This window comes from Nocardia beijingensis NBRC 16342 (assembly GCF_001612785.1).
Lineage (GTDB): Bacteria > Actinomycetota > Actinomycetes > Mycobacteriales > Mycobacteriaceae > Nocardia > Nocardia beijingensis.
Map to the genome: position 1 here is coordinate 399,561 of NZ_BDBC01000010.1, position 56,370 is coordinate 455,930.

The window sequence follows — 56,370 nt, forward strand, 5'->3', positions numbered from 1 at the left end:
GACCGCGCTGAGCGCCCTGCTCCTGGTCGACCGCGGCGAACTGGACGTGCACGCGAAGGTGGCCAGGTACTGGCCGGAATTCGCGGCGAACGGCAAGGGCGACATCGAGATTCGTCATCTGCTGGCGCACACCTCCGGCGTCTCCGGATGGCAGCCGCCGATCGAGCTCGCCGACATCTACGACGCCGAAGCGTCCGCCGCCCGCCTCGCGAGCCAGCCGCCGTGGTGGGAGCCGGGCACCGCGTCGGGCTACCACGCGCTGGCCTACGGCCACCTGATCGGCGCGGTGATCCGCCGCGTCACCGGACGGTCGCTGGGCGAGTTCTTCGCCGAGGAACTGGCCGGGCCGCTGGGCGCGGATTTCCACATCGGCACCGGGCCCGAGCACCACGGGCGGATCGCGACCCTGATCCCGCCCGAGGTGCCGGAATTCGACCTGGCCGCGCTCGACCAGGACAGCGTGCTGGTCAAGACGCTCACCAGCCCGCTGCTCGACATCGCCGCGACGGCGAGCGCCGAGTGGCGGCAAGCCGAGATCGGCGCGGTGAACGGCCACGGCAACGCGCGATCGGTGGCGCGGGTGCAATCGCTGGTGTCCTGCGGCGGCGAACTCGACGGACGGCGATTGCTGTCGGAGCGGACGATCGAGTCGATCTTCCAGCAGCAGTCCGACGGCGTCGATCTGGCGCTTCTGACGCCGCTGCGATTCGGCATCGGTTACGGTCTGCCGCAGCGGCAGACCGCCCCGGAAGTGCCCGACGGCCGGGTGTGCTGGTGGGCCGGGTACGGAGGCGCGATGGTGGTCAACGACCTCGAGCACCGCACCACGTTCGCCTACGCCATGAACCGGATGGCGCCGGGGCTGATCGGCTCCGACCGCGCCGACGCCTATCTGCGCGCGACTTTCGCGGCGGTGCGCGGATGATGCGGGCGCTACAGCTCACCGAGCCGGGTGTGCTGGAACTACGCGAGGTGCCGATTCCGCGGATCGGTCCCACTGATCTGTTGCTGCGCGTGGGCGCCGCGGGCATCTGCCATTCGGATCTGCACGTGCTGCACATCCCCTTCCGGATGCGCGAGGAGCCGCTGACCCTCGGCCACGAGATCGCGGGAACCATCGAAGCCGTCGGCGACGGAGTGGACGGCCGCAGGCCCGGCGAGCGCGGCATCGTGTATCTGTGCTGGTCGTGCGGGGTCTGCCGGGAGTGCGCCGCAGGCAACGAGAACGTGTGCCTGGCCGCGGGACGCACCGCCATGCCACCGTGTCCCGGGCTCGGGCCGGACGGCGGGATGGCCGACTACGTCCGGGTTCCGGCCAGTTCGTTCGTGCCGATCGGCGACCTCGACTTCGCCGAGGCCGCGCCGCTGGCCGATGCCGCGCTGTCGAGCTATCACGCCATCCGCGACGCTCGTGATCGGCTGGGGCCGGGGTCGGTGGCGGTGGTCGTCGGGATCGGCGGGCTCGGCCACCTCGCGGTGCAGATCCTGGCCGCGACCACCGCGGCAACCGTGCTGGCCGTGGACGTGAGCGCCGAGAAGCTGGAACTCGCCGCGCGGTGCGGCGCCGCGGAAGGACTCGTCGCGAGCGGCGGCACCGCGAGCGAGATCCTCGCGCGGACCGGGGGCCGGGGCGCGGACGCGGTGTTCGACTTCGTCGGCGTCGATGCGACCGCGCGCCTGGCGGTGGACTCGGTGGCGCCCAACGGGGCGTACCGCATGGTCGGCCTCGGCGGCGGCGCGCCGGAGATCACGGCGGCCCCCGCCACCGGCGCGGGGTGGCCGTGGGGCGCCACGGTGCGAAAAACCTATGGCGGCACCAGATCCGACCTGATCGATTCCGTAGCGCTGGCCGCGGCGGGCAAGCTGCGCGCCGAGGTGGAGCGCTACCCGCTGGCCGAAGGACGCGCCGCCGTCGACCGGTTGGAGCGCGGGCTGGTCACCGGGCGCGCGGTGCTGGTCCCCGAACCGTGACGAATCATCCCTGCGCAGTGACGAGGAAGTATCCGATATGACAAAGGCCATCGACCAGCAGGCGTTCGTGGCGCAGGCCGCGAGCAGGCTCACCGGACCCGGCGGTCGCTTCGAGATGGTGGTCGAGGACGTGCTCGGCGCACCGATGCCGGTGGTGCGCCACCGCAAGTCCTCGCTGCGGGAAGTGCTCGTCGCCGCGACCGCGCACGGCGATCGGGACTACCTGGTCACCGCGGACCGGACGATGTCGTTCACCGAGCACGCCGCCGCGGTCGCCGCACTGGCCACGGCCCTGCGCGACCGGTTCGGCGTCGGCAAGGGCGACCGCGTGGGCATTCTCGCCGCGAACACCCCCGAGTGGGTGCTCACGTTCTGGGCGGCCCAAGCGCTCGGCGCGATCGCGGTGGGTTACAACGCGTGGTGGGCGCCGCGTGAGATCGCCTACGGCGTCGAGCACACCAGCCCCACCGTGCTCGTCGTCGACGCGAAACGCGCGGCGCTGGTGGCGGAGCTGGATCTGCGGGTTCCGGTGCTCACCATGGAGCACGATGTGCCGACGCTGCTGGCCGAATACCGCACCGAGGATCTGCCCGAGGCCGACATCGACGAAGACGATCCGGCGGTGATCCTGTACACCAGCGGCACCAGCGGACGCCCCAAAGGCGCGGTGCACTCGCACCGGAACCTGGTGGCCGTCACCGACTATCACGCGTTCAACGACGCGCTGGCCGCCGCGCTCACCGGGGCGGCCGAACTGCCGAGCGGGCGGCGTTTCCTGCTCACCTCGCCGCTGTTCCACATCGCCAGCCTGCACAACCTGGTGGTGCCCCGGCTGGTCACCGGCGACGCGGCGGTGATCCACCAGGGATCGTTCGACGCCGACCGGGTGCTGCGGCTGATCGAGGCGCAACGGGTCACCAACTGGGGCGCCATGCCCACCATGGCGACCAGGATGCTCGAACTGGACCTGTCCGGCTACGACCTGTCCTCGCTGGCCGCTTTCTCCCTGAACTCGGCGCCGTCGTCTGCCGCGCTACAGCAGAAATTGCGCGATCAGCTGCCCGTCGCCCGCAATGCGCTGGTGACCAGCTACGGACTCACCGAGTGCAGCACCGCCGCGACGCTGGCGAGCCCGGCCGAGCTGGCGGCCTACCCGGACACCGTTGGCCGCCCGGTGGTCGGGGTCACGCTGGAGATCCGCGACAGCGCGGGCAACACCCTCCCCGACGGCGCCGAAGGCGAGATCTGGCTGCGTAGCCCCTATGTGATGCTCGGGTACTGGCAGGACGAGGCCGCGACCGCCGCGGCGATCACCGCCGACCGCTGGCTGCGTACCGGCGACATCGGCGTGCTGGAGGACGGCAGGCTGCGGCTGTCCGGGCGCCGTTCGGATCTGATCCTGCGCGGCGGGGAGAACGTCTATCCCACGGAGATCGAGCAGTGCCTCGAAGAGCATCCGGCGGTGCGCGAATGCGCGGTGCTCGGGGTCCCCGACGCCGACCTCGGACAGCAGGTCGCCGCCTTGGTCGTGGTCGAAAGCGCCACCGCGACCAGCGAAGCGGAGCTGCGGGCGTTCACCGCCGAGCGCCTCGCCTACTACAAGGTGCCCGCCCGCTGGCGGCTCACCACCACCGCACTACCGCGCAACGCGACCGGCAAGGTCGTGCGCGCCGATCTCGAGGTGTGAAGCCATGTACGACACCATCATCGCCAACGGCCAATGGTTCGACGGCACCGGAGCGCCCTCGGCGATCCGGCACCTGGGCATCCGCGACGGGCGCGTCGCGACCGTCTCGGCCGACCCGATCGATGACCCCGACTGTCCGGACGTCGTGGACGCCACCGGCAAGTGGGTGATACCGGGGATGCTCGACATCCACACCCACTACGACGTGGAGGTGCTCCAGCATCCGGCGCTGACCGAATCGGTGCGGCACGGCATCACCACGGTGCTGCTCGGCTCGTGTTCGCTGTCGACCGTCCACGTCGACGCCTCCGACGCGGGCGACCTGTTCGCGCGGGTGGAGGCGATTCCGCGCAAGCACGTCCTCGCCGCGGTCGGCGAGCACAAGACCTGGCGCTCGGCGCACGAATACGCGGCCGCCTTGGACCGGCTTCCGTTGGGCCCGAACGTCGCCGCGTTCATCGGTCATTCCGATATCCGCGCCGCGGAATTGGGTCTGGAGCGCGCGACCCGCAAGGACGTCCGGCCCGACGCCGCCGAACTGGCGGGGATGGAAGCCAAGCTGACCGAGGCGCTGGACGCCGGGTTCGTCGGCATGTCCTCCCAGCAGTTGCTGTTCGACAAACTCGACGGTGCGGTGTGCCGGTCGCGCACCCTGCCATCCACTTACGCGACCACCCGAGAAAGGCGCAGGCTCAACGCCATTCTGCGACGGCGCGGAGGGGCGTTGCAGGGTGGACCCGACGTGTCCCGGCCGCAGAGCCTGGTCACGATGGCGGCCAGTAGCCTCGGTCTGTTCCGCAGGCCGTTGAAGGTCAGTCTGCTCTCGGCCGCCGACCTCAAGGCCATTCCCGGCATCGTGCGCCTGTTCCCGCTGATCGCGCGGGTGCTGAACGCGCTGGGCGGCAACTTCCGCTGGCAGCATCTTCCGGTGCCCTTCGAGGTGTACGCCGACGGCATCGACCTGGTGGTGTTCGAGGAGTTCGGTTCCGGCGCCGAAGCACTGCACCTCGCCGACCAGGTGGACAAGCGCCGCGAACTGCTGCGGGACGAGCAGTACCGCCGTCGCTTCCGCAAGGACTACGACAAGAAGTTCGGTCCCCGCGTGTGGCACCGCGATTTCTTCGACGCGCAGATCGTGGAGTGCCCGGATTCCAGCGTGATCGGCAAGACCTTCGGCGAGGTGGGCGCGCAGCGCGGCGCCCATCCGGTGGACGCGTTCCTCGACCTCGTGGTGGAGCACGGCACCAAGGTTCGCTGGCGCACCACGATCTCCAATCATCGACCCGAGGTGCTCGATCGGCTCGCCGCCGACCCCGGCGTGCAACTGGGCTTCTCCGACGCCGGAGCGCATCTGCGCAATATGGCGTTCTACAACTTCGGGCTCCGCTTCCTGCGGCGCGTGCGCGACGCCGCGAACGCGGGCCGCCCGTTCCTGTCGGTGGAGCAGGCGGTGCACCGGCTCACCGGCGAACTCGCGGACTGGTACGGCCTGGACGCCGGGCACCTGGGGGTGGGCGACCGGGCCGATGTCGTCGTGCTCGATCCGGCTCGCCTGGACGACTCGCTCGACGCCTACCACGAATCCCCGATCGCGCCGTTCGACAACCTGTCGCGCATGGTGAACCGCAACGACGAGACTGTCACGGCGGTCTTCGTCGGCGGCGTGCCGGTATTCCGCGACGGCGCCCCCGCTCCGGTGCTCGGCGCCGAGCGGACCGGCCGGTTCCTGCGCGCGTCGACCGCCGCCGGATAGTCCCAACTGCCCGCTCGGGCCGGTCCGCCCACGTAAAATCGCTGCTACCCGGCGGTTCGCTCGCCGGTGGTTCGCAGGGAGTCGGCGTGGACGTATTCGAACATCGGGGCAGGTCCGTGGTCTTCGACCGGACCGGCAACGGGTCACCGGTGGTGTTCCTGCACAACGCGGGCACGCAACGCCGCATCTGGGACGACCAGGTCGCGGCGCTGCGGGACGGGCACGAGGTCTTCGCGCTCGACCTGCCCGGCTACGGGCAATCCGATCGTCCCGCGACCGGCTACCGCCTGATCGACTACGTCGACATGCTGACGGCGTTCCTGGACGCTCACCGGCTCACCGATGTGGTGCTGATCGGCAACTGTCTCGGCAGCGCCACCTCGCTGCGCTACGCCATGGGGCATCCGGAGCGGGTGCGGGCGCTGGTGCTGATCAATCCGCTCACCTTGGACACCGTCAGTTCGGGGCAGTCGGCGGGCCTGGCCTGGTTGGACGCGCGGCTGCCGCTGGCGCCGCTGGCCCGGCGGATCAGCCTGCCGAACCCGGTGGTCTCGCTGATCGTCGGCAATCAGCTCGGTCCCCGTGGCCGGGGCAGGCGCGACCAGCACGAGCCGCGGGTGCGGGCGCACTGGACCGATCGGGGCAGGCTGGAAGCGCTGCACGGCTTGGTGCAGGATTTCCCGTCCTATCGCGCGTTGGACACCTTCCACCCACCCGCGGGTTTTCCGCCGATCTGCACGATCTGGGGGCGGCGCAACCGCGTCCTGTCGGCGAAGGCGGGCGGGCGGCTCAACCGCACGCTGCGCCCGCACACGGCGGTGGAATTACCGGACTGCGGTCATCTTCCGATGGTGGAGGCACCGGATCGGGTCGCTTCGATCGTCACCGGCTTCCTCGCCGCGATCGACTCGCCCCTGCGGAAGCCCGCCGGAGGCTGAACCGCGTTCAGAGCGGAGCCGCGGTCGGGCAGAGTTCGGCGAAACTGGCCGAGTGCACGCCGCATCCGGCGCATTCGAACACCACGCCCATGTCGAGCATCCAATGGATGCGGGTATGGCAGGTCTCGCAGAGGAAGTCCACGCCGGCCGGATGGCAGCAGGATCGTTTACGGATGAACCATTCCGCGCGATGACGGCATGGCACCGAATCGAAGCGGAACGTGCACTTCGGCGCGACGGGCAACGCGGCGACGACGGCGTCGAAAGCCGTTGTGGCCGTAGGGGTGTTCACAGCAGATACCTTCCGGCGGAGCAGGGCGGGAGAGCGAGCGGTGCGGCGGCGCCTTCACCCCCCAGATCGATTTCTCTCGATTAGCTGTTACCCGGATGAGGCGGCATTCACACGGCGGCGGACCGGCGTGTTTGGCCCCGAACCGCGCGGGAATCCGAATTGTGACGTCATCAATGGAAGGGGTTCTGTCATGTTGTTGCGCCGACTGGCCCGGCCGCTACTGGCCACCGCGTTCGTGGTCGACGGGGTCGATACACTGCGGCACCCGGACGAGCGGGTCAAGTCCGCTAACGCACTACTGGAGCGGGGGCACCGGCAGCTCCCCGAAGAGATCGCCGCGAGGTTGCCCTCCAATCCGTCGACCGTCGTGCAGGTCAATGCCTTCGCTCAGGTCGGCGGCGGCGTTCTGCTCGCGCTCGGCAAGGCGCCGCGACTGGCCGCTCTGGTGCTCGCCGCCACCGTGGTGCCCGCGGCCGTCACCGAGCAGGACTTCTGGAACGAGCAGGATCCGGCCCGCAAGTCGGCGAAGCGGACCGCGTTCCTCAAGGATCTCGGGCTGCTCGGCGGGCTGATGATCACCGCAGCCGACACCGGGGGCAAGCCCTCGCTGGGCTGGCGCGGCCGCCGCGCCGCCCGTGACGCCGCCGCCGCGGTGACCGCGGCGCTGCCGTTCGGCGCCGCTTCGGACACCACCACCGGCGCGGCACTGCGCAAGCACGCGCACGAGGCCGCGGACAAGGCGCGGGCGCTGGGCGCGGTGGCCGCGAGCAAAGGGGCCGAACTCGCCGAAACCGCCCAGCGGCACGGCCCCGCGTTGGCGGATGCGGCCAAGGAACACGGCAGCGACCTGGCCGACACCGCCAAGACCCACGGTCAGGAGTGGGCCGAGGTCGCCAAGGAGCGGGGCTCCGACTGGGCCGGAATCGCGAAAGAACGTGGCTCCGACTGGGCCGAGATCGCCAAAGAGCGCGGCGCGGAATGGGCGGAGATCGCCAAAGAGCGCGGCGCCGAATGGGCCGAGATCGCCAAGGAGCAGAGCGCGCATCTGGCGGAGCTGGCGAAGCAGCGCGGCGCCGAATTGGCGGAGCTCGCGAAAGAGCGCGGACCCGAGCTCGCCGACGCCGCCAAAGAGCGCGGAACGCACGCGGCGCGCGAGGCCCGCGAGCGGGGAGCGCAGACCGCGCACGCGGCGCGCGAGGCGATCGATTCGCGTCGCCGCTGACGCGGCTCGGACCGGTAGCCCGCCGAACGAGGTGTTCGGCGGGCTACCGGTGCGCGTGCACCTCGTCCGGACCTCGCGATGGCCATCGCCCGCATCGATCGTCGGCCGGTCGTTCGGGCCGCTGTCCCGGCGCACAAAGCCGGTCGCGGCGTCGAGGTCAGGCCGTCTCGTCGTAATCGGGCGCGAGGTCGATGAGGGCGGCGTCGAGCGACGAGACCCGATGGAACAGGTCGGCCAGCCCGGTGATCTCGATGGCCCGGTCCACCGGCCGCACCGTGGTGATCAGCGTCATCCGGCGGCGCGAGCGCGTCACTTCGGCCTGCGCCTCGACCAGAATGCTCAGTCCGGCGGCCGCGAGGAAAGTGACCGGTGAGAGGTCGAGCACGAGGGTGGCCGCGGGGCGCGAGCAGGCGCGCGACAGTTCGGCGCGGAACCGGGGCGCCGTCGCCACATCGATCTCCCCCGCGACCAGCAGCACGGTGACGTCGCGACGCGGTCGGCACACCGAGAACCGAAGGGGGTCGGTCCGTTCGGTGTGAGGGGACATGCGCTGACTCCTGGCCGGAAGCTGGCACTGCACAGACCTTGTGCTTCCAGTGAAGCACGGTGCGCGAGGCGGGGACAACAGCGCCACGGGGCGAATCGTATTCGCGCACGACACTTTTCCGGCGCAGACCCTAAGAGGTGCTCGCGCTTCCGCCGCAGGAAATGGTGACGGCTTCCCCGTTGAAGTGGCGGCCGTGCTCGGAGACCAGCAGCAGCATCGCCTCGGCCACCTCGGCGGGCTGGATCAGATCGCCGTTGGGCGGCCCGGATTCGATGATCGCCATCCAGTCCTCCCTGGTGGGATTCTCCTTGTCCGGCACCATGAGCCGCCAGGTCGCCGGATTCTGGATCATGTCGGTGTCGACGCCGGAGGGCAGCAGCGCGTTCACCGTGATGCCGTACTCCGCCACCTCCAGCGACAGCGACTTCACCAGGCCGAGCACGCCCCATTTGCTCGCGGCGTAGTGCGCCGCGTTGCGCACGCCCATCTTCGCCACGATGGAGGAGGTGGCCACCACACGACCCCAGCGCCGCTCGATCATGTGCGGGACGACCGCGCGGAAGCTGTGGAACACGCCCGTCAGATTGGTGTCGATCATGTCCCGCCACAACTGTTCGTCCATCTCGGCGACGGGCGAGTTGGACGCGATGCCCGCGTTGGCGATGAGGATGTCGATACGGTCGAATTCCTCGAGCGCGCGCTCGGCGACCGTCCGCATCTGTTCCAGGCTGCGCACGTCGGCCTGGACGGCGACGCAGCGGCGGCCGGTCCGCTCGACCAGCGCGGCGGTCTCGGCCAGGTCGGCGGGCGTGCTCAGCTCGTAGGGAAGACCGGACAGCGGTGCGGCGATATCGCACACCACGATGTCCGCTCCCGCGTTCGCCAGCGCCACCGCGTGCGCGCGCCCCTGTCCGCGGGCTCCTCCGGTGACCACCGCCACCCGGTCGTCGAGATTTCCCATCGCGGGCCTCTCGTCGGTCGCTACCTGCTTCGGCCGTCACCCATCCTGTCACGGAAGAACCGGCTGAGCTCCCGGTTTTCCGCGGGAGGCGGCGCAGGGCGTGATTTCCCAGGACTGGGAACGGCCGGGAGCCTGCGGCGGGCTCGACGTGCGCTGGTGGGCGCCGACGAACGACCACAACCTGCGCGAACGTGCCGTTTTGCCGAATTGCCCACGGCGAGTGGAACAATGGGAACGATCTCCACGCCCGAGCGGGCGCGGCCACGGCACGGACGAGCCGGCCCGACTGCGGCACGGAGATCACACGCACCCATTCCGACCCGGTACAGCGACCGACCAGTTGCGATGTACGCTGCGCCCCGGAACGATCTCGCCCGTGCCCACGCTGTCGTTCCAGGCACGAGCGTCGCACGCACATGGTTTCCTGGGGGCCCGATGACCGATTGTGAGTACCTTCCCGTGAATCTCGACCGACAGTTCGACGCCGAACCGACCGCACACGACGACACCCTCGCCGACCGGCTCACCAGCCCGCGGCTGCGCAGGCTGCTGCACACGGCCATCGGCCTCTCCGAGGACTCCGTCGACCTGCTGACGACCATGACCACGCGCCTGCGCGCGGCCGAGGGCATGATCCTGCGCGACCCGCTCGACGACTGCTGACAGACGGGCGGCGACGGCCCCGGCCTGCGACCGGTTGCCGAAGCGGCAACGATATTTGCCGTTCCGGCCGGGGCGATGGAGGGTGGGACGCATGAGCGCGACACCCCATCACCACACCGACCGGATGACACCCACGACCGTCGAGTACTGGGAGGCCTTCTACCAGGAACGCGACCGGGTCTGGTCGCGACGGCCGAACTTCCTGCTGGTCCGCGAGATCGAAGACCTCGCGCCCGGCACCGCCCTTGATCTGGGCTGCGCCGAGGGCGCCGACGCGATCTGGCTGGCCGAGCGCGGCTGGCGGGTCACGGCGGTCGACGTGTCGGAGACCGCGCTGGCCCGCGCCAGGGCCAACGCGGCCCGGCAGGAATTGTCCGGCGAAATCGACTGGCAGCGACACGATCTGGACCACACCTTCCCGGCCGGACAGTTCGACCTCGTCACGGCGCAGTATCTGCACTCACCGGCGGCCGGGGACGGCGAGCGGACCCGAATCCTGCGCCGCGCCGCCGAGGCGGTGGCGCCCGGCGGGCTGTTGCTGATCGTCGGGCACGCGCAATGGCCCTCCTGGGTGCTGGAACCACCCGCCGACGTGCATTTCCCGACCACGGCCGAGGTGCGCGCCGATCTCGCGCTGGACCCAGCGGAATGGCAGGTGGAAGCGGAGGAAGAGGTCGAGCGCGAGCACGCGGGCCCGGAGGGGCAGCCCGGCACCAGGAAAGACAACATCCTACGAATTCGCCGTAGCCGACAGTTCCGCAAATAACGGGCGAATCTCCTTGCGACCTAGGGGAATTCGGCGAAACAGCGGGTGAAATTAACTCCGATATTACTCAGGATTCATGGCGTCGATACGGGTTTCTCGCTACTGTGGACGGAGCCTACAACGCGGTGGCAATCGAGAATCTCACGTCGGTCGGGGGGAAATTCGCCCGTAGGAGAGTTCCCAATGAAGTATCCGGTATGCGCTCGCGTGCTAGGTCCGTTGACGCTCGCCCTGAACAATCACAACGCGACGCCGACCGCTCAGAAGCAGCGGCAGTTGCTGGCATTACTGTTGGTTCGGCACGACACCGTCGTCCCGGTGACGACCCTGATCGAAGAACTGTGGAACGACGATCCGCCGCGCAGCGCGGTGACGGTCGTGCAGACTTATGTGCTCGGAATTCGTAAGAAGATGGCGGAGCAGCTCGGGATCGGGCAGGCCGAGGTGGCCGAACGCTTTTTGCGCACGCGCAGCAAGGGCTACTCCTTCGACGTGCAGGACTGCGTGTTCGACCTGCGCGACTATCAGTCCATGTCCGCCGCCGCCCGCTGCGCCGCCAAGACCGGCGACGACGAGCGCGCGGTGGACCTGTTCAGCGCCGCGGAAGCGCTGTGGAGCGGTCCGGCGCTGGTGGACGTGGAGGGCGGCATCCCGCTCGCCGCCGAGATCTCGCATCTGGACCACCTGCGGCTGACCAATATCGAACTGCGGGTGGAGGCGGAATTGCGGCTGGGCAGGCACCGCGAGGTCTGCCCCGATCTGGCGCGGTTGACCATGCAGCATCCGCTGCACGAGCGGTTGCAGGCGTACTACATGTTCGCCCTGTGCCGCTCGGGACAGCGTGCCCGCGCCCTGGCCTCCTATCAGCAGTTCAGCCGGTCCATGCAGGACGAGCTCGGGCTCGACCCGTGCCAGAAGCTGAGGAAGCTGCACCAGGACATCCTGGCCGCCTCCGACGACTCGGTGAGCGCGATGCTCAACAGCCGCCACGCCGGTTACCTGATCGGCTGGTACTCCCCCGAGTTCAGCGCCGCCGCCGAGCCCGCCTGACGCGGCCGAGACCGAGCCCGGCCACGCTCGCGCACCCGCGACCGGGTCACCGTCGGGCGCGCTCATTCCCGTCCGAGGAGTTCGTCCACCAACCCGGTGGTGTGCGTGGCGGCGCGCATGGCCGGATGGTCGAGCACCTCGTACAGGAAATCCCGCGTGGTCGCGACGCGGGCGCCCGAGATCCGGAATTCCGCCAGGGCCCGGCGCATCCTGGCCAGCGCCCGGTCGCGGTCCGGCGCCCACACCACCAATTTGGCCAGCAGCGAATCATAGTGCGGAGGTATCGGATAACCGGCGTGCGCATGCGTGTCGACACGGACGAACGGACCGCCGGGCGGCGTGAATTCCGCCAGAATTCCGGGGGCCGGCGCGAATTCCGCCGCAGGGTCTTCGGCATTGATCCGGCATTCGATCGCCGCGCCACGCAGAACGATGTCCTCTTGCGCGATGCCGAGCGGTTCTCCGGCGGCGACCCGAATCTGCTCGGCGACGAGGTCCATACCGGTGACCATTTCGGTCACCGGGTGTTCCACCTGAATTCGGCAGTTCACCTCCATGAAATAGTAATTGCCGTCCCGATCGACCAGGAATTCCACCGTTCCCGCGCCGGTGTACCCCGCCTCCAGCACACCGTGTACGGCGGACTCCCCCATTCGTTCGGCGAGGCCATCCGGCAGCATCGGCGCCGGGGATTCCTCGATCAATTTCTGGTGCCTGCGCTGCACCGAGCAGTCGCGTTCACCCAGGTGCACGCCGTTGCCGTAGGCGTCGCACAGCACCTGGATCTCGACGTGCCTGGCCGCGGCGAGGTACTTCTCCACATACACCCGGCTGTCACCGAACAGCATCCGCGCCGTCGCCCTGGTCTCCTGATAAGCGCCAGGGAACGCCGCGCTCTCGTGCACGACCCGCATGCCGCGCCCGCCTCCGCCCGCGGCCGCTTTGACGATCACCGGATAGCCGATCGAATCCGCGAGCGCGTGCGCCTCGTCGGGTTCGAGCGGATCGAGGCTGCCCGGCAGAAGTGGCAGCCCGGCCTTCGCCATCAGCGTGCGCGCCGACTGCTTGTCGCCGAGCTGGGCCATCACGTCGGCGGGCGGCCCGATCAGCGTTCTGCCAGCGGCCCGGCAGGCATCGGCGAAATCCGGTGACTCGGAAAGGAATCCGTAGCCGGGATGGATCGCGTCCGCGCCGGTGAGTTCGGCCGCGGCCAGGATCGCCGCGGCGTTCAGATAACTGCGCTTGGCCGCGGACGCACCGATCTGCACCGCCTCGTCGGCGAAACGCACCACCGCCGACTCGGCGTCGGCCACCGAGTGCACCGCCACGGTGCGCACGCCCAGTTCGCGGCAGGTGCGCGCGACGCGAAGCGCGATCTCGCCGCGATTGGCGATCAGGACCTTCTCGAACATGACGTCACTCCTACGCGACCGACCGGACCAGGACCTGCTGCCGCGCGCCGAAGCGCCGGAACCGGGCGCGGCGCTCGTCGGCCAGCTCCGCGCCACCCCGACCGGCGAGCTCGCCGAGGGTCGCGGCCAAGGCGCGGCGCAGCTGTTCGGCCGCGGCGACCGGCGCCGCGCCCACGTCGTCGTCCGGCTCGGGCAGCACCGCGTCCACCACCCCGAGGCGCAGCAGGTCCTTCGCGGTCAGCGACAGCGCGGCGGCGGCCTGGGGCGCGGCGGCGGGATCGTTCCACACGATCGCCGCGCAGCCCTCCGGGCTGATCACCGAGTACGTGCCGTTCGCGAACATCAGCACCCGGTTGGCGACACCGAGCGCCAGGGCTCCTCCGCTGCCGCCTTCGCCGATCACCACACTGATCACCGGTACCCGCAGCGCCGACATCAGCCGGATGTTCTCCGCGATGACGATCGCCTGCCCCTGTTCCTCGGCGGTGGCGCCCGGATACGCGCCGGGCGTGTCGATCAAGGTGATGACGGGCAGCCCGAGCTTCTCCGCCAGCCGCATCAGCCGCGCCGCCTTGCGATAGCCGGCCGGGGTCGGCATGCCGAAGTTGCGTTCCATCAACTCCTTGGGCTCGTGTCCCTTCTGGTGGCCGATCACCATGACCGGCCGCCCGCCGAGCCACGCCGTTCCGCCGACCACCGCAGCGCAGTCGCCGGAGATCCGGTCGCCGCGCAGCTCACGGAATTCGTCGAAGGCGAGGGCGAAGTAGTCCAGCGTGGTGGGCCGCCGCGGGGACCGAGCCCGGCGCACTTGCGTCCAGGGATCGGCCGGCGGAACGCGAGCCGGATCGGTGATCGTTCCCGCGTCGGCGGGGACGAAGGTCTCGGCGGGATCGACCGGGCCCGCGGCCCGCAGCAGCGCGCCGAGCGCCTGGCGCAGGCCCGCACGCGGGACGATCAAGTCGATGAGCCCGCGTTCCAGCAGGAATTCGGCGGTCTGGAACTTCGGCGGCAACTCCTGGCGGATGGTCTGCTCGATCACGCGCCGCCCGGCGAACCCGAGCCGGGCGCCCGGTTCGGCGATCAGCACGTCGGACAGGGTCGCGAAGGAGGCCGCGACGCCGCCGTAGGTGGGGTCGGTGATCAGGGTGACGGTGAGGATGCCCGCCCGGTCCAGTTGTTCCAGCGCCGCGCTGGTCTTGGCCATCTGCATCAGCGCCAGCGGGCCCTCCTGCATCCTGGCTCCGCCCGACGCCGTGACGATGATCAGCGGAAGACGCCGGGCCAGAGCGGTTTCCGCGGCTGCGGTGATCATCTCGCCGACGGCGGTGCCGAGGCTGCCGCCCAGGAAGCGGAAGTCCATCGCGGCGATCACCACCGGCTTGCCCTCGATCGCGGCCAGCGCGCAGAGCACCGCGTCGTGCATGCCGGTGCGGGCGCGCGCGGCGGCCAGCCGGTCGGGATAGGGCTTGGTGTCGGTGAAGGTCAGCGGGTCCTCGTCGGTGGCGGCGATCGGCAGCGGCTCGAAGCGCCCGTCGTCGGCGAGCTGCTCGATGCGCTGCCGCGCGGTGATCGGCGTGTGCCTGCCGCATTCGCCGCAGACGCCGAGGTCGCGGGCGAACCGCTTGCCGTACAGCGGGATCAGGCATGCCGGGCAGAGCACCCAGTCCGCGGCGCCGTCCGGGCCGTGTGCTGACTTCATCACGCGTGTCTCCTGTGCTCGGGAACGGGTGATCGGTCCGGGCGGCGGCGGCCGGGTGATCACAGCGACAGCCTGCCGCGCGCCGCTCGAGAACAGCTCGACTCGTTCGCTCGAGCGAGGTTCGAGGGCCGTCGCCGATGCTCGATCGCACCATCGAAGGGAGAACGCCATGAACCGCAATGCATCCGGTGGTCCGCGATGAGCCGCCGCGTCGTCGTCACCGGGCTCGGCGTCCGCGCGCCCGGCGGGTCGGGCAAGGACGAGTTCTGGAAGCTGCTGTCGGAAGGCCGCACCGCGACGCGCCGGATCTCGTTCTTCGACGCCTCGCCGTACCGGTCCCAGGTGGCCGGTGAAGCGGACTTCGATCCGGTGCGGGAGGGGTTGTCCCCCAGAGAGATCCGGCGCATGGACCGGGCGGTGCAGTTCGCCGTGGTCTGCGCGCGGGAGGCGGTGGCCGACAGCGGGCTCGACCTCGCCGCGGTCGATCCGCACCGGCTCGGCGTGAGCCTCGGCAGCGCGGTCGCCGCGGCCACCAGCCTGGAGCGCGAATACCTGGTGCTGTCGGACTCCGGAAAGAACTGGCTGGTCGACGAGACGTATCTCTCCCCGCACATGTTCGACTACATGATCCCCAGCGTGATGCCCGCCGAAGTGGCCTGGAGCGTCGGCGCCGAAGGACCGGTGGCGATGGTCTCCAACGGATGCACGTCGGGACTGGACTCGGTGGGCCACGCGGTGCAGCTGATCCGCGAGGGGTCGGCCGACGTCATGGTGGCGGGCGCGTCGGACACGCCCATCACACCGATCGTGGTGGCCTGCTTCGACGCGATCAAAGCGACCACGCCGCGCAACGACGAGGCGGAGGTGGCCTCGCGGCCGTTCGACAACTCGCGCAACGGGTTCGTGCTCGCCGAGGGCGCGGCGATGTTCGTGCTGGAGGAGTACGAGAGCGCGCGCAGGCGCGGCGCGCACATCTACGCCGAGATCTCCGGCTACGCGACCCGGTGCAACGCCTATCACATGACGGGACTCAAAGCCGACGGTCGCGAGATGGCCGAGGCGATCCGGGTCGCGCTCGACGAATCCAGGATCGACCCCACCGCCGTGCACTACATCAACGCGCACGGCTCCGGCACCAGGCAGAACGACCGCCACGAAACCGCGGCGGTGAAGCGCAGCCTCGGCGCGCACGCCTACGCCACGCCGATGAGCTCGATCAAGTCGATGGTCGGGCATTCGCTCGGCGCGATCGGCTCGGTGGAGATCGCCGCCTCGCTGCTCGCGCTGGAATACCAGGTGGTGCCGCCGACGGCGAACCTGCACGAACCCGACCCCGAATGCGATCTGGACTACGTGCCGCTGGTCGCCCGCGACCACCGGATGGACACCGTGCTCACCGTCGGCAGCGGGTTCGGCGGCTTCCAGAGCGCCATGGTGCTGCGCAAGGCGGAGGCGGTGGCGGCATGATCCTCGTGACCGGAATGGGTGTGCTCGCGCCGAACGGCACCGGTGTGGAGCGTTTCTGGGACGCCGTGCTGGCCGGGCGCGGCGGGATCGCGCCGCTCACCCGGTTCGACGCCAGCCGCTCGGCGGCGCGCCTTGCGGGCCAGGTGGCCGATTTCGACGCCGGGGCGCACCTGCCGAGCCGGCTGCTGCCGCAGACGGACGTCTCGACCCGGATGGCGCTGGTCGCCGCGCAGTGGGCGCTGGACGACGCGAAGGTCGACACGGCGGCGATGACCGACTACGACATGGGCGTGGTCACCGGGAACGCTTCCGGTGGCTTTGAATTCACCCATCGGGAGTTCAACAAGCTGTGGTCGCTCGGCTCCGAGCACGTCAGCGTGTACGAGTCGTTCGCGTGGTTCTACGCGGTCAACACCGGACAGATCTCCATCCGGCACGGCATGCGCGGACCGAGCAGCGCCCTGGTCGCCGAGCAGGCGGGCGGACTGGACGCGATCGGTCACGCGCGGCGCACCGTCCGGCGCGGGACGCCGCTGGTGGTCACCGGCGGCGTCGATTCGGCGCTCGATCCGTGGGGGTGGGCCTCGCATCTGTCCAGCGGTGGAGTGAGCACCGCGACCGACCCCGAGCGCGCGTATCTGCCGTTCGACGTCAGCGCCGCCGGGTACGTGCCCGGTGAAGGCGGCGCGATGCTGGTGGTCGAGGACGCCGCCGCGGCGCGGGCTCGTGGCGTGCCGAAGGTGCACGGTGAAATCGCCGGATACGCCTCGACTTTCGACCCGCCGCCCGCTTCCGGCCGACCGTCGGGCCTGCGCCGCGCCGCCGAGCTCGCGCTGGCCGACGCCGGGATGACACCCGGCGACATCGACGTGGTGTTCGCCGACGCCTCCGGCATACCCGATCGCGACCGCGACGAGGCCGCCGCCATCGAGGCGCTGTTCGGGCCGGACGGCGTTCCGGTCACCGCGTCGAAACCGCTGACCGGGCGCCTGTTCTCCGGCGCGGGTCCGCTCGACGTCGTCACCGCGCTGCTGGCGATGCGCGACTCGGTGATCCCGCCGACCGCGCACACCACCACCCTCGCCGAGGACTGCCGGATCGATCTGGTTCTCGGCGCCCCGCGCTCCGCCACCGTCGGCGGCGCGCTCGTCCTGGCACGCGGGCGCTGGGGTTTCAACTCCGCGGTCGTCGTGCGCGCCGTATCCGATCGAGATCTGCCGAGGAGCGAATCATGACCATGACCATCACCGAACTACGCCGCATCCTGGTGGACTGCGCGGGCGGGGAGGACCTCGCCGAACTCGGCGGCGACATCGCCGCCGTCGAATTCGAGGAGCTGGGCTACGACTCGCTCGCGCTCATCGAGACCGCGGCGCGGATCCAGCGCGACTTCGGCGTGACCATCCCGGAGGAACAGCTCGTCGAGGTCAAGACGCCACAGGAGCTGGTCGACATCGTGAACGCCCAACTACGGGGTGCGGCGTGAACGCGGAAGTGATGTCCCACTCCAGGGTGGTGCAGGCCGCCCCGGACGTCGTCTACGACCTGGTCGCCGACGTCACCAGGTGGCCGGTGATCTTCGAGCCGAGCGTGCTGGTGCGCCATCTGCACCGCGGGCCGGACGAGGAACGTTTCCGGCTGTGGGCGACCGTCGGCGGCGCGGTGCGGAACTGGACGTCGCGGCGGGTGCTGGACGCCGGACAGCGCCGCATCGCCTTCGAGCAGGAGCGCAGCCAGGCGCCGATCGCGTCGATGGGTGGCGGCTGGTCGTTCCGCGAGCTCGGTGCGGGCACCACGAAAGTCGTCTTGGACCACCACTTCACGGTGGTGGACGGGGCCGATGCCGCGCAGGTCGCCGCGGCGGTGGATCGCAACAGCGTGTCCGAGCTCGCGGCCTTGGCCCGCATCGCCGAGATCGGACACCCGGTCGACGAAGTGGTGCGCACCTTCGAGGACACGGTGACGCTGGACTGCTCGGCCTCCGAGGCATACGACTTCGTCTACCACAGCGAACGCTGGCCCGAGCAGGTGCCGCACGTCGGCCGCGTCGAACTCACCGAGGACGCCGACGGCGTGCAACTGATGGAGATGGACACGGTGACCGCGGGCGGTATCCCGCACACCACCAAGTCGATCCGGGTGTGCGTTCCGGGCGAACGGATCGACTACAAGCAGCTGGTGCCGCCCGCGATCCTGTTCGGCCACAGCGGCGCATGGGAGTTCGCCGACGGGCCCGACGGCGCGGTGGTGACCGCCCGGCACACGGTCGCGATCGATCCCGTGGCCGCGCGGGAGATCCTCGGTGCGAATACCGATCTCGCCGACGCGGGCGCGTACCTCACCGAGGCGCTTTCCAGCAACAGCCGCAACACGTTGCGGTGCGCGGAACGCCATGCCGCGTCGACGAAGTCGCCGACATGACCGCCACCGAGACGACGGCGACCCCGCAGGTGCACGAGATCGCCGACGGCGTCTACGCCTACACCCACAGCCGCGGCGGCTGGTGCGTCAGCAATGCCGGTGTGCTGACCGGGCCGGACGGCGCTGTGGTGATCGACACGCTGGCGACGGAGGGGCGTACCCGGGCGCTCGTCGAGTTCGTCGACGGGCTCGGCGCCGGCCCGGCCCGCACCATCGTGAACACCCACCACCACGGCGACCACAACTTCGGCAACCACCTGTTCGGACCGGCCGCGGTCGTCGTCGGCCACGACCGGATCCGGCCGGAGATGATCGAGACCGGCCTTGCGCTGACGAAGCTGTGGCCGGAGGTCGAATGGGGCGATGTGCGGGTCACGTTGCCCAGCATCACGTTCGGCTATCACCTGACCCTGCACCAGGGCGAGCGCCGGGTGGAGCTGCTCCACTTCGGCACGGCCGCGCACACCACCAACGACGTGGTGGCGTGGCTGCCAGAGGAACGCGTGTTGTTCGCCGGGGATCTGGTGATGTCGGGCGCGGCGCCGTTCTGCCTGATGGGGTCGGTCAGCGGGTCGATCACCGCCGTACGGCGGCTGGCCGCGCTGGGCGCGGAGACGGTCGTCGCCGGGCACGGACCGGTCACCGGGCCGGAGATCTTCGACCAGACGCTGCGCTACCTGCGCTGGGTGCAGGACCTGGCCGTGGAGGGACGCGCACTCGGACTGTCGCCGCTGGCGATTGCGCTGGAGGCCGACCACGGCGAGTTCGCCGACCTGGTGGATCAGGAGCGGTTGGTCGGCAATCTGTATCGCGCGGACGCGGAACTGTCCGGCGGCGAGCCCGGGGAGCCGCTGGATGTCCTGGCGATCTTCGACGAGATGGTGCTCTACAACGGCGGGCAGGTGCCGGCATGCCTGGCGTGAGCACCGCGTCGGTGCGGGTGTGCGTGATCGGCGGCGGTCCGGCCGGTCTGATGACCGGTCTGCTGCTGGCGCGTTCCGGCGTGGAGGTGCTCGTGCTGGAGAAGCATCCGGACTTCCTGCGGGATTTCCGGGGCGACACCGTGCATACCTCGACACTGCTCGCGATGAACGAACTGGGCCTGGCCGAAGAGTTCCTCGCGCTGCCGCACGTCGAGCTGCCCCAGCTGCCGATGGCGACCGCCACCGGGCCGGTGGTGTTCGCCGATTTCAGTGCGCTGCCAGGGCCGTTCCCGTTCGTGGCCTTCATGCCGCAGTGGGACGTGCTGAACTTCCTCGCCGAGGCCGGTCGCCGCTATCCCGGTTTCCGGCTGGTGCAGGAAGCGGAGGTCACCGAGCTGGTGCTGCGCGACGGCGCGGTGACCGGCGTCCGCGCCGAGACCGCCGACGGCCCGCTGGAGGTCGCCGCGGATCTGGTGATAGCGGCCGACGGGCGGCATTCGATCGTGCGCCGGTCCGGGCTGCTCGAGGTCGCCGCCAGCGCGGCGCCCATGGACGTGCTCTGGTTCCGGGTCGGCAAGCCGGAGGGCGAGCGCCTGCCCACGGTGCGCAGCGGGAAGGGCTTCTTCATCGTCTGCATCGATCGCGGCGACTATTTGCAGGTCGCGTACATGATCCCGAAGGGCGGGTTCGCGACGATCCGGGCGGCGGGGCTGGCGCGGTTCCGTGCGGATCTGGCGGCCATCTATCCCGTGCTCGCGCCGCGGCTGGACGCGGAGATCCTGGACTGGGACGACGTGAAACCGCTCGACGTGCGGGTGGACCGGCTGCGCCGCTGGTACCGCCCCGGGCTGGTGGCGATCGGGGACGCGGCGCACGCGATGTCCCCTGCGGGCGGGGTCGGCATCAATCTCGCGGTACAAGATGCCATCGCGACCGCCCGCTTGCTGGCACCCGTTCTCGCCGCGGGCGCGACCCCGTCGACGGCCCAGCTGCGCACCATCCAGCGCCGCCGCGAATTGCCTATGCGGGTAGTGCAATTCGCGCAGCTGCACTTGCTGGCCGACCTCTACCCCAGCGCGGGACGGCCAGGAACCGATAATCCGCTGCTGGTCCGCCTGCTGCGGCGTTTTCCGCGCCTGCCCCGGCTGGTGGCCCGCGTGATCGGCCTCGGCATCCGGCCCGAGCCGGTGCCGCCCGCGACCGGAACCGTCACCGCACTGACGAGACTCAGGGAGAACTGATCGTGTCGACCTACTTGCTCATCCACGGCGCCTTCCACGGCGGTTGGGTCTGGCAGCGGGTGACTCCGCTGCTGGAGGACGCGGGGCATCGTGTCCTGGCCCCGTCGCTGGTCGGTCTGGGCGACCGCGCCGACCTGCTAACCGCGGATGTCGGCCTCGACACCCACGTCCAGGATCTAATCGACCTGGTCACCGTCGAGGATCTGTCCGAGATCGTCCTGGTGGGTCACAGCTACGCGGGCATCGTCGTCACCGCGCTGGCCGACGCCGTGCCGGATCGCATCGCCGAACTGGTCTACATCGACACCTTCGTGCCCCGCGACGGCGAGGCGGTGGCCGACATCATGCCGGGCATGGTCGACGCCTTCGCCGCCGCGGCGGCCGCGGCCGGGGACGGCTGGCTGGTGCCGCCGCAGACCGAGCCGACCGGCGACGGCGGCCTGTACGGCGTCACCGAGGAACCCGATATCAGCTGGCTGGCGTCCATGCAGACGCCGCAATCGCTGAAGACCTTTCAGCAGCCGATGACGCTGACGAATCCCGTTGCGCTGGCGGCCATTCCGGTGCGGCACGTCCATTGCAGCGAAGGCGGCGACGACTTCAAAGCCATGCGCGCCGCCATGCCCCGCACCCTGCCACCCGCCGATCTGCCCGCCGATCGCCTGCACGTCCTCCCCACCGGGCACGACTGCATGATCACGATGCCTCGCGAACTGGCCGAAATCCTGCTCACGGTGGCGCCGCGACCGGCATCCGCCCGCTGACCACGCGCAGTCACGAGACCGTGCCCGACCCTCGTCTCGGCGAGGGTCGGGACGCAGTCGCAGCCTCTGCCGGTTCGACGGACCGGAATGGGCCGGGGCCACGGATCAGCTCACTCGCTCCCCCGCGTCATATTCGGCGCGCGCCGCGAGGACCTCGCCGAGGTGTTCGGAAGACCAGGCCACGATGCTGCCGAACACCGGGGTGAGCGTTCTGGCCAGCGGGGTCGCCTCGTATTCGACGCGCGGCGGGACCTCCTGGTGATAGGTGCGCGCGACCAGGCCGTCGCGTTCGAGCTGACGCAGGCGCTGGGTGAGGACCTTCGGAGTCAGGCCGGGGATGCGCTGTTGCAGTTCGGTGAAGCGCAGCGTGCCGTCGTGGGTGAGCACCCACAGCACCTGCGTGGACCAGCGACCGAACACCAGGTCGATGACGGGCGTGATCGGACAAGGATCGACGGGCTCCGGCACGGCTGACATACGTCCTCCTGGTAAGTCACTTTCCCCTTGGTTACTACTATACTTTGGAAAGTAATGTGTTTCCCAGGGGTCGCGAGTACGCGAAAACCGAAGGGAGCACAGTCATGACGACAACAGTGGACGGCCGCCTCGACCTGCCGCGCCGCTCCGGCGAGCGGCCGCGCACCCGGGAGCACAACCCACACCAGCAGCTCGACCAGATCGCGCCGCCCGAGCTGCAAGAGGAGCTGTGGTCGCGGATGACCACGCTCGACGGCGTCCTGCTCGGCCGCAGCGGCGTCTCCCTGCCCGACACCCGGGCGCTGCACCTGCGACCGGGGATCGCCCGAGGGCCGCGTGCGGCGTACCTCGCCGGCACGGAATTCGCCCACCTGCACGGGCACGGAGACGGCAGCCTGCACATGTGCCTGCCGGAAGACGTCGTGGCGCAGGCGGTTTCCCGAGGATGGGCGGAGGCGCATCCGATGGCGCGGCAGGGCTACCTGCCGGGGACGCTGGTGATGGTGTACGGGCCGCGCGATCACGCGGAGCTGGAGGTCGTCTGGCAGCTGGTGCGGATCAGTCACCGCTTCGCCGCCCGACCGGCTACAGCGTGATTAGAGCGGCGGCCGCCATCGTCGGTGTCATGAACGCATCCGATCTTGTCGGCACCTGGGAACTGGTGTCCTACTACGACATCGACGAGCAGGGCGTCACCAGCGAGGGACCGCTCGGCGACGCCCCGCGCGGCCTGCTGATCTACGGCGCGCACGGCTACATGTCCGTGAGCATGATGCGCACGGACGGAGCCACGGGAGCCACCCCGTTCATGGGATACGCGGGCACCTGGCGGCGCACCGGCGCGGAGGTGGTGCACGCGATCAGCGTGTGCTCCAACCCGGCGTGGGCGCGGACCGAGCAGGTGCGGCAGATGTCGCTGAACGGTGACGTGCTGACGCTGAACGGCGCCGCACAGGTCGGCGGGCGGACACAACGCCGGGTGCTCACCTGGCGTCGCGGCCGCCCGCCCGAATCCGACCGTCATTCCGCGGTATACGAGAACAAGGGCTCATCGAAGTGAACCGGTTCGCCGTCTTCCTTCAGTATCCCGGTGATCACGCCGCCTGCCTGGGCGGTCACCGGGATCATCAGCTTCATCGCCTCCACGATGCCGACCTGCTGCCCAGCGCTCACCCGATCGCCGACCGCCACGAACGGGTCCGCGCCCGGCTCAGGGGATCGATAGAACACGCCGACGCTGGGAGCGCGCACGACCGCGCCGAGCGCCTCCGGCGCGGCGACGGCTTCCACCTCGGCCACCGCGAGCGGGGTGGACCCGACCGGGCTCGCTTCGGCCCACTCGGCCTCGACGGTCACCTCCCCCACCTGGAAGCGCAGCGCGCTCGGCTGCCGCGGAAAACCCGCGAGCAACTGCAACGCGCCGGACTGGATCGCTTCCAGCACACGCAGATAGTCCTCGTGTCCGGTAGCGGGAGCGTTTTCCTCCACTGCGGTCATCGCCGTCACTCCTCGTCAGTAATTGCCCAGCCCGCCACAGACGTTCAACGCCTGCGCGGTGACGGCGCCCGCCCCGGGACCGATCAGATAGTCGACCATCGCCGCCACCTCGAACGGCTGCACATAGCGGCCGATGGGCACCCGCGCGCTGACCCGGGCGTGCACCTCGTCGGTGTCGACGCCCCACAGCCCGGAATACACCTCGCGCACCCGCTCGGCCATCGGCGTCTCCACGAAGCCGGGGCACACGGCGTTCACGGTGATCCCGGTCTTGGCCAGTTCCAGGCCGAGCGCCTTGGTGAAGCCGACCACGCCGTGCTTGGACGCGGAGTACGGAGCGCCGTGCACCACGCCTTGTTTGCCGCCGGTGGAGGCGATGTTGACGATGCGGCCGCTGCCGCGTTCGAGCATGCCGCCCGCGTTCAGCACCGCCTTCGTCATCAGGAACACGCTGTTGAGATTGGTGTTGATCACGTCGAACCACAGCTCGTCGGGCACCTGCGCGGTGACGCCGCCGCCGCTGCGGCCCGCGTTGTTGATCAGGATGTCGATCGGGCCGTAGCGCCGCACACCGGCGTCGACGTACTCGCGGACCTGCGCGGCGTCGGCGACGTCGCAGACGGTGCCGTCCACCTCGTAACCGTCGTCCTGCAGGCTCTTCACCGTGTCGGTCACCCGCTGCTGATCGCGAGCGCAGAGGAGCACCGCGATGCCCTTGGCCGCCAGGCTTTTGGTGATCTCCAGGCCCATTCCGCTGGTCGCTCCTGTGACCAGCGCGACGCGCCGATTTTCCGCCATGACTCCTCCATCGGTCGAACTTTCGAACCCGCCGGGCTTCTCGACCACCAGGGTCGACCCGCGTCCTATAGATCCGGTCAACCGCGCGCGGGCCTCGGCTCAACCGAGGCTCTAGCGGCGTCCACCACGCTGGCGTGCAGCCGAGCCCCGCCGCGACCACAGGAGCAACCATGACCACCGTCGCCAGCCGCACCGAGTTGTACGCCGAGGTCCAGCAGTTCTACGCCGAGCAGATGCAGCGGCTGGACAACCGCGACATCCCCGGCTATGCCGCGACTTTCACCGAGGACGCGGAATTCGAGCACACGCCCGGCATTCCACCCGCCCGGACCAGGGCGGGGATCATCGCCGACCTGGTGGAGTTCCACAAGCGCTTCGAAACCGACCCGATGCAGCGCAGGCATTGGTTCAACATGATCAACCTGCAACCGCAGGACGACGGCACCATCGTGTCCACCGCCTACTGCCTGGTGGTGAAGATCCGCCCGAACAGCAAGCCGGAGATCGCGCCGAGCTGCGTCGTGCACGACGTGCTCGTCCGCGCCGACGGCGGGTTGCTGACCCGGTCGCGGCGCGTCGTCCACGACTGATCCCGACCACCCCTTCGAGGAGAACCCGTGAACTCCGTTCAGCCCGCCCTGCTCACACTCGCCGCCGACGCCCAAGACCTCCTGTTCCGCGAGGCCCGCACGGCGAACGCCTTCACCGACGAACCGGTCAGCGACGAGCAGATCCGCCAGATCTACGAACTGGTGAAATACGGACCGACCTCGATGAACCAGCAGCCGCTGCGGATCGTTCTGGTGCGCAGTCCCGAGGCGCGGGCACGGCTGGTCAGCCACATGATCGACAACAACAAGCCGAAGACGGCCGCCGCGCCGCTGTCGGCGATCCTGGCCGCCGACCTGAATTTCCACCAGCACCTGCCCAAGGTGTTCCCGCACGCTCCGGAGGCCGCGGACTACTTCGCCGACCCCGGCTATCGCGCCGAGTCCGCCCGCTTCAACGCGTCGATCCAGATCGGCTACTTCATCCTCGGCGTCCGTGCCGCCGGGCTGGCGGCCGGGCCGATGAACGGCTTCGACAGCGCGGGCCTGGACGCGGATTTCTTCCCCGGCGGGGAACACACCGGCCTCGTCGTGGTCAACATCGGCAAACCCGGCCCGAACGCCTGGTTCCCGCGTTCGCCGCGACTGGATTACGCGGAGGTGGTCAGCACGGTGTGATCCGCGCGAGCGCCGCCAGGCCGCACAGCGCACTCCCAGGTTTGCCCCAGCTCGCGGGCAGCCCGCCTTCCTAGCCTTCGAGCGGAGGTTGACGAAAGGAAGGCGAAATCATGGCGCTGATCACGAGCGTCCCGCCGGGCGTCGAGGCCGACGAGCGACTCGTCGGCGCCCATCGCGCCCCGGCCGGACGGTCCTGGGCGGATCGCGTGTTCTTCGGGCCCGCGACCCAACCGCGGTGGGCACGCCCGGCGCTGCTCGCGCTGCTCGGCGCGACCGCGGTGCTGTATCTGTGGAATCTGACGGTGTCCGGTTGGGCGAACGAGTATTACGCCGCCGCGGCGCAGGCGGGCACGCAGAGCTGGAAGGCGCTGCTGTTCGGCGCGCACGACGCGGGCAACGCGATCACGGTGGACAAGCCGCCCGCGGCACTGTGGGTGATGGGACTGTCGGGGCGGCTGTTCGGGTTCGGCTCGTGGTCGCTGCTGGCGCCGCAGGCGTTGATGGGCGTCGGCTCGGTGGCGCTGCTGTACGCCGCGGTGCGGCGGTGGAGCGGGCCCGGCGCCGGCCTGCTCGCGGGCGCTGCGTTGGCGGCGACGCCGGTCGCCGCGTTGATGTTCCGCTTCGACAACCCGGACGCGCTGCTGACACTGCTGCTGATCGCGGCGGCCTACTGCACGGTGCGGGCGATCGACTCGGACGCCCCGCGCTGGCGCTCGGCCGGCACCGGCTGGCTCGCGCTGGCCGGTGTCGCCATCGGTTTCGCGTTCCTGACCAAGATGATGCAGGCGTTCCTGGTCCTGCCTGCGCTGGGGTTGGTGTTCCTGGTCGCGGGGGCGGGCGGATTCTGGTCGCGCATCGGCAAATTGATCACCGCGTGCGCGGCCATGGTGGTCGCGGGCGGCTGGTACGTGCTGCTGGTCGAGTTGTGGCCCGCTGATTCGCGCCCGTACATCGGCGGGTCGACCGACAACAGCCTGTGGGAACTGGCGCTCGGTTACAACGGCATAGGCCGATTGCTCGGCGGCAGCGGCAATCCGAGTGGAGGAGGCTCGGGCGGCCCCGGCGGTGGCGGCATGGGCGGGGCGTTCGGCGGCGAGACCGGACTGGCCCGGCTGTTCAGCGGCACCATGGCCACGGAGATCTCCTGGCTGCTTCCGGTCGCGCTGATCGGCTTGGCCGCCGGGCTCTGGCTGAGTGGCCGCGCACCGCGCACCGACCGCCTGCGGGCGGCGATGATCCTCTGGGGCGGCTGGCTGCTCGGCACCGGCCTGGTCTTCAGCTACATGAGCGGCATCATCCACCCGTACTACACGGTGGCCCTCGCGCCCGGCGTCGCCGGTGTCGCCGCGATCGCGGTGACACAGCTGTGGCGACGGCGCGGGCACGTGGCGGCCAGGATCACCTTGGCCCTGCTGTCGGCGGTCACCGGCGCCTGGGCCTTCGTTCTGCTGAACCGCACGCCGGACTGGCTGCCGTGGCTGCGCTGGACGGTGGTGGCGGCGACGGCGATCGCCGCCCTGGCGCTGCTGCTCGGCGCGCACCGGTCCCGCCGGATCGCCGTCGTCGTCGCGGCCACCGCATTGCTCGCCGGATTCGCCGGGTCGGCGGCGTACGCGGTCGAAACGGTCACGCACGCGCACAGCGGCGGCATCCCCGCCTCCGGACCCGCGCAGACCGGGTCGATGGGCGGGCCTGGTGGACCCGGTCGGGGCGCGGGAGCCGACGACGGTCGCACCCAGGCCGCAGACGGAGCGTCCGGGACCGGCCAGTCGACCGGAGACGGAGCTACCACCGGCACCGGCCAAGCGCCCGGCGACGCGGCCCCCACCGGCACCAGCCAAGCGCCCGGCGACGCGGCTGCCACCGGCCTGCCGACCGGCGACAGGGTTGCCGCAGGCGGCGCTCCCGGCGGCGGTGGGCCGGGCGGCAGCGCCGACAACGCCGAGCTGGACGCCCTGCTGGCCGACACCGACAGCCGGTGGTCGGCGGCGAGCATCGGCTCCGGCACCGCCTCCAGCCTGGAACTGCGCACCGGCACGTCGGTGATCGCGATCGGCGGCTTCAGCGGAAGCGACGACGCGCCGACGCTGGCCCAGTTCCAGCACTACGTGGCGAACGGGGAGGTGCACTACTTCATCGCCCAAGGTCAGGGCATGCGGCCCGGCTCCGGTGGCGAGAAGTCGGCCGCGGACCAGATCACCGAGTGGGTGAAGGCCAACTACACCGCGAAAACAGTCGGCGGCGTCACGGTCTACGACCTGACCGCACCCACCAGCTGACGATTCGGTCCGCGATATCGCCGCGTCCCACGACGCGGCGATATCGTGTCCCGCGGGTTCGAGGACCGCGCGGCATCACTGTCCACGGCCACCCGGCAATGCCGCTGGTAGCAATGTCGGCACACCGCTTTCCGCGGCCGGGCCTGCGACGCCGACCTCGATCGACCGGGCGGCCGGGAGCAACGCGCCCGCCTCGCCGGTCCCCTACCGGCTTTCCGACCTCGGCGCCAGCAAGCTCCATCACCAGAGGCAATCGGGCGGATGACCGGGAACCGCGACATCGGTGGTTCGGTGTGGACGCAGCCGGCCGCCGCGGTGTCGTGACCGGCCGCGCCGAGTAGTCCGATCGCCGTGGAAGAACGTCCTGCCGGTGCGCAGCAATCGACTCGGCCGAGCGCACCGGGCTCAGGCAGATCCGGCGACACCCGGTTCGGCTCCGGACAGCCGCCCTGTGATCTGCCGCCCTGGGTGAAGCATCGGCATCCGCCAGTGCATCCGCTGTGCGGTCGGTGACCGAGCCGTTCAGACGAAACACCCGCTCGGCGCGCGCGGCCGGGTCTCGCCTCATGGGGGCTAGGGGTAGCGTTCGCGAGCCACGGTGCCCACGCACGTCTGCGGTCGATCCCCGTTCACAGGAAACGTCCAGCTTGCTCGCAGGTTGCTCAGCGCTTGCGGCGGAACCATGGGTGCATGACCGGCACCCGACCCGAGGCCCGCGTCCTCATCGTGGACGACGAACCCATGATCATCGAACTGCTCGCCGTGAGCCTGCGGTTCCAGGGCTTCGAGGTGGCCACGGCGCTCAGCGGGACCGAGGCGCTGGACCGGGTGCGCACCTTCCGGCCGGACGCGCTCATCCTCGACGTGATGATGCCCGGCATGGACGGGTTCGGGATGCTGCGGCGGCTGCGCGCCGACGGGGTGAGCGCCCCCGTGCTGTTCCTGACCGCGCGCGACGACGTCGACGACAAACTCACCGGCCTCACCCTCGGCGCCGACGACTACGTGACCAAGCCGTTCAGCCTGGAGGAAGTCATCGCCCGGCTCCGAGTCATCCTGCGCCGCAGTGGAATACAGTCCGTCCAGGAGAGCGCCAACCGGATCACGGTCGGCGACCTGGTGCTCGACGACGACAGCCACGAGGTGTGGAAGGCGGGCGCGCCGGTGTCGCTGTCGCCGACCGAGTTCACCCTGCTGCGGTATTTCATGGTCAACGCGGGCAAGGTGCTGAGCAAGCCGAAGATCCTCGATCACGTCTGGCGCTACGACTTCGGCGGCGACGCCGGCGTGGTCGAGTCGTACGTGTCGTACCTGCGGCGCAAGATCGACACCACCGAACCCAAGCTGCTGCACACGCTGCGCGGCGTCGGCTACGTGCTGCGCGAACCGCAGGTGAGCCGGACGTGAGCGTGCGGGAGCGCCTCGCGCGGCGGATCTCGGCGGTCCCGCTGCGCATCGGGCTGGTGATCGTGCTGCTGCTGCTGACGGCGGCGGCGTTGTTCGCGTCGGGCGCGGCGGTGACCTCGGCGCTGAGCCGGTCGCTCACCCAGCGCACCGACGAGCAACTCTACGACGCGGCACGGTCCTGGGCGCAGCCGCGCCCGATGCGGCAGGTGACGACCGATGACGGTCGCACGCAATGGGTTCCGGCCGATCTCCCGGCCGTGCCGGTGCAGCCGAGGTCGCCGGGCGAGCAGCCGCGCCGCTTCTTCGAACTGCGCACGGGAGCCGACGGGCAGGTGTACCAGGAACTGCCGGGTGCCAACAACGCCGCGGGCGCGCCGGACCTCGACGACGCGAACGCCCGCACACCGCGCACGGTGGACTCCGCCGACGGCTCCTCCGTGCGCTGGCGCGTACTGACCACCACCAACCAGTACGGTTCGACCACCATCGGCCTGCCGCTGACCGACAACCAGGAGACGGTCTCGCGGCTGATCTTCTTCGAGATCGGCACGGGAGCCGCGGCGCTGCTGGCCCTCGGCGCCGTCGGCTACCTGGTCATCCGGCGCAGCCTGCGGCCCCTGCGCGAGGTGGAGCAGACCGCGGCGGCGATCGCGGGCGGGGACCTGCACCGGCGGGTGCCGGTGCGCGGCGTCGACACCGAGGTCGATCATCTCGCGCGGTCGTTGAACGAGATGCTCGCGCAGATCCAGCACGGCGTGGCCGCGACCGAGGCCTCGGAGGAGGCGGCCCGCCGATCGGAGGCGCGGATGCGCCGCTTCGTCGCGGACGCGAGCCACGAACTGCGCACGCCGCTGACCACGATCCGCGGTTTCGCCGAGCTGTACCGCCAAGGCGCGAGCAGCGACGCGGGAATGGTGGTCGGCCGGATCGAGGCCGAGGCCGAGCGCATGGGTTTGCTGGTCGAAGACCTGCTGTTGCTGGCGCGACTGGACGAGAAACGCCCGCTGGAACGCACGCCCGTCGACCTGCTCGCACTCGCGGGTGACGCCGTGCACAACGCCAGGGCCATCGCGGCCCGTCAGAAACCCTCGCCCGACGCCCCGGATCGTCCGATCACGCTGACGCTCGGCGACGGCGAGGGAACCATGGACGTCGTCGGCGACGAGGCCCGCCTGCGCCAGGTGCTGAGCAACCTGATCGGCAACGCCCTCGCCCATACTCCGCGGGAAACGCCGATCACGGTGCGGCTCACCGCCGCGCCCGATCGCGTGCGCATCGACGTGATCGACGCGGGCCCCGGCCTGTCCTCCGACGCGGCGGCCCGGGTGTTCGAACGCTTCTATCGCGCGGACGCCTCGCGCACCCGCACCAGCGGCGGCACCGGCCTCGGCCTGTCCATCGTCCAGGCCCTGGTGAACGCGCACGGCGGACGGGTGTCGGTCGACAGCGAACCGGGACGCGGGGCGACCTTCACCGTGGTGCTGCCTCGGGAGCCCGCCGACACCTCGGGTGAACGGATGCCATCGCGGTAGGTCGGGGTTCCCGCCGAAGTCCACCGCCGAGGCCGGCCCGGCGGCGCGGTCGAGGACCGGTCGGCTTCCTGTCAGCCCACCGACAGCCGCAGGCGTGGTCCATCGGTACCCGGGAACGCGCAGGTCGACCGCAGGGAGGCACAGGTCCGCCGGGAAACGCCCCGCCCCCGCAGAACGAGCCGGTCCACCGCGGGAACGCGCAGCCCACCGCAGAACGAGCCGGTCCACCGCGATCCGCCGACGATCGTGCGGCTGGGATCGGTGACCGCCCACGACCTGCGGTGTCGAATCGGCCCGCGCCAAGGGGCCTTTTCGATACCGCGTGCGTAGCGAGGTGGGTCACGGGTGGTCTCGGCACACAGGTCGGCTCATCATGAACCTCCGAACGCGAACCGCTCAGCGGGAGGCGGTCCGGAAGATGTCGTCGAGCGGAGGGCCCGAGGTCAGGGTGGCTCCTTCTTCGGCGTACCACTCCCAGCGCATGACGCGGGCCAACACCGGAGTCGGCATGCGCAGCAGCACCTTCGCGATGGACGCGAAGCGGCTGGAGCCCTCGATGATCGACCGGTGGGCGGCCAGGGCGGTCTTGCGGCGGGCGGCATGGGCGGAGACGTCGATGCGATGGGTGATCGCCGAACGCGGACTGTACAGCGAGTGCAGAACCGACGGATCGTAGCCGAAAGGAAGGCCCAGCCGCGTCAGTGCACGCGCGAGGCGGGTGTAGCCGTCGCGGGGCAGGGTGGCGTCCAGAACGCGCGTCACCCCGGCCAGTTCGGCCGCGCGCTTGCCCACCTCGTGCACGCGCACGTGGTCGCGATGCCCGTACCCGCCGTTGCGGTCGTAGCTGAGCAGGATCTCCGCGTTCTCCTCGCGCAGGATCGCGGCCAGACGCCGCGCCGCGTCCTCGGGGTCGGCGCGGGCGAAACGTGTGCGGTCCGGCGGGTCGGCGTACAGCACCGCGCCGTGCCCGCTGTCGGCGTAGCCGAGGTGCGCCACGCGGTGCACGCCGAGGGCGGCCGCGCTCGCTTCCAGTTCCCCGAGCCGCAGCGCCTTCCGGCCGTCCAGATCGGCCATGTGGCCGTCGGTGGCCACCACGATGACGGTGCGGTGTCCGGCGGCGGACAGCTCGGCCAGCGTCCCTCCGGTCAGCAGCGTCTCGTCGTCGGGGTGCGCGTGGAATGCCACAACGGTCGCCATCGCCCCAGTGTGCCAAAGACATTCACGACAGGTCCTTGGCCAGCCGGGTCGCGCCGACGAGCATGTACCCACCGGTCAGGGTCACCAGCGCGACCGCGGTGGGCCGGGGGACGTCGCCGCGCACCAGGCGCACGCCGCCGTGCGTCGTGTCGAGGATGTCCACCAGCAACGCCAGGCGCTGCCAACGCGGCAGCTCCTCGGCGGGCGCGGTCAGATATCCGAGGCCGAGCGCGATCGCCCGCGCGCCGAAGATCCGGGTCATGTAGTCGAGTTCGGGCGTCGGCCGGACGCCGAGCGCCTTGCTCAGCGTCCGCGGGGCCACGAGCGCGGCCGAGCCGAGCACGACCCGTCCGAGCGCAAGGCCGCGCAGCGCACCCGCCAGCGCGGAACGTTGTCGCCGCATGCTGTTCGTCACCATGCTCCCGAGCCTGGCCCACAACGCCGATCAGGTCGATTACCTGCGAGGTAATCGACCTGACCGCGGCGTGTCGACGGACTCAGGGCAGCGGGATCCACTGGTTGAGGAACCAGAATCCGTGCGGGCTCGGCTGCGGGTCCTGGTGGTGCTGCTCGGGAACCGGTCCGTGGTCGCGGTCGTCGTGGCCGGGATCCGCGCTCGCGACGCCCGCGCCGACGCCGACCGCCGCCAGAGCGATGCCTCCGACCGCCGCGGCCTTCGCTACCTTCGACTTCAACGCCTTCATACTCGTTCTCCTCGGTCTTCGCCCCGCGGGCCGCCGGCCGGACTTCGACCGTGCAACCGATCCTCGGGGCGGGATCTCGAGCGAGCCCGGTAATGCGCCGGGAAGTAGCTGACAACCGGATCCATATCTCCAGCGACTTCACAGCATCGAAAGAGCCGCCGGGCCGGATCCGGACGCGATGATGATTCCGAACACCGACCCGGCCGTCGGCGCGCTCGCCACGGCCTACCCTGAGTTCTTCGGCCAGCCACCTGAGAGGACACCCGTGAAACTTCTCGTCACCGGCGGCGCCGGCTACATCGGCGGCGTCGTCGCGCACCAACTCGTCGAAGCGGGCCATGAAGTGGAGATTCTCGACGACCTGTCCACCGGCTTCGCGTCGAACCTCCCGCCGCGCGTGACGTTCCACGAACTGCCGATCCACCGCGTCGCCGACGTGCTAACCCCGTCGGCAGGCTTCGAGGGCGTGCTGCATTTCGCCGCCAAGATCGAAGTCGCCGAATCGGTCGCGAACCCGGAGAAGTACTGGTGGAACAATATCGAAGGATCGCTCGCACTGTTGCGCGCCGTTCGCTGCGCCGGCACCCCTCGCCTGATCTTCTCCAGCACGGGGTCGATGTACACCGGTGACGGCAGCACGCCTTTCGACGAGAACGCCGAAGTGCGTCCGGCCAACCCCTACGCGGCGACCAAGGCGACGGTGGACATGATGATCGCGGGCGAATGCGGCGCGAGCGAACTCGGCGCGGCGTCGCTGCGGTACTTCAACGCCTCCGGCGCCGTCGTCACCCGGGACGCGCGGCTGGGCGAGCGGCACGAGCCGGAGTCGCATCTCATCCCGATCCTGCTGCAAGCCGCTGCCGGGCAACGTGATTCGTTCACCCTCTACGGCACCGACTACCCGACGCCGGACGGCACCTGCATCCGTGACTATGTGCACGTGGCCGATCTGGCCGCCGCGCATCTGCTGGCGCTGGAGGCCATCCGCCCCGGCGAGTACGAGGTGTACAACCTCGGCAACGGCAGCGGCTACTCCAACCGGCAGGTGCTCGATACGGTTCGCGAAGTCACCGGACGCGATTTCCCGGTGCACTTCGGCCAGCGCAGGCCGGGCGACCCGGCCGTCTGCGTGGCCGCGAGCGGCAAGGCGGGCGCTCGGCTCGGCTGGAAGCCACAGCGTCCCGACCTGGCCGACATCGTCTCCGACGCATGGGACTTCCACCGCTCGGTCCACGGCGGCTGATCGATGCTCCGGCGGCGAGCCAGGCAAGCACGGGTCGCTCAGAGAATGAGCAGGATGAGCGCCTTCTGCAAGGTGTCCACGATGCGGCCGATGGTGATCGCGATTTCGACGGTGCCCATGACAGGCCCCTTTCCTCGGGCGAAGCAAATCCTCGACACATCAATTCAAACTCGCCCGAACTGGATTCGCCAAGCTCACGCCGCAACGCTTGCGGTCCAGGAGGGTTGATCCGCACCGGCCTGGTCTTCGAATCATCTGTGTCGCGGTACCGGTCGCGACCGTGCGGGCGATCATCGCCGCGCGCAGACCTTTCGATCCACCGTCAGGAGCACCTGTGACGTTGTCGCAACCGTTGGCCCGGAAACACTCCGATGACTGCGCTCGGCGGGCGGCGAGCACGGTCGGGCAAGCCGCGGCGATCCTCGGCATGCTCCATCTCGTGCCCGCCGATCACGCCGCGGTGCACGCCCAGCTGGCGGCACTCGCCGAGGACGGCACGTGCGAGCCGGACTGCGACCTCACCCGCGCCATGCGGGCCGTCGTCGTCCATCTCGGAAGGACAGCCGAGCTCGCGCACCGCCACCGCGTAACAGCGCTCGCGGACGAACTCGCCGAGCTCATCGGCATCGTCGAGGAATGCGGCCGGAACACGGCCCGAACGTTCGCGGCACCGTTGAATTCCTTTGGCGCGGAATACTACCGCGCCGAGATCGCGCGGCTCGCCCACGACGCCGACGACGCGTCCCGCCGCTGGTTCGCACGGTGGTACTTCGACACCGACGATCCGGCGACGGTGGAAGGGATGCGCCGCGTGGGCGACGAACTGGAAAACGTCGTGCGAGCCTTCGAGTCGGTCGCCGACGCCGTGCGGCCGAGTACGCAGCGAAGGTGAGCGGGAGCGGTCACATTCCGGCGACGTCGATGATCGGCGCCGGATAGTCCGCCGGATCGACCTTTTCGCGCCACGGACGGTGGACGCGCGCGCCTGGCAGATGCGCCAGCTCGGGGATCCAGCGCCGGACGTACGTGCCGTCCGGGTCGTAGCGCTGCGCCTGGCGCAGCGGATTGAGCACCCGGTTCGGCCTGGTGTCGGTCCCCGTGCCCGCGACCCACTGCCAGTTGAGCTGGTTGTTCGCCAGATCGCCGTCCACCAGCCAGCGCAGGAAGTGCTCCGCGCCCACCCGCCAGTCGACCCGCAGCGACTTGGTCAGGAAGCTGGCCGTGATCAGGCGGGCCCGGTTGTGCATCCAGCCCTCCGCGCGCAGCTGCCGCATGCCCGCGTCCACGATCGGGTGCCCGGTGCGTCCCTCCCGCCAAGCGTCGACGGCCTGCTGGTCGTCGCGCCAGCGGATCGAGCGGGTGCGATAGTCCGACCAGGCCGCGGACGGGCGAGCGGCCAGCAACTGGTGATGGAAGTCGCGCCAGGCCAGCTGCCGGGCGAACGCGTGCCCACCCTCGGTCGCCAGGTCGACCCGGTGCGCCAGCTCCACCGGGGAAACGCACCCGAAATGCAGATACGGCGACAACCGCGAGGTGGCGTCGGCGGCGAGGTCGTCGTTGTCGCGCGCGTAGTGCTCCACCGGGCCGGACAGCCAGTCCCGCAGCAGCTTGCGGCCCGTCGTCTCACCGCCCACGGCGAGCCGCGGCGACGCCGGGCCCGCGCACAAATCGCCCGGGTCCGGCAGCGGCAGGCCGGTCACCCGCGGCACCGTCAGGTCGCGCGGCTTGCCGAGCGGCTCGCGCCGCGGCGCGTCGGACCAGCGCCGGAAATACGGGCCGAATACCGCGAAGTGATCGCGCCCGGTGGCGGGCAGCAGGGTCGCCGGATCGGCGATGGTGACGGTGGCGGGATGCGTGTGCAGCAGGCAGTCGCGACGGGAGAGAAGTTCGCGCAACGCGCGTTCCCGTCGGCGGCTGTAGCCGCTGACGTCGGCGGCGACGTGCACGCTCTCGGCGTGCACCTGCGCCACCACGCGATCGACCTCGGCGGCCACGTCGCCGCGCCGCAGGACCAGGGCGCCGCCGATGGCGCGCAATTCGTCGTCCAGTTCGGTGAGGGCGGCGGCGAGGAACCGGGCGCGGTTGGGCGCGGCGAAGCGGCCGGAGAGGATGGCGTCATCGAGGACGAACAGCGGCACCACCGCGGCGCCCTCCCGGTGCGCCGCGGTGAGCACGGGATTGTCCCGCACCCGTAGATCGCGGGTGAACAAGGCGATCGTGATGGTCATCGCGCACGCTCCCGCCGTACGGCACGGATGGTCATCCTCCAGCCTCCTCGCCGGAACGTGCTCGGCGCCCGTGAGGGCCGCGCCGGGGCGGCAGCGGGCGGCTCAGCCCTACCGCCTGCGACGCGACCCTCGCGAGCGCCGAGCACGGCTGATCAGCTCACGCAGAGGGGGACGATGCGCGACTCACCGCCCGTCGTCGGGGAGGTCAGGTACAGGCACGGGTTCTGGCCTGCCGCGACGATCGCGGCGCGCACCTGCTGCCAGGCGGCGGCGTCGAGCGACGCGGCGCGCGCGAGGACGAATCCGGATGTCCCGCTCGGGTCGGTGACCACCGCCCACGAATAGTCCGGGCCGAGCGCGGTGACGATGTAGTTGGTCGGCCCGTTCAGGCTGTCCTGGGTCGGCACGCCGGGGAAGCTGACGTGCAATTGCGCCCCGGTCTCCCGGTCGTTGACCACCGCGGTGCCGTTGATCTCGTTCTGCGTGTTCGACCACGTGGTGCAGGTATTGCGCACCGCGATGTTCCCTTGCGGATCGAGCGCGTAGTTCGCCTGCGTATCGCGCGCGCAGGCGAGATTGAAGTACTGCGGGACGGCGGCGAGCTGACGCCAGGTGCCCAAGTACCGGTCCAGTTCCAGGCGCGGCACCGGCGCGGGCCCGGCGACCGAGCCCGGCTGCCCCGCGGCTCCGCCCGCGGCCAGCGCCGTGACGGACAGCGCCGACACCACCCCGACGAGCAGTCGGGTCGACATACGCAACGAATCGCGACGGTACACGCTAACTCCTCGTAAATCGGCGACGTAGACCACGTTAGCATAAACGATGCATAATTGATGCATACCTTCCTCCCGGAGGATCGATGACGCCGAGAACAGCGCCCTGTCTCGGGGGCCGCACGACCGCCGGGCGCGGGCGCCGCTCGGCGACACCGCGCGCCGGCCACCGTGGCGTACCCGAGCGACCCCATCCGGCATGCCCGGTCCTCGCTCGGAGCCGAGCCGGCGCGAGGACAGTTCTCCACGAGGACTCGTCGGCCGTAGTCAGCGCGATGCCCGGATGCCGGCACACCGCAATCACCGCCGCAGTACCCCGCCATGGAACGCGGTGGCCTCCGCGTGGCCGTCCCGGCTCGGTTCGCCCGCGCGCCCGCGCGGACCGGCCCGCCGGGCGAGCGAGGGTGACGTGACGCCGCCGCGCGGACCCACCGACCGGCCGGATGGAACGGGTCCCGTGGGCGGCGGGCAGAATAGGGCGATGCCCGCCGGTCCCGTCCCCGTGTCCGACGCGGCCGGATACACGGTGCGCGCGGTCGCCGAACGTCTCGGTATCCCGACCGCGACGCTGCGCAGCTGGAATCGCCGCTACGACATCGGCCCGCCGCAGCATCGCCCGGGGAAGCACCGCTTGTACACCGAGGCCGACATCGCCATGCTCGAGCGGATGCTCACGCTGATCCGCACGGGCGCGAGCCCGGCGGGAGCGGCCGCAGCGGTGCGCGGACCCGCGCCCACCCTCGGCCACCGGGAAGCGCTGCTGGAGGCGGCGTTCGCGTTGGACACCAGCGCGGTGTCCGACCTGATCGAAGCGCATGTCCGCGCGTTCGGTGTGGTGGACACCTGGAATTTGTTGTGCCGTCCTGCTTTCGCCGACATCATCGATCGCCAGCTGAGCGGCGAGGGCTGCATCGATGTGGAGCACTTGCTGTCCTGGTGCGTCATCTCGGTGCTGCACCGGACCGATCCGCCGTCGGCGCCCGCGGGGACGACGCCGGTGGTACTCGCCTGCACCAGCGGAGAAACGCATTCGCTTCCGCTGGAGGTGCTGCGCGCGGCCCTCGCCGAACGCGGCGTCGGGGCGCGGATGCTCGGCGCCGACGTGCCCGCCGCCGCGCTCGCCGACACCCTGGCCCGGTTCGACCACCCCGCAGCCGTGCTGCTGTGGTCGCAGCAGGAGTCCACCGCGCTGACCTCCGCGGTGCGCGCCTGCCTCGACGCGCGGGCCCGGGTCCTGGTCGGCGGTCCCGGATGGGAGGCCGTCTTTCTTCCCGACGGCGTCGCACGCGTCGACAGCCTCCTCGACGCCGCGAACCTGCTCGCCGAGCACGCGTCCGGCGGATGACGCCGTAGTCAGCCCGCGGTCCTGCCGAGCAGATGCCGCAACGCCGGTTCCAAGGCCGGGGTACGGAAGCGGTGACCGGCTTCGGTCAGCCGCGCGGGCACGACGCGCTGGCAGGCGGACGCCACCTCCCGGTTGCCCTCCCGGCCCAGCAGCAGCGCCGGACCGAAACCCGGAACCGGGAACAGCGCGGGCCTGCGCAGCACCGCCGCGAGGACCTGGGTGTATTCCGCGTTCCGGACAGGTTGCGGCGCAACGGCATTGACCGCCCCCGACAATCCGGTGTCCCAGAGCGCCCGATGGTAGACGTCGATCAGGTCATCGATTCCGATCCACGACAGCCATTGCCGACCGCTACCGATGCGCCCGCCGAGCCCGGCCGCGAACAACGGCCGCAACAACCGCAGCGTGCCACCACGCGGGGATTGCACGATCCCGGTCCGCACCCGCACCACCCGCATTCCCGCTTCCGCCGCGGGCTCAGTCGCCGCCTCCCACCCGTCGACCACGTCGGCGAGGAAGCCCCCACCACGCGCCGACTGCTCGGTCAGCGCCTCGTCGCCCCGGTCGGCGCCGTAGTAGCCGATCGCGGACGCGCTCACGAAGACCGGCACCCCCGCCGCGGCCGCCACCGCGGCGAGACCGCGGGTGGGGCCGATCCGGCTGTCGGCGATGGCGCGCTTGTGCCCCTCGGTGAACCGGCCCGCGATGGAGGCTCCGGCCAGATGCACCACCGCATCCACCCCGTCGAACAGATCCGGGGCGGGATCGGCGGTGTCCCACTGTCGTTCGTCCGCGGCGCGGGGCTGGTGCCGGACCAGCCGCAGCACGCGGTGCCCGCCGGTGGACAGGAACGCGACCAGCGCCGAACCGACCGTGCCGGACGCTCCGGTCACCGCGATGGTCTTGTGCACGAATCCTTCGCCCGCCGCCCGCGCGTGGGCCGCGAGATCGCCGGCGAGCTGACGGTGGCGGTAGGCGAACATCGGCCGCAGCACCGCGGCGGGCACCGGCGCGTCCACCCGGTCCATCACCCGCGTGCGCGTCTCGTCGACGACCTCGAAATCGTGGGTGTGCCGCCACGGGAGCAGTCCGGCGGGCAGCGACCCGATGCCGTCGACGGTCACCGCGTCGACGAACCGGCGTGGCGGGTCGTATTCGCGGGAGTCGTGCCTGGCCACCCAGCGCAGCCCGCCGGGAAGTCCGAGCACCGCCTGCCCGTCGCAGAGCGAGTCCGCTTCCGCGCGCGGCGACACCGGTTGCCATGGCGGCGCGAGGCGAGTGAGAGCGCCGGGGCGCGCGTGCCACGCGAACACCTCGGAACGGGGTAGATCGATGACGCTCGCGTACTCGATACCCATGCCCCGACTGTAGTCCGAAAGGGAGGAAATGCAGCATTTCCGCATCGTTTTTCGCACACGATCGGACAAGAGTAGGCGTCGGTCACAGATCAGCTAATTCCATGCAATCGGTCGGCCCGTCGAGTTCCGAGCAGTACACGAGCCCCACGAACACCAGATGCCGCGCCGAAATTAGAACTTGTTCTACCATGTGTCGAGTTCTGCTCACGTCGACGGAGGTTCCGCCATGCCGCTGGATCACTCGGGCGCAGCGCTGCTGGCGGCCGTCGAAGCGTCGCCGCGCGCGGTCGCGGCGCACGACAAGTCCGCGTGGGTCGGCCTGTTCGCTCCCGGCGCGGAGGTCAACGACCCGGTGGGCTCGCGTCCGCACATCGGCCGCGTCGCCATCGAACGCTTCTACGACACCTTCATCGGGCCGAACACCATCGCGTTCCGGGTCGACCGCGACCTGGTTCATCCGCCGATGGTGGTGCGCGACCTGACCATCGTCACCACGATGTCCACCGGCGCCACCGTCTTCGTCCCGATGCATCTGCGCTACCGGCTGGTCGAGCTGGACGGCGTCTGGAAGATCGCCTACCTGGCCGCACACTGGGAGCTGGCCGGCATGATCCGGCAGCTGCTGCGCACCGGGCTGCCCGGCATCGCCGCCGCGTTGCGGCTCGGGCCGCAGCTGGTCGTCAACCAGGGCGTCGGCGGCGCACTCGGCATGCTGCAAGCGCTCGGCGGCGTCGGCCGTCGCGGAAAGCGGGCTACGACAAGGCTTTTCGCCGCCGCGGCGAGCACCGACCTGAGCCGTGTGCGCGAGCTGCTGGGGCAGCGGGTCGACATCGAACTGCCCGCGGGCACGCCGGTATCGGCGGAGGAATTCACGAATCGAGCGCGAAACATGCGCTGGAGCAAGGTGATCGCGGCCGGGCGCACCGTCACGGCGAGTGTGCGGCTCGGCGCGGTATCCGGGGTAGCGGTCGTCGAGTTCGCGACCGGCGGCGACGGCATCGCGAGTCTGCGGTTCTACCTCGATCCCGCCTGATCCGGGCCGGCATCACCCGCGCGGCGCGCGCTCCACACGCCGGAGCCGGACGGCTCACACCGCCCGGCTCCGGAGCCTCCGTCGTTCAGGACGCGAGTTGCACGGCTGGGACCTGCTCCTCCGCGGCAGCGGGCGGCGGCTCCGCCACCGAGACGGTCGGCGCGGGGTGCTCGGTCCAGCCGGGCGGGCCGAAGATGTACCCTAGCCGCCCCCGCCAGGTGGTCGCGCCGCGCACGTCGCGGATCAGCGCCGCCAATTCGTGGTAGTTGACCTTCAGCGGATTGTCGGTGCCGATGTTCTTGGTGAGTCCGTAGCGGACCGGCTCCGACTCGGCGGCGAAGCTGCCGAACAGGCGATCCCAGATGATGAGGATGCCGCCGTAGTTCTTGTCGATGTAGGGCTTGTTCGAGCCGTGGTGCACACGGTGGTGCGAGGGGGTGTTGAACAGGAACTCGATCGGGCGCGGCAGCGTCTTCACCCGCTGGGTGTGAATCGGGAACTGGTAGAGCAGCCCGATGCCTTGCAGCAGGAAGATCATCCAGGCCGGGAAGCCGAGCAGCGCTGCGGGCACCCACGCCAGGCCGCGCAGGATGTTGGGGACCGGATGCAGCCAGGAGAGGCGGATGGCGGTGGAGAGGTTGAAGTGCTCGCTGGAGTGGTGCACGTTGTGCGCGGTCCACATCAGCCGCACCCGGTGATCGGCGCGGTGCGCCCAGTAGTAGCAGAGATCCGTCACGATCAGGCCGAGCACCCAGACCCACCACGATCGCGGCGACAGGTGCAGCGGTGTGATCGCCGCGGCGACGACCACCGCCGAGAACGGCACCGCGTACTGCATCAGCGGCTTGGTCAGCCTGCCCAACGTGAACGTCGCCACGTTGGAGGCGGTGTCGCGGCCCGATCCCCCGTTGCCGGACCGGTCGGGATCACGCCGGTAGGCGATCCACTCCACCAGCATGAGCACCGCGAATGCTGGTATGGCATAGGTCAGCAACTCGAACTCCACACGGCCCATGGGACACTCCTTCGTCGTCTGCCGTCGGCCTCCGACGCTACGGGCTCGTGCCTGGGAAAACATCGCGCCGCCGAGGGACTTCGCGTCCCCCGCGCGGGGGACGCGGGCGCGCAGGCGCACCGGCAGAGTTGTCGACCGTGCGTCGTCTTCCGGGGAGGTCCCGATCATTAGGATCACCCTCAGGACGGGCACCGGAACCAGACGGAGGCGGTGACGAACTGTTGGACGTGAGCAGGTCGCTGGCGCGTCAGTCGGTGATCGTCGCCGTGGTGGCCGCCACCATCGACGCGGTGGTGCTCGGCCTGTGCGGCGTGTTCGCGGTGGCGCCGTGGCAGACGGTCGCCGCCATCATCGCGATCGTCGCCGCCGATCTCGCCTTGGCCGCGCCGCCCCGGACGGCGGGCGTGGTCGCGGTCGTACAGGTGCTGGTGCGCCTGCTGGCCGCGCTGCTGCTGTACCGGCACGGATTCCCGGTGCGATTCGCCGACGTCGGGTTCCTGGTGGCCGGATACCGCGCGGGAGCATGGCTCGCCGGGCCGACTTCCGTGCTCACCATGTTGCTGCTGTGCGCGGGAGTCGCGGGGGCGCACCTGCGCACCGACAGCGCCGCGGCGCACGACTGGAGGATATTGCTCGCCACGACCGTCTCCGCGGGTTGCGTGCCCTGGCTGGTCGGCCGCTATACGGCGGCGCGCGGCTCCTACATCGCCGATCTGGAGCAGCGGGCGCGCTTGCGGCAGCAGGAGCACCGGACGGCCGTGGAGCGCGCGGTCACCGAGGAACGGGCGGCCATCGCCCGCGACCTGCACGACGTGATCTCCCATCACGTCAGCGCGATCGGCATCCACGCCGGTGCGGCGCGGCTGGCCCTCGGCGGGACGGCGAACGCGGCCGCCGCCCGATCGCTGTCCGCGGTGGAGTCCAGCAGCAGGGCCGCGATGGTCGATCTGCGCCGCCAGCTGGACCTGCTGCACGGCCGCGAGGACGATGGTCAGCGCCAGCCCGGACTCGCCGATATCGACGGGCTGATCGAGCACGTGCGCGCGGCGGGGCTGGACGTCGAGACGGACGTGCGCGGCGAGGCGGTGGAACTGCCGGACTCGCTGAACATCACCCTGTACCGCATCGTGCAGGAAATGCTGACCAACGCCCTGCGGCACGGGGACGGCACACACGCGCGCCTGGAGGTGGAGTACCTGCCGAAGCGGGTCACGCTGCGCGCCACCAATCCCCTCGCCTCCGGTCCGGTCACCGCCGACGCCTCGGTCCAACGCGGCCTGAACGGAATCCGCCGCCGCGCCGAGCTCTTCGACGGCGAACTGCACTTCGGCCACGACGCCACGCACTGGCACACCACCGTGTCGGTGCCGATCGGAGGATCGTGAACCCGCCCATCCGCGTCCTGATCGCCGACGACCACAGCGTGTTCCGCTCCGGCCTGCGCGCCGTCGTCGACAGCCAGCCGGACCTGGATTGCGTCGCCGAGGTGAGCGACGGCCACGCCGCGATCAGCGAGACCGCCCTGGTGCGTCCGGACGTCGCGATCCTCGACGTCCGGATGCCGAAGCTGGACGGCCTCGCCGCCACCGCCGCGATCGTCGCCGCGGGCGGCACGCACGTCCTGGTGCTCACCACCTACGACAGCGACGCCAACCTGTATCGCGCCCTGCAAGCGGGCGCGAGCGGGTTCCTGTTGAAAAGCCTGCCGCCGGAGGAACTGGTCACGGCCATCCGGATCGCGGCGCGCGGCGACGCGCTGATCGACCCGTCGATGACCCGCCGCCTCGTCTCCCGCTTCGCGAACACGCTCGCACCGCCGCGCACCCCGCCGGAGGTCCAACAGCTCACCGCCCGCGAACTCGAGGTGCTGCTGCTGCTCGCCGACGCGCGCAGCAATGCCGAGATCGCCGCGCAGCTCGGCGTCGGCGAGGAGACGGTGAAGACCCACGTCTCCCGCATCCTCGCCAAACTCGGCGTCCGCGATCGCATCCACGCCGTGGTCTACGCCCATCAACACGGCCTGGTGGCGCCGGGATCCGCGCGCTCCGACTGACCCGGGTATACCGACCGTCGCCTGGACCTCGACGAATCGCCGCACCCGTCGGCACGAGCGTCGTTCATGAGTCGTGTCGACCAGACCCTACGTTCCCCTCGCCGCGAGCCGCGGAGCCCGCCGAAACGATTGCCGCGGCGGCGACAACCGAGCGCGGCGGCTCGGTTGTCGGCGCCGGACGACTCACGCGCCGCTCGGCGGCTCCCCGACGGTCGTCGTCGGATCGATGACGCCGAACACCTCGCCCTGCGGCCCCTGGACGATGCCCATGCGGCCGAAGGGGCTGTCGTCGGGTCCGGTCATGACGGTGGCGCCGAGCTCGCGCGCCTTGGCGAGCGCGTCGTCGGTGTCGCCGACCTGGAACCAGGCCAGCCAGTACGACGGATTGTCGCCCGGCATCTTCGTCGAGTCGTTGACGCCGCCGACGGCGTCGCCGTCGGGCGCCAGGCTGAACGTGGAGTAGACGAAGTTCTCGCCGTCGCCGATCTCGGTGTAGTGCCAGCCGAACACCTCGGCGTAGAACTGCTGGGCCTGCTTGTAGTCGCTGGTGTGCAGCTCGTTCCAGCAGTAGGCGCCGTGCTCGTTGTAGATCCCCGCGCCGCTGTGGGCCTTGGCCTCCCAGATGCCGAAGACCGCGCCGGTGGGGTCGGCGCCGACGACCATGCGGCCGACATCGAGCACGTCGAACGGTTGCATCATCAGCGAACCGCCCGCGGCGTTCACCTTCTCCGCGACGGCGTCGACGCTGTCGGCGGCCAGGTAGGTGGTCCACACCGAGGGCATCGGCATGCCTTCCGGCTTGGGTCCGATGCCCGCGGCCGCGCGGCCGTTGCGCATCGCCATCAGATAACCCCCCGCCTCGGGCGGGCTGTCTTGGATGTCCCAGCCGAAGAGTGCGCCGTAGAATTCGCGGGCGCGTGCCGGGTCGTCGACCTGGCAGTCGACCCAGCACGGTGTTCCCTGCGGCCAGCTTCCGTCATGAGTGGGCATTGCGGGTGCCTCCTGATACGGGTTGCCGATCTCCGGCCGAGACAGCCGGCACACGGCTAGTCAACCACCAGCATTCCGTTGGAGTGGGCGAATCGGCCGAGCACTCCGGTCCGGTTCGCAAGCCTGGAACCCAGGCGAAAAAACCCCCTACACAGATCAGTCCCCGGTAGTCTTCGTCGTTCCGTGAGCCTCAGTCGTCGCTGACGGCTCCGGTTCTCGACTGGCTTGCCGGGGGCCTAGCCGGATCCTGTATCGGTGTCTTCACTGCCTGCCGACGTCTCAGCTGACAGTGCGCTCACCGACCGTTGTTTCCGGTGTAATGACTAGTTTCCTCCACTTTTTCCGCTAGTCAAGAGGTCGGCGACACGAATTCTCCGATCTGCGCGGGCATCCCGACAGCCGCGCGGCGGGTGGACGTGCGCGAGCACACCCACCGCAACCATCCACCGTCCATCCCACCGTCGACACCGGATCCGTCACCTCGGACATGATGAGCGCGCCGAACCGATCCGACGGCCGTGCGGGAACGGTTGCACCGGGAGCAGGCCCGGCGACCGCCTCCGCCCGGCTGGAGGTAGCCGCGGATGGGTGAAGATGCCGCAACGTTTCCCGATCAACGCAAAACGGCCCCGGAACCAGTGTTCCGGGGCCGTTCCTAGTAGCGGGGACAGGATTTGAACCTGCGACCTCTGGGTTATGAGCCCAGCGAGCTACCGAGCTGCTCCACCCCGCGTCGGTGAACACAACATTACACACGGGTTCGCAGAGTCTGCAAATCGCCAGCTCAGGTGCGGTTTCGAGAAGTTGAACAGACCGCGTGACAGCCAACGCAACGCCGTCGACGGACGGGAACGCACCGGACAATCCGACGGCGGTGATATTCCCCCCGTCGCAACACCGCGCCCAGAAGATTCACCACCGAATGCCCACTTCAAACGTGACCTACTTCACCATTTCGCGGTGATCTCACTCACATAACAATGCGATAACTTCGCAAGGATTCCGCGTGTTGACGACGTTTCCCACCTGGTAAAACACCGATATTCGGGTTATTCGCTTCATGCAATTCCGGCGTTATCAAGATGTGATCTGCTGAGAATTCTTCGTTACCGTCACTCCACGGCCCGGATCATCCGAGACGGGCTAGAACTCGAACCGCCGAACACCGGTGACCCTGTCCCGCGGTTCGAGGATCCCCGACGACCTGGGGACAGGGGCGCGGCAGAAAGCCAGATCGCCGTGCCGGCGGGCGCAGGGAGGGAAACGACCATGACTGAGAACCGGAAGATCAGCACCCGCGCCATCGGCTTCGCCGCCATCACCGGCGCTCTTGTTGCCGTCCCGTTCGCATTCTCCACCGCTTCCGCCTCCGCGGCCGCCACCCACGATTGGGACGGCGTCGCCCAGTGCGAGAGCGGTGGCAACTGGGGGATCAACACCGGAAACGGCTACTACGGTGGCCTGCAGTTCTCGCAGAGCACCTGGGCCGCCAACGGCGGCAGGGGCTCGGCGCACACCGCCAGCAAGGAAGAGCAGATCCGCGTGGCGGAGAACGTGCTCGCCAGCCAGGGCCCCGGAGCGTGGCCGACGTGCGGCAAGTTCCTGCGTCCCGGCACCTCCGAGCCCGAGCCGCTGGTCCAGGCCGAAGAACTCCCCACCGTGCCCGAGCCCGCCCAGCCGGCCGTGAGCGCCGCGCAGTCTTTGGTCGAGCAGGCCCAGTCCGCCGCGGGCGAGCTGGCCGAGCAGTACGGCTTCAAGGGCCAGTTCGAGCAGATCGTGAGCCAGAACAGCGCGCTGATCGACTCCCTCGGTCGCTGACGCATCCCGCGCACAACGAAAGACGCCGCCATCGCGATGATGGCGGCGTCTTTCGTTGTGTCCCGCGAACGGGCGCTACTCAGCGACCGGCGTCCTGGTACGCCTTGACGGCGGCTTCCAGTTCGTCCAGCGCCCGGCCGAAGTCCTGGAAATTCCCGCTGCGCATGGCATTACGCGCATTCTCGATCTTGCGGTTGAGTTCGGCCGCGGCGGCGTCCTTGGCGGCGGACGAGCCCGTCGCCGGCGGCGGCACCGAGGCGGGCGGCGGGGTCGAGGCGTTGCTCGTCCCGTTGTTGCCCTGCTCGGCGGGCGCCGGAGTGGTGCCGGGCTTGGGCCTGGTGCCCGAGTCGCCGCCGAACGGCGTCGCCAGCGCGCCCGCACCGGGGATCACCTGGTTCAGCGCATCCGCCAACGTCGAGGCGTAGCCCACCTTGACGTTGCCCGCCTCGTCCCGGTAGCTCACCAGCACCCGCAGCAGCTGCGGGAAGGTCGCCGTGTTCGGGCCGGTGTTGCGTTCGTTGTAGAACGGCTCCACATAGAGAATGCCGCCGTCGGCGACCGGCAAGGTCAGCAGATTGCCATATTTGATCTTGTTCGAATTGGACAGCAGCGTTTTCTCCCGCGACACCTCCGGCGAGGTCGTCATCCGGTTCTGCGTCTGCTGCGGACCCAATGTCTGTGTGTCCGTGGGCAATCGAAGAATCGTGAATTTGCCGTAGCCGTCCGGGTCGGAACGCACCGAGATATAGGCCGCGAGATAGGGCCGGTTGTAGCCGGTCATCGCGCTGGTCAAATTGAACGTGGGCTTGTTCGTTTTCGGATCGCCCAGCAGCACGTAATACGGCGGCTGGTTGGCGGTGGTCCCGCCCTCGGTGGTCGGGTCGGCGGGAACCGACCAGAACGCGTTGTTGGTGAAGAACTCCCGGGGATCGTCCACGTGATACTTCGACAGCATCTCGCGCTGGACCTTGAAGAGATCCTCCGGATAGCGGAAGTGCGCCCGCAGCTCCGGCGAGATCTCGCTCTCCGGCTTCACCGCGCCGGGGAACACTCCGCGCCAGGCCTTCAGCACCGGATCCGACGAGTCCACCTCGTAGAGGGTGACGCTGCCGTCGTACGCGTCGACCGTCGCCTTCACCGAGTTGCGGATGTAGCTGACCTCCTTGCGCGGCAGCAGGCGCCCGGTCTTCTTGTCGATGCTGTCCTCCAGCGCGCCCTCCAGCGAGGTGGTCTGCGCGTACGGGTAGTTGTCCAGCGTGGTGTAGGCGTCCACGATCCAGACGATGCGTCCGCCGACCACTGCGGGGTAGGCGTTGCCGTCGGTGGTCAGCCAGGGCGCGACCTTCTGCACCCGCTCGCGCGGGCTGCGGTTGAAGATGATCTTGGAGTCGTCGCCGATGGCCGAGGAGAACAGGATGTTGCGCTCGGCGTACTTGGCCGCGAAGGCCAGGCGGTTGAACCAGTTGCCGATCGGCACGCCGCCCTTGCCGGTGTAGGTGTACTGCGCGGTGTCGGAGTCGTACTCGCGCGGACGCTGACCGTCCATCGCGCCGACGATCGCGTAGTCCGGGTTCGCCTGCGAGATCAGCTCGCCGAAGTAGACGCGCGGCTGGTCCACCTTGATCCGCTGCTTGTCCGCGGGCGTGAACAGGTCGCTCACCATGAAGATCGGGTAACCGCCGTCACCGCTGCCCCCAGCGGCGTTCGGATCGTCCGACGGCGGCTTGTTCACCCGGTTGGCCGGCGCGGCGACGAAGCCGTTGCCGTGGGTGTACACGGTGTGCCGGTTGATCCAGTCGGTCTGGTTGCCGCTCAGCGCCGCGGGCGAGAGCTCGCGGGCGGCGACGATGTAGTCCTGTACGTCACCGTCGAGGTTGTAGCGGTCGATGTCCAGCGACTCCGGGAAGCCGTAGAAGTTCTTCAGCTGGCGCAGCTGGGTGAAAGTGGGCGAGAGGATGTTCGGGTCGAGCAGCCTGGCGTTGCCGATGGTCGCAGCGTCCACCGGCACCTCGAGCGGGCTCTTGCTGCTCTCGCCCTTGTAGTCCTTGTAATCGATCCTGTCGTCGGTGATGCCGAACGCCTGCCTGGTCGCGGCGATATTGCGTTCGATGTACTCGCTCTCCTTGTCCGCGGCGTTCGGACGCACCGAGAACTGTTCGACCACCAGCGGCCACACCGCGCCGACCAGGATCGAGGACAGCACCAGCAGGGCGGCGGCCATCGCCGGCACCCGCAGATCGCGCAGCACGATGCCGGCGAAGAAGGCCAGCGCGCAGATCACCGCGATGGACAGCAGGATCAGCTTGGCGGGCAGCACCGCGTTGATGTCGGTGTACGAACCGCCGGTGAAGGTGGGTTCCTTGCGGCTGCTGGAGAGCAGTTCGTACCGGTCGAACCAGTAGGCGATGGCCTTGAGCAGCACGAACAACCCGGCCAGCACGGCGAGCTGGATGCGCGCCGGGCGGGTGAGCGTGCCCTCGCGGCCGCTCAGGCGCAACCCGCCGAAGACGTAGTGGGTGACCAGGCTGGCGAAGAACGCGATGACCACCGCGACGAAAAGCCAGTTCAGCACCATGCGGTAGAAGGGCAGGTCGAAGGCGTAGAAGCCGACGTCGAGGCCGAACTCCGGGTCCTTCTCACCGAACGATCCGCCGTTGAGGAACAGCTGCACCGTCACCCAGTTCGACTGCGCCACCAGACCCGACAGCAGGCCCAGCAGCACCGGGATGCCGACGCCGAACAGCCGCAGCCTGCTCATCACGGTGGTGCGGTAGCGCGCGATCGGATCGTTCGGGCCCGCCACCGGCACGAACACCGGCCTGGAGCGGTAGGCCAGCAGCAGCGCCAGCCAGACCACGAGTCCGACGAAGGCCGCCACGACGAGGAATAGCAGCACGCGGGTCCGCAGCACCGTGAGATACACGTTGCGGAAGCCGACCTCGCCGAACCACAGCCAATTCGTGTAGGTGTCCGTCAACCGCGGCCCGAGCAGCAGCAACGCCGCGAGCACGATGGCCGCCACCAGCAGCACACGGCTGCGTCGGGACAGCGAAGGTAAGCCGGTGGGGGGCCGCATGCCCACGATGCCACTCTCCAAGGTCCGGCGACGCTCGCACCGAGAGGCCCGGCCGATGCGCCGCAGTCCGATGTTGCGGGTGGTCCTTCCGGACCGTCCCGGCCCACTCTACGGAAATCGGACACCATGCAGCTGGCAGGGTTGCGCTTGCCGCGCCGGGGAACCGATCGCCCGGGTTCGCGGCTGCGTGCGCCTGCGGTTTGGTTGGATGTTCGCGTGACCCCAGACCTGCACGCCGAACTCGTCCTTGCCCGATCCGTCCGGGAGGTGGCGGAATTCGTCGATGCCGAGGGGTGGGGCCGTCCCCCGCAGATGTTCGCCTTGGTGCCGACCGCCGACCTGGTCGCGGCGCAGCCGGAACTGGAGGATCAGCTCGACGAGGGCGGCGAGCTGACGCCGGTCGCCCAGGAGGCGTTCCCGGACGACATCACCGGCGGCTCGATCGCCTTGGACGAATTCCTGGCCACCACCAGCTGGCCGCCCGCCGTCCGCGGGTGCGTGCTGGTGCAGGAGATCGTGGTGCTCCCGCCGGACGCCGAGTCGACCCTCGACGACGCGCTCGCCCCGCTGCTGGCCGATCACGACGCCGCCGACGCGGCCGCGCGCGCCGCCGCCGAAGCGCACCCGGAGCGCAGGGAGGCCCGGTTGTTCGCCGCGGTGCTGCGCGACGGCGCGTCGCTGTGCCTGTTGCAGCTGCGCCCCGAGGACGACGCGGACGACTTCGGCGACCTCGACCTGCGCACCTATCCGAACCTGGCGCCGAACCTCGTCGAGGCGCTGCACCACACGCTCGAGTGAACTAACGCCAGACCTCGAGGAGCCACAGCCCCACTCCGCTGGGATCGCGCGGGCAGCGCTCACCGGCCGGGATCGCGCCGCGGTCGCGGAGTGCACCCGCGTGGCTACCGGTGCGGATCACCGCCATCCCGGTGCCGCGTCACCCGCAGCTGGCCGGTTCCTTGCCGGTGTTGATCTCGTTGAGCGACTGCACCGCGCCGCTGAGGTTCTCGATGCGCACCAGCCGCAGACCGTCGGGAGTCCGCTGCCTGGCTTCGTCGCAGTTGGCGGCGGGGACGAGGAACGTCTCCGCGCCCGCTTCCCGCGCGGCCATCATCTTGTACTGGATACCGCCGATCGGCCCGACCTTGCCGTCCTGATCGATGGTCCCGGTACCGGCGACGAACTTGCCGCCGTCCAGCTCGCCAGGGGTGAGCTTGTCGATCAGGGCCAAGCTGAACATCAGGCCCGCCGACGGACCTCCGATGTCGGCGAGGTTGAACGCGACCTCCAGCGGCGGCCGGGCGCCTTCACCCGGCGTCACGCCCAGGTAGCCCTTGGCCGGGTCGTCCGGGCGGGCGCCGAGCACGATCGTCGCGGTCTGCTCGGCGTTGTCGCGGCGGAACACCACGGTCAGCGTGCTGCCCGGCGCTTGGGCTCCGACCGCCGTGACGACGTCCTTCGGCGTCGTCACGGGCGTGCCGTTGATGCTGATCAGTTCGTCACCGGCGCGCAGCGCGTCACGGGCGGGCCCGTCGTCGGCCACCTTGCGCAGCAGCACGACCGTGGGCAGGTTCAGGTAGTGCAGGGCGGCGACCTCGGCGTTGCCCTCGGAGTTCTTGAAGTCCTCCTGGTTGGACTTGTCGATCTCCTCCCGCGAGACGTTGGGCGGGTAGACCTCCGAGCGCGGCACCAGGCCGTGCTTTCCGCTGGCCCAGAAGCCGAACGCCTCGAAGATGCTCAGCCCGTCACGCACCGACACCGTGGTCATGTTGAGATGGCCCGTGGTCGGATCGACCTCGGTGCCCCGCACGTCGACGACGTCCTTGCCGTCCACCGTGCCGAGGGTGTTGAAGGTGGGACCGGGCCCGAGTGCGACGAACGGCACAGTCAGCACACTGCCGACGACACCGAGCACGAGGACCGGGATCAGGGCGGCCACCAGGGTGAGGATCCGACGATTCACCCGGACCACAGTAGTGACAGCCGGGCGCCGGAGTGGCCGGAGGCGGTCATTTCGGCCCGCCGCGCCGCCGCCGATTTCGCGCCGCGCGAACACAGGGATGCTGTGCTACCCGCGTAACGTGAAGACCATGAACGACCTCCCCTTCGGATTCTCGAACCGCGACGACGACGATCACAAGCGCGGTGACGAGCCGAGCGGTCCCGGCCCGAACGATCCGTTCGGTTTCGGTATCGGTGGGTCCGGCGCGGGCGGATTCGACCCGGCGCAGCTCGGGCAGATGCTGACCTCGCTCGGCCAGATGCTCAGTGGCATGGGGCAACCGGGCTCGGCGCAGGCCGGGCCGGTGAACTACGACGTCGCCAAGCGGCTGGCCCGCCAGCAGCTCGGCTCGGCCGTCGCCCCGGTGAGCTCGGGCGCCGCGAGCGCGGTGGCCGATGCCGCGCACCTCGCCGAACTCTGGCTCGACAGCGCGACCACCCTGCCCGCCGGCGCCACCAAGACGGTCGCGTGGACCGCCAACGACTGGATCGAGCAGACCCTGCCCACCTGGCAGCGGCTGTGCGACCCGGTCGCCGAGCAGATCTCGGGCATGTGGACCGCGGCGCTGCCGGAGGAGGCCAGGCAATTCGCCGCGCCGATGGTCGGCATGCTCGGCCAGATGGGCGGCTTGGCCTTCGGATCGCAGCTCGGCCAAGCGCTCGGCCAGCTCGCCAAAGAGGTGCTGACCTCCACCGACATCGGTCTCCCGCTCGGCCCCACCGGCACCGCGGCGCTGCTGCCGAGCGCGATCTCGGAGTTCAGCGCCGGACTGGAGCAGCCGGAAAGCGAGATCCTGGTGTTCCTCGCCGCGCGTGAGGCCGCCCACCAGCGGCTGTTCGCGCACGTGCCGTGGCTGCGTCAGCAGGTGCTCGGCGCGGTCGAGGACTACGCGCGCGGCATCCGGATGGACTTCTCCGCGATGGAGCAGGCCGCGCAGAACATCGATCCGATGTCGCTGACCGACCCGTCGAAGCTCGAGGAGATCCTGGCCCAGGGCACGTTCGAGCCGCAGACCACACCCGAGCAGAAGCAGGCGCTGGAGCGGCTGGAAACGCTGCTGGCGCTCATCGAGGGCTGGGTGCAGGTGGTCGTCGCCGACGCCGTGGGCGACCGTCTGCCCGGCGCCGGCGCGCTGGCGGAGACGCTGCGCAGGCGGCGCGCCACCGGCGGGCCCGCGGAACAGACCTTCGCCACGCTGGTCGGGCTGGAGTTGCGTCCGCGCAAGCTGCGCGAGGCGGCGGCGCTGTGGCGCAGGCTCACCAGCGACGCGGGCCTGACCGCCCGCGACCGCGTGTGGGCGCACCCGGACCTGCTGCCGGATTCCGACGACCTGGACTCCCCCGCCGGTTTCATCGACTCGGTCATCGGCGGCGGCGCCACCGTCTTCGACGACCCGCTGGCGCAGTTGGCCGAAACCGAGGCTCGTGAGCGCGCCGCACGCGAGGGCAAGGACGACGACAGCGGGGCCGACCAGGGCGAAGAAGGCGGCACATCGTCCTGATCCGGGCTGTGGATGACGCGAAATCCTGTGGATAACCGAGGATTTCGGCACCGGTAGCGGCGCGCGCGAACCGCATACTGATGACATGACAACGATGTGTCGCGGTCCGCGATTGCGCCCGAGGGTGACCGTCCTGGTCCGCCCGACCGGTGTCGTCCAGCTCGGATGCGATCCGGAGACCGCGGTGGTGCTCGATCCGGACGGCATGGACGCCGAGACCGTCGTCGCTTTCCTCCGTCTGCTCGACGGTCTGCGCACCAAGCCGCAGATCATCTGGCGCGCCGGCGAGTGCGGCATCGATGCCGAACGCGCCGTGGCATTGCTCACGCTGGTCGACGAAGCCGGACTGCTCGACCACCCCGAGGAGCGGGCCGGGCAGGTGCGAGCGGTGCGAGTGCACGGCCTCGGCCCGCTGTCGGACGCGGTGTCGGCCGGCTTGCGGGCACTAGGTATGCGGCCGAGCCGTTCCCGGGATTACCCGTCCGGTCCGGCGACGGTGCGGTCCTGGGGAGCGGATCTCGTAGTGCTGGCCGACACGCTGATGCCCGATCCCCGTCTGGTGGCCGACCTGGTCCTGCACCGGATACCGCATCTTCAGCTGCGCATCCGAGACAGCAAGGGCGTCGTCGGCCCCCTGGTGCTCCCGGGCGTCACCAGCTGCCTGCGCTGCGCCGACCTGATCCGCGCGCAGAACGACACCGACTGGCCCCACCTCGCCGCCCAACTCCTCGGCCGCGTCGGCCACGCCTCCCCCGCCGGAATAGCCGCCACCACGGCAATCGCCCTCACCGAACTAGAGACGATCATCGAATGCTCCCCCCGCCGAGCCCCCGCCACCTTGAACGCGACCCTCGAACTGGACCTGGATTCCCACACCCTCGACCGCCGCGGATGGGACCGCCACCCCAACTGCGGCTGCGCGCACGTTTCCGCGGAACACGACTTCTGAAGCCGGCCTGAGCAAGTTGCCGGGAGCCGATCGACAGCCCGGAGGCCGCCGACCCCGTTCACGCTACGCGGCGAACTCGGGGACGGCGGCGATCCGGGATGCGATGACGCGGTGGCCCGGCCCCCGCTCCGTGGTGCGCAGAACTCGATCGAGGTCGCGATTCGAGTCGACGGTGGCCGGTTGCGGCGAGGGGCCGCAAGCACAGCCGAAACGACGGTGATGGCCACTCGATTATTTGCGGCGCATCGGCGTACCTGCCCTGTTTCGGCACTGCGCGTCTCACAGTCCGAACAATGGCAGCAATAGCGGGATCAGGTCACTGATCAACTTGACAATGTCTGCGATAACGGTCAGCATTTTTCACCTCCTCTCAGATACTGGCGCCACGAAATGGCCTGTTGCGTTATCCGAGTCAAAACGTGGCAGAACCAGCGTGGGAGTGGCAATCGGTAAGGGCGCGCGAAGCATCAATCCGCACCCGGGCGGAAGTAGCGACCACCGCCGCATCAGGGTCTGCTCGACCCGAGCAGCCGTCGTCCGCTTCGCATCCCCGGTCGTGTGTCGGATGCCCTCAGATCTCCTCTTCGAGCGACGGCGGTATCTTGTAACGCGCCTCCGGCGGCTCCTGACCGGGCACGTGGATACGCAGGAAGAGGCGCAGTTCGTCGATGTGGTCCTGGAGTGCGCGGATCAGTCGGATCGCGTCACGGAAACGCTTTTTGTCGTCCACCGCCTGCGCCTCTAACGACTCAACCCTGGCGCGGAGTTTGCTGACCTCCCGAGCCTGCCACGCGGTGATCGCGCCGATCACCGAGGCCATCGCCATTCCGGACGCCTGAACCAATTCCGGATCGAACCATACGGGCACCGTCAACGCCCGTCCTGGTGGGCCACGGGTGTCACCACGGGGCGGATCAGCGCGCCGGCAACGACCGGGGTCAGCAGGCCATAGATGGTCAACACCGTCTCGATCCATCCGGTGTCGATCTTGTGGCCGAGCAGATAGGCGAGGACGCCGGTGAGCGCGACCAGCACCGAGCGGATCAGCGCGGGCTCGGGCAATCCATGGATGCGCATCAGAGTTTCTCCTGTGCTGCGGTCAGCAGTCGATCGATCTTGAGTTCCAGTGCCTTCAACCGCTGCTCGGTGCGGTAATCGGCTGCGTCGGCATTGAGCACGTATCCCGCCACGGTGTCGCGGTATTCCGAGTCGGCGACCCTCGACTGGAAGCCGTAGGTCAACTCGAAATGCACCCTGCGCAACTTGTCGAGCAATTCGCGTTGCTCCAGCTCGGAAAGCGCCATCAGCGCACCGCCTTTCAATCGAACCGCGACATCCGCGCGGAATTGATCCATATCCATGGCGCCGGGATCCCACTTTCCTTGTTTGGGCCCGGCCCATTCCTTGTGGCCGATTACGCGATCAGCCCCGTGCCCGAGCCTGCGCAGAATCGCCGCGCAACAACCCACATAGGCGTCGTATTGCGCTGTCGACCAGCCCTCGGTGCCGTTGTTGGCGGCCTCGATGCCGATCGTGTGATAGTTGGCGTCGTCCTCCGGCAAGCCCGGCCACGATCCGAGGCCCGCGTGCCAAGCGACACCTGCGGCCACCACTGTCACAGTGCCGTCCTGGGCCAGATGCAGCTGCGAAAGGGGGCCTTCCAATGTCGGTAATCCATAAGCGATTTCCGACGGGGGCGTGCGTGACCCGCCCGTGTGATGGGCGATCACACCCCAGATTTCGCCGAAATCGCCGTGGCCGCGCTCGCGCCAGTCGGAGAACTCGACAACCCGCAGTCCTTCCTCTCGGAGTACATCTGCGAGCCACACGGGATCACCTGTCCAAGACATGGGTCGTTCAGCCTTTCTGTAGTCGATTCACTCCGCCCCGCACCAGACCTCCGCCGGAGAATCGAAACCAGCTCAGGGCCCCTGCCGTCGAGCGGCGGATCGGTGACGTTCAGCCCACGGTGCGCGCAGGCGTCCGGTCCGGGGAATGGGAAGGGGAGGTTCCCTCCCCGGCCAGGGGCAGCCGGGGAAGGAACCTCAGCGCGCTCCGGATCGCGTTCCTACTACCGCAAAGGGGAAGGGCA

At 69.9% G+C, this 56,370-nt stretch carries 54 protein-coding genes and 1 tRNA gene (1 of these 55 cut by a window edge); 33 read left to right on the top strand and 22 right to left on the bottom strand.

Annotated elements, in window-relative coordinates; genetic code table 11:
• From NB3_RS07065 to NB3_RS07085, 5 genes are all read left to right on the top strand, one after another.
• On the top strand, nt 1-925 hold the 3' portion of the coding sequence (locus NB3_RS07065) for a serine hydrolase domain-containing protein (RefSeq protein WP_067798194.1). It extends 233 nt beyond the left edge of the window; only the last 925 of its 1,158 coding nucleotides appear in the window; its start codon lies beyond the left edge, outside the window; it ends in the stop codon at nt 923-925.
• Nucleotides 925-1,971, top strand: a complete 1,047-nt coding sequence (locus tag NB3_RS07070; RefSeq protein WP_067798197.1) for an NAD(P)-dependent alcohol dehydrogenase — start codon at nt 925-927, stop codon at nt 1,969-1,971. The genes NB3_RS07065 and NB3_RS07070 overlap by 1 nt, the downstream gene beginning before the upstream one ends.
• 37 nt (nt 1,972-2,008) lie before the next feature.
• The gene (casG, locus tag NB3_RS07075; RefSeq protein WP_067798200.1) at nt 2,009-3,658 is read left to right on the top strand and encodes a steroid-24-oyl-CoA synthetase; all 1,650 of its coding nucleotides are present in this window, start codon (nt 2,009-2,011) and stop codon (nt 3,656-3,658) included.
• Nucleotides 3,659-3,662: 4 nt separating this feature from the next.
• A complete protein-coding gene (locus NB3_RS07080) occupies nt 3,663-5,411 on the top strand; it encodes an N-acyl-D-amino-acid deacylase family protein (protein WP_067798204.1) in 1,749 nt (582 codons plus the stop codon).
• Nucleotides 5,412-5,497: 86 nt separating this feature from the next.
• Entirely contained in the window at nt 5,498-6,349 is an 852-nt protein-coding gene (locus tag NB3_RS07085) for an alpha/beta fold hydrolase (RefSeq protein WP_067798207.1), read from the top strand.
• A 7-nt stretch (nt 6,350-6,356) separates the two neighbouring features.
• Here the strand turns inward: NB3_RS07085 and NB3_RS07090 are convergent, their stop codons facing one another.
• Nucleotides 6,357-6,641 (bottom strand): hypothetical protein, encoded by a 285-nt coding sequence (locus tag NB3_RS07090; protein WP_157111584.1) that lies wholly within the window; start codon nt 6,639-6,641, stop codon nt 6,357-6,359.
• A 190-nt stretch (nt 6,642-6,831) separates the two neighbouring features.
• Here NB3_RS07090 and NB3_RS07095 point away from each other — a divergent pair, with 190 nt between their 5' ends.
• Complete coding sequence (locus NB3_RS07095; RefSeq protein ID WP_067798212.1) at nt 6,832-7,863, top strand: DoxX family protein; 1,032 nt, start codon at nt 6,832-6,834, stop codon at nt 7,861-7,863.
• Nucleotides 7,864-8,020: 157 nt separating this feature from the next.
• Here NB3_RS07095 and NB3_RS07100 read toward each other — a convergent pair whose 3' ends face one another.
• Nucleotides 8,021-8,410 (bottom strand): STAS domain-containing protein, encoded by a 390-nt coding sequence (locus NB3_RS07100; RefSeq protein ID WP_084485889.1) that lies wholly within the window; start codon nt 8,408-8,410, stop codon nt 8,021-8,023.
• Between the two features lie 130 nt (nt 8,411-8,540).
• Entirely contained in the window at nt 8,541-9,371 is an 831-nt protein-coding gene (locus NB3_RS07105) for a mycofactocin-coupled SDR family oxidoreductase (protein WP_067798218.1), read from the bottom strand.
• A 459-nt stretch (nt 9,372-9,830) separates the two neighbouring features.
• Here NB3_RS07105 and NB3_RS07110 point away from each other — a divergent pair, with 459 nt between their 5' ends.
• From NB3_RS07110 to NB3_RS07120, 3 genes are all read left to right on the top strand, one after another.
• Entirely contained in the window at nt 9,831-10,034 is a 204-nt protein-coding gene (locus tag NB3_RS07110; protein WP_067798221.1) for a hypothetical protein, read from the top strand.
• Nucleotides 10,035-10,125: 91 nt separating this feature from the next.
• Nucleotides 10,126-10,800, top strand: a complete 675-nt coding sequence (locus NB3_RS07115) for a class I SAM-dependent methyltransferase (RefSeq protein ID WP_067798224.1) — start codon at nt 10,126-10,128, stop codon at nt 10,798-10,800.
• 183 nt (nt 10,801-10,983) lie between these two features.
• Nucleotides 10,984-11,850, top strand: coding sequence for an AfsR/SARP family transcriptional regulator (locus NB3_RS07120; RefSeq protein ID WP_084485891.1), 867 nt, complete (start codon nt 10,984-10,986; stop codon nt 11,848-11,850).
• A 62-nt stretch (nt 11,851-11,912) separates the two neighbouring features.
• Here NB3_RS07120 and NB3_RS07125 read toward each other — a convergent pair whose 3' ends face one another.
• Both NB3_RS07125 and accA read right to left on the bottom strand, forming a co-directional pair.
• Nucleotides 11,913-13,262 carry an acetyl-CoA carboxylase biotin carboxylase subunit gene (locus NB3_RS07125; protein WP_067798230.1) on the bottom strand — a complete coding sequence of 450 codons (1,350 nt, stop codon included), beginning with the start codon at nt 13,260-13,262 and terminating at the stop codon, nt 11,913-11,915.
• A gap of 10 nt (nt 13,263-13,272) precedes the next feature.
• On the bottom strand, nt 13,273-14,961 hold the full coding sequence (gene accA, locus NB3_RS07130) for an acetyl-CoA carboxylase carboxyl transferase subunit alpha (RefSeq protein WP_067798233.1): 1,689 nt from the start codon (nt 14,959-14,961) through the stop codon (nt 13,273-13,275).
• A 198-nt stretch (nt 14,962-15,159) separates the two neighbouring features.
• Between accA and NB3_RS07135 the strand changes: the two genes are divergently transcribed.
• The 7 genes from NB3_RS07135 to NB3_RS07165 are packed head-to-tail and all read left to right on the top strand — an operon-like array spanning nt 15,160 to nt 21,777.
• Entirely contained in the window at nt 15,160-16,428 is a 1,269-nt protein-coding gene (locus tag NB3_RS07135) for a beta-ketoacyl-[acyl-carrier-protein] synthase family protein (protein ID WP_067798236.1), read from the top strand.
• Complete coding sequence (locus tag NB3_RS07140) at nt 16,425-17,663, top strand: ketosynthase chain-length factor (RefSeq protein ID WP_067798240.1); 1,239 nt, start codon at nt 16,425-16,427, stop codon at nt 17,661-17,663. The genes NB3_RS07135 and NB3_RS07140 overlap by 4 nt, the downstream gene beginning before the upstream one ends.
• A complete protein-coding gene (locus NB3_RS07145) occupies nt 17,660-17,914 on the top strand; it encodes an acyl carrier protein (RefSeq protein ID WP_218020537.1) in 255 nt (84 codons plus the stop codon). Before NB3_RS07140 ends, NB3_RS07145 begins: the two co-directional genes overlap by 4 nt.
• Nucleotides 17,911-18,849 (top strand): aromatase/cyclase, encoded by a 939-nt coding sequence (locus NB3_RS07150; protein ID WP_218020538.1) that lies wholly within the window; start codon nt 17,911-17,913, stop codon nt 18,847-18,849. The genes NB3_RS07145 and NB3_RS07150 overlap by 4 nt, the downstream gene beginning before the upstream one ends.
• A complete protein-coding gene (locus tag NB3_RS07155; protein ID WP_067798246.1) occupies nt 18,846-19,772 on the top strand; it encodes an MBL fold metallo-hydrolase in 927 nt (308 codons plus the stop codon). The genes NB3_RS07150 and NB3_RS07155 overlap by 4 nt, the downstream gene beginning before the upstream one ends.
• Nucleotides 19,760-21,013 carry an FAD-dependent oxidoreductase gene (locus NB3_RS07160; protein WP_067798249.1) on the top strand — a complete coding sequence of 418 codons (1,254 nt, stop codon included), beginning with the start codon at nt 19,760-19,762 and terminating at the stop codon, nt 21,011-21,013. Before NB3_RS07155 ends, NB3_RS07160 begins: the two co-directional genes overlap by 13 nt.
• 2 nt (nt 21,014-21,015) lie before the next feature.
• The gene (locus tag NB3_RS07165) at nt 21,016-21,777 is read left to right on the top strand and encodes an alpha/beta fold hydrolase (protein ID WP_067798252.1); all 762 of its coding nucleotides are present in this window, start codon (nt 21,016-21,018) and stop codon (nt 21,775-21,777) included.
• 105 nt (nt 21,778-21,882) lie between these two features.
• Here NB3_RS07165 and NB3_RS07170 read toward each other — a convergent pair whose 3' ends face one another.
• A complete protein-coding gene (locus NB3_RS07170; protein ID WP_067798255.1) occupies nt 21,883-22,254 on the bottom strand; it encodes a winged helix-turn-helix transcriptional regulator in 372 nt (123 codons plus the stop codon).
• A 104-nt stretch (nt 22,255-22,358) separates the two neighbouring features.
• Here NB3_RS07170 and NB3_RS07175 point away from each other — a divergent pair, with 104 nt between their 5' ends.
• On the top strand, nt 22,359-22,850 hold the full coding sequence (locus NB3_RS07175) for a luciferase domain-containing protein (protein WP_067798258.1): 492 nt from the start codon (nt 22,359-22,361) through the stop codon (nt 22,848-22,850).
• A gap of 29 nt (nt 22,851-22,879) precedes the next feature.
• Complete coding sequence (locus NB3_RS07180) at nt 22,880-23,314, top strand: lipocalin-like domain-containing protein (RefSeq protein WP_084485893.1); 435 nt, start codon at nt 22,880-22,882, stop codon at nt 23,312-23,314.
• Here NB3_RS07180 and NB3_RS07185 read toward each other — a convergent pair.
• Nucleotides 23,275-23,751, bottom strand: a complete 477-nt coding sequence (locus NB3_RS07185; protein WP_067798529.1) for an acetyl-CoA carboxylase biotin carboxyl carrier protein — start codon at nt 23,749-23,751, stop codon at nt 23,275-23,277. The two genes, NB3_RS07180 and NB3_RS07185, sit on opposite strands and share 40 nt — an antisense overlap.
• Before the next feature lie 15 nt (nt 23,752-23,766).
• Complete coding sequence (locus NB3_RS07190) at nt 23,767-24,549, bottom strand: SDR family NAD(P)-dependent oxidoreductase (RefSeq protein WP_067798261.1); 783 nt, start codon at nt 24,547-24,549, stop codon at nt 23,767-23,769.
• Between the two features lie 170 nt (nt 24,550-24,719).
• Between NB3_RS07190 and NB3_RS07195 the strand changes: the two genes are divergently transcribed.
• The 5 genes from NB3_RS07195 (at nt 24,720) to NB3_RS07215 (ending at nt 30,993) form a co-directional block, all read left to right on the top strand.
• A complete protein-coding gene (locus tag NB3_RS07195; RefSeq protein ID WP_067798264.1) occupies nt 24,720-25,139 on the top strand; it encodes a nuclear transport factor 2 family protein in 420 nt (139 codons plus the stop codon).
• Between the two features lie 27 nt (nt 25,140-25,166).
• On the top strand, nt 25,167-25,775 hold the full coding sequence (locus NB3_RS07200; protein WP_067798267.1) for a malonic semialdehyde reductase: 609 nt from the start codon (nt 25,167-25,169) through the stop codon (nt 25,773-25,775).
• A 110-nt stretch (nt 25,776-25,885) separates the two neighbouring features.
• Complete coding sequence (locus NB3_RS07205; RefSeq protein ID WP_084485897.1) at nt 25,886-28,054, top strand: glycosyltransferase family 39 protein; 2,169 nt, start codon at nt 25,886-25,888, stop codon at nt 28,052-28,054.
• Between the two features lie 690 nt (nt 28,055-28,744).
• Nucleotides 28,745-29,461, top strand: coding sequence for a response regulator transcription factor (locus tag NB3_RS07210; protein ID WP_067798269.1), 717 nt, complete (start codon nt 28,745-28,747; stop codon nt 29,459-29,461).
• Nucleotides 29,458-30,993 (top strand): sensor histidine kinase, encoded by a 1,536-nt coding sequence (locus NB3_RS07215; RefSeq protein ID WP_067798272.1) that lies wholly within the window; start codon nt 29,458-29,460, stop codon nt 30,991-30,993. Before NB3_RS07210 ends, NB3_RS07215 begins: the two co-directional genes overlap by 4 nt.
• A 396-nt stretch (nt 30,994-31,389) precedes the next feature.
• On the opposite strand, the gene NB3_RS07220 is transcribed toward NB3_RS07215, so the two are convergent.
• The 3 genes from NB3_RS07220 to NB3_RS07230 all read right to left on the bottom strand — a co-directional run bounded on the left by NB3_RS07220 (nt 31,390) and on the right by NB3_RS07230 (nt 32,885).
• Nucleotides 31,390-32,190, bottom strand: a complete 801-nt coding sequence (locus NB3_RS07220; protein ID WP_067798275.1) for a PIG-L deacetylase family protein — start codon at nt 32,188-32,190, stop codon at nt 31,390-31,392.
• 22 nt (nt 32,191-32,212) lie between these two features.
• Nucleotides 32,213-32,608: a hypothetical protein gene (locus tag NB3_RS07225; protein ID WP_244891792.1), complete on the bottom strand. Its 396-nt coding sequence runs from the start codon at nt 32,606-32,608 to the stop codon at nt 32,213-32,215.
• A 79-nt stretch (nt 32,609-32,687) separates the two neighbouring features.
• A complete protein-coding gene (locus tag NB3_RS07230; protein WP_067798537.1) occupies nt 32,688-32,885 on the bottom strand; it encodes a hypothetical protein in 198 nt (65 codons plus the stop codon).
• A gap of 274 nt (nt 32,886-33,159) precedes the next feature.
• On the opposite strand from NB3_RS07230, the gene galE reads away from it, so the two are divergent.
• Entirely contained in the window at nt 33,160-34,137 is a 978-nt protein-coding gene (gene galE / locus NB3_RS07235) for a UDP-glucose 4-epimerase GalE (protein WP_067798540.1), read from the top strand.
• A 334-nt stretch (nt 34,138-34,471) separates the two neighbouring features.
• Nucleotides 34,472-35,029: a hypothetical protein gene (locus NB3_RS07240; RefSeq protein WP_067798278.1), complete on the top strand. Its 558-nt coding sequence runs from the start codon at nt 34,472-34,474 to the stop codon at nt 35,027-35,029.
• 10 nt (nt 35,030-35,039) lie between these two features.
• On the opposite strand, the gene NB3_RS07245 is transcribed toward NB3_RS07240, so the two are convergent.
• Entirely contained in the window at nt 35,040-36,365 is a 1,326-nt protein-coding gene (locus NB3_RS07245; protein ID WP_067798280.1) for a cryptochrome/photolyase family protein, read from the bottom strand.
• A 152-nt stretch (nt 36,366-36,517) separates the two neighbouring features.
• Nucleotides 36,518-37,117 (bottom strand): lipocalin family protein, encoded by a 600-nt coding sequence (locus tag NB3_RS07250; RefSeq protein ID WP_067798283.1) that lies wholly within the window; start codon nt 37,115-37,117, stop codon nt 36,518-36,520.
• 502 nt (nt 37,118-37,619) lie between these two features.
• Between NB3_RS07250 and NB3_RS07255 the strand changes: the two genes are divergently transcribed.
• Nucleotides 37,620-38,483 (top strand): MerR family transcriptional regulator, encoded by an 864-nt coding sequence (locus NB3_RS07255; RefSeq protein WP_067798542.1) that lies wholly within the window; start codon nt 37,620-37,622, stop codon nt 38,481-38,483.
• 8 nt (nt 38,484-38,491) lie between these two features.
• On the opposite strand, the gene NB3_RS07260 is transcribed toward NB3_RS07255, so the two are convergent.
• Entirely contained in the window at nt 38,492-39,841 is a 1,350-nt protein-coding gene (locus NB3_RS07260; RefSeq protein WP_067798286.1) for a TIGR01777 family oxidoreductase, read from the bottom strand.
• Between the two features lie 226 nt (nt 39,842-40,067).
• Between NB3_RS07260 and NB3_RS07265 the strand changes: the two genes are divergently transcribed.
• Nucleotides 40,068-40,874: a nuclear transport factor 2 family protein gene (locus NB3_RS07265; protein ID WP_067798289.1), complete on the top strand. Its 807-nt coding sequence runs from the start codon at nt 40,068-40,070 to the stop codon at nt 40,872-40,874.
• Nucleotides 40,875-40,959: 85 nt separating this feature from the next.
• Here the strand turns inward: NB3_RS07265 and NB3_RS07270 are convergent, their stop codons facing one another.
• Nucleotides 40,960-41,889, bottom strand: coding sequence for a sterol desaturase family protein (locus NB3_RS07270; protein ID WP_067798292.1), 930 nt, complete (start codon nt 41,887-41,889; stop codon nt 40,960-40,962).
• A gap of 227 nt (nt 41,890-42,116) precedes the next feature.
• Here NB3_RS07270 and NB3_RS07275 point away from each other — a divergent pair, with 227 nt between their 5' ends.
• Nucleotides 42,117-43,274 carry a sensor histidine kinase gene (locus NB3_RS07275; protein WP_244891794.1) on the top strand — a complete coding sequence of 386 codons (1,158 nt, stop codon included), beginning with the start codon at nt 42,117-42,119 and terminating at the stop codon, nt 43,272-43,274.
• Nucleotides 43,271-43,942, top strand: a complete 672-nt coding sequence (locus NB3_RS07280) for a response regulator (protein ID WP_067798295.1) — start codon at nt 43,271-43,273, stop codon at nt 43,940-43,942. The genes NB3_RS07275 and NB3_RS07280 overlap by 4 nt, the downstream gene beginning before the upstream one ends.
• Nucleotides 43,943-44,125: 183 nt before the next feature.
• On the opposite strand, the gene NB3_RS07285 is transcribed toward NB3_RS07280, so the two are convergent.
• Together NB3_RS07285 and NB3_RS07290 are read right to left on the bottom strand one after the other, a co-directional pair.
• On the bottom strand, nt 44,126-44,932 hold the full coding sequence (locus NB3_RS07285; protein ID WP_067798298.1) for a VOC family protein: 807 nt from the start codon (nt 44,930-44,932) through the stop codon (nt 44,126-44,128).
• Nucleotides 44,933-45,591: 659 nt separating this feature from the next.
• Nucleotides 45,592-45,665, bottom strand: a tRNA-Met gene (locus tag NB3_RS07290).
• Nucleotides 45,666-46,201: 536 nt separating this feature from the next.
• On the opposite strand from NB3_RS07290, the gene NB3_RS07295 reads away from it, so the two are divergent.
• Nucleotides 46,202-46,750: a transglycosylase family protein gene (locus tag NB3_RS07295; RefSeq protein ID WP_067798301.1), complete on the top strand. Its 549-nt coding sequence runs from the start codon at nt 46,202-46,204 to the stop codon at nt 46,748-46,750.
• Between the two features lie 79 nt (nt 46,751-46,829).
• Here NB3_RS07295 and NB3_RS07300 read toward each other — a convergent pair whose 3' ends face one another.
• On the bottom strand, nt 46,830-49,832 hold the full coding sequence (locus NB3_RS07300) for a UPF0182 family protein (protein WP_067798548.1): 3,003 nt from the start codon (nt 49,830-49,832) through the stop codon (nt 46,830-46,832).
• Nucleotides 49,833-50,042: 210 nt separating this feature from the next.
• On the opposite strand from NB3_RS07300, the gene NB3_RS07305 reads away from it, so the two are divergent.
• Nucleotides 50,043-50,624 carry a PPA1309 family protein gene (locus tag NB3_RS07305; protein ID WP_067798304.1) on the top strand — a complete coding sequence of 194 codons (582 nt, stop codon included), beginning with the start codon at nt 50,043-50,045 and terminating at the stop codon, nt 50,622-50,624.
• A gap of 139 nt (nt 50,625-50,763) precedes the next feature.
• Here NB3_RS07305 and NB3_RS07310 read toward each other — a convergent pair whose 3' ends face one another.
• Nucleotides 50,764-51,789, bottom strand: a complete 1,026-nt coding sequence (locus NB3_RS07310) for a YlbL family protein (protein ID WP_218020539.1) — start codon at nt 51,787-51,789, stop codon at nt 50,764-50,766.
• Nucleotides 51,790-51,916: 127 nt separating this feature from the next.
• Here NB3_RS07310 and NB3_RS07315 point away from each other — a divergent pair, with 127 nt between their 5' ends.
• Together NB3_RS07315 and NB3_RS07320 are read left to right on the top strand one after the other, a co-directional pair.
• Nucleotides 51,917-53,329 (top strand): zinc-dependent metalloprotease, encoded by a 1,413-nt coding sequence (locus NB3_RS07315; RefSeq protein WP_067798552.1) that lies wholly within the window; start codon nt 51,917-51,919, stop codon nt 53,327-53,329.
• 85 nt (nt 53,330-53,414) lie between these two features.
• Nucleotides 53,415-54,278 (top strand): hypothetical protein, encoded by an 864-nt coding sequence (locus tag NB3_RS07320; RefSeq protein ID WP_067798310.1) that lies wholly within the window; start codon nt 53,415-53,417, stop codon nt 54,276-54,278.
• A 571-nt stretch (nt 54,279-54,849) separates the two neighbouring features.
• Here NB3_RS07320 and NB3_RS07325 read toward each other — a convergent pair.
• From NB3_RS07325 to NB3_RS07335, 3 genes are read right to left on the bottom strand one after another with little or no spacing between them, the layout of a single operon-like run.
• Complete coding sequence (locus NB3_RS07325) at nt 54,850-55,152, bottom strand: hypothetical protein (RefSeq protein ID WP_157111588.1); 303 nt, start codon at nt 55,150-55,152, stop codon at nt 54,850-54,852.
• Nucleotides 55,149-55,355: a hypothetical protein gene (locus NB3_RS07330; RefSeq protein ID WP_067798316.1), complete on the bottom strand. Its 207-nt coding sequence runs from the start codon at nt 55,353-55,355 to the stop codon at nt 55,149-55,151. The genes NB3_RS07325 and NB3_RS07330 overlap by 4 nt, the downstream gene beginning before the upstream one ends.
• Entirely contained in the window at nt 55,355-56,128 is a 774-nt protein-coding gene (locus NB3_RS07335) for an N-acetylmuramoyl-L-alanine amidase (protein WP_084485899.1), read from the bottom strand. The genes NB3_RS07330 and NB3_RS07335 overlap by 1 nt, the downstream gene beginning before the upstream one ends.
• Nucleotides 56,129-56,370 lie beyond the last annotated feature (242 nt).

What these genes read in the sequence shown, in the direction of transcription:
- NB3_RS07100 (WP_084485889.1), bottom strand. Translation starts at nt 8,410, where the DNA reads ATGTCCCCTCACACCGAACGGACCGACCCCCTTCGGTTCTCGGTGTGC.
- NB3_RS07330 (WP_067798316.1), bottom strand. Translation starts at nt 55,355, where the DNA reads ATGCGCATCCATGGATTGCCCGAGCCCGCGCTGATCCGCTCGGTGCTG.
- NB3_RS07190 (WP_067798261.1), bottom strand. Translation starts at nt 24,549, where the DNA reads ATGGCGGAAAATCGGCGCGTCGCGCTGGTCACAGGAGCGACCAGCGGA.
- NB3_RS07210 (WP_067798269.1), top strand. Translation starts at nt 28,745, where the DNA reads ATGACCGGCACCCGACCCGAGGCCCGCGTCCTCATCGTGGACGACGAA.
- NB3_RS07155 (WP_067798246.1), top strand. Translation starts at nt 18,846, where the DNA reads ATGACCGCCACCGAGACGACGGCGACCCCGCAGGTGCACGAGATCGCC.
- NB3_RS07160 (WP_067798249.1), top strand. Translation starts at nt 19,760, where the DNA reads ATGCCTGGCGTGAGCACCGCGTCGGTGCGGGTGTGCGTGATCGGCGGC.
- NB3_RS07135 (WP_067798236.1), top strand. Translation starts at nt 15,160, where the DNA reads ATGAGCCGCCGCGTCGTCGTCACCGGGCTCGGCGTCCGCGCGCCCGGC.
- NB3_RS07295 (WP_067798301.1), top strand. Translation starts at nt 46,202, where the DNA reads ATGACTGAGAACCGGAAGATCAGCACCCGCGCCATCGGCTTCGCCGCC.
- NB3_RS07245 (WP_067798280.1), bottom strand. Translation starts at nt 36,365, where the DNA reads ATGACCATCACGATCGCCTTGTTCACCCGCGATCTACGGGTGCGGGAC.
- accA (WP_067798233.1), bottom strand. Translation starts at nt 14,961, where the DNA reads ATGAAGTCAGCACACGGCCCGGACGGCGCCGCGGACTGGGTGCTCTGC.
- NB3_RS07220 (WP_067798275.1), bottom strand. Translation starts at nt 32,190, where the DNA reads ATGGCGACCGTTGTGGCATTCCACGCGCACCCCGACGACGAGACGCTG.
- NB3_RS07260 (WP_067798286.1), bottom strand. Translation starts at nt 39,841, where the DNA reads ATGGGTATCGAGTACGCGAGCGTCATCGATCTACCCCGTTCCGAGGTG.
- NB3_RS07095 (WP_067798212.1), top strand. Translation starts at nt 6,832, where the DNA reads ATGTTGTTGCGCCGACTGGCCCGGCCGCTACTGGCCACCGCGTTCGTG.
- casG (WP_067798200.1), top strand. Translation starts at nt 2,009, where the DNA reads ATGACAAAGGCCATCGACCAGCAGGCGTTCGTGGCGCAGGCCGCGAGC.
- NB3_RS07105 (WP_067798218.1), bottom strand. Translation starts at nt 9,371, where the DNA reads ATGGGAAATCTCGACGACCGGGTGGCGGTGGTCACCGGAGGAGCCCGC.
- NB3_RS07115 (WP_067798224.1), top strand. Translation starts at nt 10,126, where the DNA reads ATGAGCGCGACACCCCATCACCACACCGACCGGATGACACCCACGACC.
- NB3_RS07140 (WP_067798240.1), top strand. Translation starts at nt 16,425, where the DNA reads ATGATCCTCGTGACCGGAATGGGTGTGCTCGCGCCGAACGGCACCGGT.
- NB3_RS07080 (WP_067798204.1), top strand. Translation starts at nt 3,663, where the DNA reads ATGTACGACACCATCATCGCCAACGGCCAATGGTTCGACGGCACCGGA.
- NB3_RS07285 (WP_067798298.1), bottom strand. Translation starts at nt 44,932, where the DNA reads ATGCCCACTCATGACGGAAGCTGGCCGCAGGGAACACCGTGCTGGGTC.
- NB3_RS07315 (WP_067798552.1), top strand. Translation starts at nt 51,917, where the DNA reads ATGAACGACCTCCCCTTCGGATTCTCGAACCGCGACGACGACGATCAC.
- NB3_RS07195 (WP_067798264.1), top strand. Translation starts at nt 24,720, where the DNA reads ATGACCACCGTCGCCAGCCGCACCGAGTTGTACGCCGAGGTCCAGCAG.
- NB3_RS07225 (WP_244891792.1), bottom strand. Translation starts at nt 32,608, where the DNA reads ATGGTGACGAACAGCATGCGGCGACAACGTTCCGCGCTGGCGGGTGCG.
- NB3_RS07145 (WP_218020537.1), top strand. Translation starts at nt 17,660, where the DNA reads ATGACCATGACCATCACCGAACTACGCCGCATCCTGGTGGACTGCGCG.
- NB3_RS07170 (WP_067798255.1), bottom strand. Translation starts at nt 22,254, where the DNA reads ATGTCAGCCGTGCCGGAGCCCGTCGATCCTTGTCCGATCACGCCCGTC.
- NB3_RS07180 (WP_084485893.1), top strand. Translation starts at nt 22,880, where the DNA reads ATGAACGCATCCGATCTTGTCGGCACCTGGGAACTGGTGTCCTACTAC.
- NB3_RS07120 (WP_084485891.1), top strand. Translation starts at nt 10,984, where the DNA reads ATGAAGTATCCGGTATGCGCTCGCGTGCTAGGTCCGTTGACGCTCGCC.
- NB3_RS07250 (WP_067798283.1), bottom strand. Translation starts at nt 37,117, where the DNA reads ATGTCGACCCGACTGCTCGTCGGGGTGGTGTCGGCGCTGTCCGTCACG.
- NB3_RS07175 (WP_067798258.1), top strand. Translation starts at nt 22,359, where the DNA reads ATGACGACAACAGTGGACGGCCGCCTCGACCTGCCGCGCCGCTCCGGC.
- NB3_RS07270 (WP_067798292.1), bottom strand. Translation starts at nt 41,889, where the DNA reads ATGGGCCGTGTGGAGTTCGAGTTGCTGACCTATGCCATACCAGCATTC.
- NB3_RS07125 (WP_067798230.1), bottom strand. Translation starts at nt 13,262, where the DNA reads ATGTTCGAGAAGGTCCTGATCGCCAATCGCGGCGAGATCGCGCTTCGC.
- NB3_RS07255 (WP_067798542.1), top strand. Translation starts at nt 37,620, where the DNA reads ATGCCCGCCGGTCCCGTCCCCGTGTCCGACGCGGCCGGATACACGGTG.
- NB3_RS07335 (WP_084485899.1), bottom strand. Translation starts at nt 56,128, where the DNA reads ATGTCTTGGACAGGTGATCCCGTGTGGCTCGCAGATGTACTCCGAGAG.
- NB3_RS07265 (WP_067798289.1), top strand. Translation starts at nt 40,068, where the DNA reads ATGCCGCTGGATCACTCGGGCGCAGCGCTGCTGGCGGCCGTCGAAGCG.
- NB3_RS07320 (WP_067798310.1), top strand. Translation starts at nt 53,415, where the DNA reads ATGACAACGATGTGTCGCGGTCCGCGATTGCGCCCGAGGGTGACCGTC.
- NB3_RS07070 (WP_067798197.1), top strand. Translation starts at nt 925, where the DNA reads ATGCGGGCGCTACAGCTCACCGAGCCGGGTGTGCTGGAACTACGCGAG.
- NB3_RS07185 (WP_067798529.1), bottom strand. Translation starts at nt 23,751, where the DNA reads ATGACCGCAGTGGAGGAAAACGCTCCCGCTACCGGACACGAGGACTAT.
- NB3_RS07205 (WP_084485897.1), top strand. Translation starts at nt 25,886, where the DNA reads ATGGCGCTGATCACGAGCGTCCCGCCGGGCGTCGAGGCCGACGAGCGA.